Here is a 55,685-nt window from a genome sequence, read left to right on the forward strand (position 1 = left end):
GCGCCCCCCCCCCCCCGGGGGGCGGGGCCCTACGATCTGACGGGGAAGCACCGATCGAAGAGGGGCAGCGTGGGAGAGCTTCGAAGCAAGGCCGAGCACACCGAGGCCATCCTGACCGGACGCAGGATCTGCGTGGTGGTCAACACGCACTCGCGCCGGGGCCGCCGCCTCTATCCCCGGGTGATCGGCACGCTTCGCGCCGAGGGCTTCGAACCGATTCGCGCCTTCGCCGTGGTCGACCCCCGACGCCTGCGCGCGACGCTGGACGCGGCCCTGGCCGAGAGCCCGGACCTGCTCGTCGTGGGCGGAGGCGACGGCACGCTCAGCGCCGCCGTCAAGCACGTCGCACACCGCGACGTGGCCCTCGGCGTGCTGCCGCTGGGCACGACCAACAACTTCGCCCGCAGCCTGGGCCTCCCGCTGGACGTGCCGGGCGCGATCCGGGTGTTCAGCACCGGCAAGGTCGCCGACATCGACCTGGGCGTCGCCGGCGACAGGGAGTTCGCCAACCTGGCGAGCTTCGGCGTCTCCGTCGAGGTCGCGGGCAAGGTCAAGCCCTGGCTCAAGCGCCTTCTCGGACGCGCGGCCTACCCGCTCACCGCCCTGACGATCCTGCCCCGCCACCGCCCCTTCCGCGCCTTCATCACCGCCGACGGCCGCCGCCACGAGCTGCTCACCCACCAGCTCAACATCGCCAACGGCCGTTTCCACGGCGGCTGGCAGGTGGCCAGGGACATCAGCATCGACAACGGCAGGCTCGTCGCCTACCAGCTCGGCTCGGGCAAGCGCCTGCGCCTGCTGCTGGAGACCCTGGTGCGCGCGACCACGGGTCGCTGGCGCAGCCTCGCGGGCGGCCCCTTCGTCGTCGGCCAGGAGATGTACCTGGAGACCGACCCTCCGATGGCGGCCGACGTCGACGGCGAGGTTCGCCTGATGACCCCCATCACGATCAGGACGGTTCCCAACGGCCTGCGCGTGATGGTCCCCGCCCACTTCGTCGACTCCTGAGCCCGCCGCCGGCCCCTGAGCCCGACCGAGCCCCGAGCCGGGTCCTCCGGGCCCCGGGCCGTGACCGGGTTCCCGAGCCGTCGCCGGGGCGTCACCCGGCCGGTCGGGAGCCGGTTAGAAGCCGCCCTCCGGGGTAGGCGTCCTCCCCGAACGGTTGGAGGACGACATGACATCCCTGGTGGACAAGATCAGGCGTTACCTGGCCAGCCCGCAGGGGCGCAGGAACATGGAGAAGGCCAAGACGATGGCTCGCGATCCGCGCAACCAGCGCAGGCTGCGCGAGTTCGTGAACCGTTTCCGCTCGGGCGGGCCCCGCCGCTAGGTTCTGTTCGGTGGATCACTGAACGCTGAGCACGGGCCTCGCTGAGCCTTCGCGCCACGCGCGGTTCGTGCTCGGACGGTCCGCGCCGCCGAGGCGGCGCGGACCCTGCCGTTGAAGACCGCACGCCGGACCGAGCCGTCGGCCGGCGCGAGACCGATGACGACGGCACCGGCCGTGTCAGCGGATTCAGCAAGTGGGATCGAGTACCGGGTGCTCTCGGCGGCGAACCGGGCGGCACCGGACCTGACCACGAGTGGCCGCCACGAACCCGCGGTACGCCTACCGCCGGGAGGCGCGCAGGAACCGGTTGCGGAGCCTGTCGAGCAACAGGGGCTCCCGCCGCTCGGGGGCGAGTCCCTCGCGGGCCCGCCGCAGGGCGTCGAGCGCCTCGGCGGCGGAGGGACGGCCGGCGGGCGCGTGGTCGCGCATCCGCCGCAGCAGGTCCATCACCTCGGCGGGCACGCCGTTCGCCGGGATCTCCTCGTCGTTCCCCTGCGGCGGCAGCTCGCCGGTCAGCAGCTGGAAGGCGATCACCCCCGCCGCGTACACGTCGGCCGAGGCCGTCATCCGCTCCGGCCTGGCCTGGCACTCGGGGGCGACGTAGTGGATGTCCAGGACGTTGGGGAGCTCACCGGCCACGGTGTGCGCGCGGGGCCCGGGCTTGGCGTAGTCGAACCCGGTCAGCATCGCCCTGCCGTCCTCGGTGACGAGGACGCACGCGGGGTTGAGCGCGCGGTGGATGACGTTGTTGGCGTGGACGTGGGCCAGGCCGAGCAGCATGTCCTCGATCACGTCGAGCCTGGAGGCCGTCGACAGCGTCCGCCGCGACGCGGACAGGTGCAGGTGCAGCGCCTGGCCGTGCACGTCGTCGAGGACCAGGACGAACCGGCTCTCGTCGTCGATCGCGAAGAAGTCGCGGGAACGCACGACGCACGGGTGCGGGGGGATCCGGGTCAGCGACTGGTAGGCGTTGGCGATCAGCCGCCGCTCGGCGGCCCTGGGCTCCTCCTCGGCCAGCGGGTCGGCCCGGTACACCCGCAGCAGGACCGTCTCGCTCCCCGGGAGCGTCGCGTTGATCGCCCGGTACTCGGTGATGCGGTTGTCGCCGCCGAGCTGTTCCTCCACCTCCCAGTTGCCGAAGCGCGGCGGGGAGGTGGAGCGCCGCACGCTGCCGTTCAGCGCCTCGAGGATCGCGGTGCGGTACGGCGTCGCGTCCGGTGTGTACCCCCGCCTGACCCGGGAGACGTCGCTCAGCGTGCGGACCAGGCCGGGAAGGTCGGTGACGTGCCGCGAGTCCCGGCCCGCGGGGTCGACCAGCTCGGTGTCGGGGCCGGTCAGCACGACGACGCTGTCGACGTACACCCGCTCGAGCTCCCGGTGACTCTGGGTGAGCAGGCCTTTGAGCGCCCGCCCGTTGCCGCGCAGCTTGACCACCGGCGAGCCGAAGGCGTCCCGCCTCGAGGGGAACCAGCGCGTCCCGGCGACCTCGATGCGGCCCCTGGTTCCCTTGACGTCGATGAGGCAGAGCGAATGACGGGTCACGACGATCACGTCGACCTCGAACCCGTCGTCGTCCCGGGGCACCTCGATGTTGTGCAGCAGCAGCCAGTCGTCGGGCGCGTTGTCCCGCAGGTGTGCGACGACCCGCCTTTCGGCGTCGTTGACCGGGCGTCCGCCACCGACGATCTGTGCCATCTCTAGCGTGCCGCCCTTCCTCGCAGTGCCTGAAGTAGGGCAAGGGTCTCATGATCTCGCCTGTCCTACTTTTCCGCCACTCCGTGACGCCCGGCTCCTTCGGCCGGAGTGGACCTCGCGGAGTAGGCTCGGCCGGTGTGGAACCCATGGAGATCACCGCGGGCACGCTGCACCTGCGGCCGTGGAGCCTGACGGAGGCCGACGCCCTGGTGGCGGCGCTGGCGCTGCGCGATCCGGAGATCCGGCGCTGGGCCACCGGCTCCCTGGAGAAGGCCGACGAGAGGGCCTGGCTCGCCCAGCGCGTCGCCGACTGGGCCGACGGTTCCTCGCCCTCCTTCGCCGTCGCCGACGCGACGAGCGGCGAGGCGCTCGGCCATGTCAGGGTCAGGGTCGCCGGCGAGCGCGGAGAGGTCGGTTACTGGGTCCTGCCCGACGCGAGAGGGCGCGGCGTCGCGACCCGGGCGGTCGGCGTGGCCGGGCGGTGGGCCTTCGCCTTCCTGGGGCTGTCACGGCTCGACCTGCGGCACGCCACGGGGAACGCCGCCTCGTGCAGGGTCGCGGCCAAGAACGGGTTCGCCCTGACCCGGCTCCTGTCCGAGCCCTGGTGGGGCGGGGAGGGAGAGGAGACCGTCGAGTTCCATCTCCACACTCTTTCGTCTGTTTGATCTGCTCTGTCCGCGGGCGTCCGTACGGGCCGCCGACGTCCGCGCGGGCGCGGCTGACGGGGCTGACGGGGCGCACGCGGCTCCCCCGGTGAGTGCGACGTCCACGCTCACCGCCCTGACGCCGGGCGGGGGCCCCGCGGCGGCGCTCCGGCGGCCGCCGGGCCCCGTCCCGCGCGACGACCGGTGAGCAGGATGCCGCCGCCTGCCACGGTCGCGACGGCCGCGCACGCCACCAGGGTGGCGTCCGTTCCCGCGGACGGTCCCGCGCCGCCCACGACGGCGGCCATGAGGGCGACGCCGAGCGGCGAGCCGACGTAGCGGGCGGTGTTGCCCGCCCCCGCCCCCATCCCGGCCCGGTGCGGCGGCACGCTCTCGATCGCCAGGTGGGTGAGGGAGGAGTTGATCAGGCCGCTGCCGACGCCCGCGACGGTCAGGCCGAGCACGATCCTGACCCAGCCTGCGTGGTCCGCGGCCCCCAGCAGCAGGAGCGTGCCCGCCGCCGCCAGCAGCAGCCCGAGCCCGAGGCCGCCGCGGGCCGCCAGCGGCAGGCGGCGGGCCTGCAGGGAGGTCAGGAAGGACACTCCCGACCACAGGGCGAGCAGGGCCGCGCCGCCCAGCGGCGTCAGGCCGCGGGAGAGCTGCAGCACGGCGGGCAGGAAGCTCATCAGCCCGACCACCACGATCCCGACGACGAGCGCCCCGCCGGTGGCCAGGAGGAAGAGCGGGCGCAGGAACAGCCCGAGGTCGAGAAGCGGGGCGCGGCGGCGTCGCTCGACCGCCACGAAGAGGCCCAGCAGCAGGGCCGCGGCGGCGAAGGCGGCGATCACGACGGGGCGGGACCAGCCGCCGCGGCCCTCGGTCGTCGCGGTGACCAGCGCGGCCAGCCCCGAGGCCAGCAGGAGCGCGCCGGGCAGGTCGAGACGCCTCGGCTCGTCCGCCCTCGACTCGGGCAGCCGCCCGGCCGCGAGCACGGCCAGCGCCGCGGCCGCCGCGGCGACCACCCAGTAGACCGTCCGCCAGCTCGTCACCGCGGCGACCGCGCCGGAGATCACCGGGCCCGTGGCGATGCCGAGGCCGAGCATGGCCCCGTAGCGTCCCGTGGCGCGCAGGCGCTCACGCCCCTCGGGGAAGGCGTGCCCGACGGCGCCCAGGCTGGCGGTGAGCAGCCCCGCGCTCGCCGCGCCCTGGGCGAGCCTCGCCGTGACGAACATGGCGGTGTTCACCGAGAGGGCGGCCATGACGCTCGCGGCGGCCAGCGCCCACATCCCGGCCAGGTAGATCCGCCGCCGCCCGTAGTTGTCCGCCAGGTCTCCGGCGATCAGCAGCAGGGCCGCCAGGCCGAGCGCGATCGCGTTCAGCGCCCAGGCGGGCCCCGAGGGGCCCGCCCCGAGGTCGCGCGTCGTCTGCGGCAGCGTGACCATCGGGGCGGTGTAGTCGACGAGCACCAGCAGCGGCGCGGCGCAGGCGAGCGCGAGGGTGAGGGGCCGGGTGGCGCCGGAGCGGGCGTCGTGCGGGCGGCCGGCCGTGGTGAGCGTCATCGAGGCCCTCTTTCGGTTCATTCATTGAACTTACTTCGACCGTAGCACGAGAGGGTTCGGTGAATGAACTAGCATGGGGGTCATGGCGCTCGGCAAGAACTACGAAGGTCAGGACTGCTCGCTCGCCCGCGCCCTCGAGCTCGTCGGGGAGCGATGGACGCTGCTGGTCGTCCGCGACGCGCTGTACGGCGTCCGCCGCTACGGCGACTTCCTCGCCCACCTCGACATCCCCCGCGCCGTGCTCTCCCAGCGCCTCCAGGCCCTGGTCGAGGCGGGAGTGATGGAACGGCGCCCCTACCAGGACTCGCCGCCGAGAGACGAGTACGTCCTCACCGAGATGGGGCGCGAGCTGTGGGCCCCCGTCCACCTGCTCGCCCGTTGGGGCGAGCGCCATCTGTCCGCGAACGGCCCGCACCGGATCTTCGACCACCAGCCCTGCGGGACGCGGCTCGACCGCGACGGCCTCTGCCCGGCCTGCGGAGCGCGTCCCCCGCTGGAGGAGATCGAGGTCCGCCCCGGCCCCGGCGCGGACCGCACCCGTCAGGACCCGGTCAGCGTGGCCCTGCGCCGCCCCCACCGAATGCTGCGGCCGCTGCCCGGCTGAACCGGCACGCCGTCGCCGCCGGGGAAAGGACGGGCAACGCGCCGATCAATCGTCGTCGGCGAGAGGTTTGCCGTGGCAGGACGGGGTAGGCGCTTTCTCCTGTAGGGAGGAATGCCATGACCCACAACCCCAAGGACGCCCTGTCCACGGCCGAGCTGATCCGGCAGATGTCGGAGGAGGTCTCGCGTCTCGTCAGGGACGAGCTCCGGCTGGCCAAACTGGAGCTCGCCGAGAAGGGCAGGCACGCCGGGATCGGAGCGGGACTGTTCGGCGGGGCGGGCGTCGTGGCTCTGTTCGGAGGCGGTTCGCTGGTGGCCGCGGTGATCCTGCTGCTCGCCCTGGCGATGCCGGCGTGGGCCGCCGCCGCGATCGTGGGCGTGGTGCTCCTGATCGTGGCCGCCGCTCTCGGGTTCCTCGGCAAACGTCAGGTGTCCGAGGCCGTCCCGCCGGCTCCCGAGCGGACCATCGAGAGCCTCAAGGAGGACATCGACGTGGTGAAGGAGAGGGCGCACCGATGACCGAGACCGACCCGGAGAGGCCTGACCACGAGACTTTGGACGCGGGGACGGTCGGAGCCCGCAGGCAGGAGGTCGGCGAGTCCGTGAGACGGGACGAGGAGATGTCGTTGAACCTCCCGCCGAAGGCGCCCGGGGGCGTGCCCTCCGCCGACCTCGGTCTCCCGCCCTCGGAACTCGACGGCACGCCCCGGCTCGCCGAGGGGGCCACCGGCGGGGCGGAGCCGGAGCGCACGGCGTCCGCGGCCCCGGGCGCCGCGTCCGGGGCGTCCGAGGGCGGCCGGACGGCCCGCGCCGTGGAGGCGGGCACGGCGACCGCCGCGACGCCGGACGTCGCCGGGGCGGGAGAGGCCGGCGGCGGGGGCGCGCGCGGTAAGACAGACGACAGGACGAGCAAGGAATCCGTGCGACGGGACATCGAGAACGACCGTCGAGAACTGGGCGACACAGTGGAGGCTCTGGTGCACAAGACCGACGTCAAAGGCCGCGTTCACGAGACGGCCGCCCAGGTGGGCGACGAGCTGCGCCGGGTGGGCGCGGCGACCGCGACGACCGCGACCGAGGTGGTCAGCCGGGTCAGGGAGGCCGCTCCCGAGATGGTCGGCCGGGTCAAGGAGGTGACCCCCGTCGAGGTCAAGGACGCGGCGGAGAAGGTCACCACGCAGGTCGGCAAGCGTCCGGTCGCGACCGTCGCGGCGGTCGCCGTGCTGGCCCTGGTCGTGGTGCGGTTGCTGAGGCGCGGCAGGAAGAGGTAGCCGGGGGAGAGGCGGCCACCGCCCCGGCGCCCGCCGTCCCCCGGGTCCCGGGACCGGGGGACGGCGGGTGAAAGGTGGAAGAACACGGGGCGAAGCGCGGGACACGGGAGAGTTCACGGCACGAGGGCTGCGGACGGGCGGGGGACAGGCTCGGGCGCGCGCGAGCGCGGGGATAACCACAGGCGCGTATGCCGGGGTAATCTGGCCGTTTCCGGGTGGGCGGCGGACCCCCTCCTTTCCGCCCGCCCGGAATCCGCGCTCCCCGGCGCTCCGGACGGCACGTCGCTCCCGGAGCCGTCCCGCTGAACCGTTCAGGGGAACCGTACGTTGTGATCGGTGTGGGATTCGCGGACCTCGCCGGGACCGCCGGTGGGACGACCGTCGTCGGCGAGACCGCGGGCTCCCGCCGCAGCCGTGACACGGCCCACGGTCCCCCCGACCGTGGGCGTCCGAATCCGGAGCGAGCCGTACGCGCGCGGACGGCTCCGCCCGGCAGGAAACCCTGGAGGTCTCATGCGCCGTGCTCTCGGCCTCACCGCGGGTCTGGCCCTCGTCGCAGTCGCCCTTTCCCCGATCGCCCCCGCCGAGGCGGCCTGTCTCACCACCGCCAAGAAGTGTCAGCGGGACGCCCTGATCACCATCGACGTGGCGGCCAAGGCCACGCCTCGCGTGCCCCAGGGCGGGCGCGTCACCTACACCCTCGGTTACTCCATGAAGTGGATGGAGTCCTTCGCCCCCTACTGGGGCTCCTTCTGGGTGGGCGGCACGTTCCCCAAGGGGGCCAGGACCCCCGCGAAGGCCGCGCTCCTCGACAGCGCGGGCAGGCGGATCGCCACCCTTCCCTGCCGCAGGTACGCCGACGGCGTCTGGTGCCGGGTCCGCGGCGAGATCCCGCACCAGGGGAAGGTCGTCCTCACCGCCCGTCTCGCCCGCCACGGCGGGGGAGTCGCGCTGGCCAAGCTGGGCTTCGACAGCTTCGACGGGCTCAACGAGCAGGAGTTCGAACGGCGCGACGGCCGCCTCAGGTCTCGCGAGAAGTACTGCAACTTCCGCTTCACCAGGACCGTCACCACGACGGTGCACCCCTGAGGGAGGGGCGCCCCGAAGCCGGGGAGAGGGCCCTGGGCGGCGGCGCCGGGACGGCCCGGGGGTGCGAACCGCGGGCCCGGCGGCCCTCTCCTCCGGGCGGGGAACGCGATCGGCGGGCTCTGCCGTCGTGGTGAGGCCCCCGCGGTCAACGGCTCTTTGCCGCCCGGGGGGAGTCCGTTGCGGGAAGGTCGGGAACGTCTCGCGGAACGGCGGACCGCCGGCGTCAAGATCCCACCGTTCGGGGAGAGCTCCGTGACCGTGCGCGAGCCCGGCCTCGGCCGGTGCCACGAGGACTTCGAGGACCTCCCGCGATGGACTTCGAGCTGAACGACGAGCAGAGGCTGTTCCGCCGGACCCTGAGGGAGTTCGTCGACAGGGAGATCGTGCCGGTCGCCTCCGAGTGGGAGCGGGCGGGCCGCTGTCCCGCCGAGATCGTCGAACGCCTCAAGGAGATGGGGCTGTTCGGGATGACGATCCCCGAGGAGTACGGCGGGCTCGAGCTTGACCGGGTGTCGTTCGCGCTGGTCTTCGAGGAGATCTCGCGCGGGTGGATGGGAGTGGCCGGGTTGCTCGGCTCGCACTCACTGGCCTCCTGGATGATCGCCAGGTACGGCACACGGGAACAGCGTGACGCCTATCTGCCCGACCTGGCCACCGGCGCCCGCCGTACCGGGATCGCGCTGACCGAGCCCGCCGCGGGCACCGACCTGCAGGGGATCCAGACCCGGGCGGTCCTTGCCGACGACCACTACGTGGTCAACGGCGTCAAGACGTGGATCACCGACGCCCGTCACGCCGACCCGATGCCGGTCCTGGTCAAGACCTCCGCCGCGGAACCCGCGCACCGCGGCATGTCCCTGCTCCTGGTCGAGGCGGGCGTCCCGGGCTACACCGTCAGCCGGGACCTGCCCAAGCTCGGCTACAAGGGCGCCGAGACCTGCGAGATCGCGCTGCGGGACGTCAGGGTTCCGGCCTCCGCCCTGCTCGGCGGGGTCGAGGGCCGGGGCATGCAGCAGGCGCTGTCGGCGCTGGAGCTCGGCCGTGTCAACATCGCCGCCCGCGCCGTCGGCGTCTCCCAGTGCGCCTACGACGCCGCGCTGGCCTACTCGCGTGAGCGCCGCGCCTTCGGCAGGCCCATCTCCGACTTCCAGGCCATCCAGCTCAAGCTCGCCGACATGGCGACCGAGATCCAGGCGGCCAGGCTGCTGACCTACTGGGCGGCGACCCGCTCCGAGAGCGGCACGGCGACCGCGGAGGCGGCGATGGCCAAGTACTTCGCCTCGGAGGTCGCGCTGCGGGCGTCGGTGGAGGCGATGCGGATCCACGGGGGCTACGGCTACTCCCAGGAGTTCGTCGTGGAGCGCCTCTACCGTGACGCTCCCCTGATGGCCATCGGCGAGGGCACGAACGACGTCCAGCGAATGGTCATCGCCAGGTCGCTGATCGCCGGCATCGCCAAGGTCGGCTGGTGACGGGCGGAGCCCGGCCGCGCCGCCCCTCGCCCATTAAATGATCTACATAGTAAAGGGGTGAGGGCGGTCAATCCGATGTCCGTCGAAGAGGCGTTCACGGACGTGCGAAGATAGGGTCCCGGACGTGGAACCCCTCGTCGCCGTGCTGCTCGTGGCCGCCCTGGTCGGCGTCCCGGCCCTGGTGCTGTCGCGCGTGCTGCGCGGAAGACGTGAGCTGGGCAGCAGCCCCGCCGAGCGCGCCACCTTCGAGACCCTGCACACCGCCTCTCTCGCCGCGCCGCCGCTGCGGGCGGGGCTGACCGAGGCGGGCACCCAGAAGGCCTCGCGCCATCTGCGGGAGCTGCTCGGCTCCCCGGCGCTGGCGATCACCGACGAGCAGCGGCTGCTGGTCTACGACGGAGAGGGCGACCACCACGCTCCCGACGCGTTCGCCCACGCCGCCAAGACCCTCGCCGGAGGCCGCACGCAGGTCCTCGGCCCCGAGGTCGTCTCGTGCGAGGTCCCCGAGTGCCCGATCAGGTACGCCGTCGTGGTGCCGCTCACCACGGACGGCAGGGTGGTCGGCTCGCTGGCCGCCTACGGCGGGCACGCCTCGGCGGGCCTGGTGCGGGCCACGCACGAGGTGGCCAGCTGGGTCGACTCCCAGCTGGAGCTGGCCGAGCTCGACCGCTCCAGGACGCGGCTGATGGAGGCGGAGGTCCGCGCGCTGCGCGCGCAGATCTCCCCGCACTTCATCTACAACTCGCTGACGACCATCGCGAGCTTCGTCCGCTCCGATCCCAACCGCTCCCGCGAGCTGCTGCTGGACTTCGCCGACTTCACCCGCTACTCCTTCAGGCGGCACGGCGAGTTCACCACGCTGGCCGAGGAGCTGCGTTCCATCGACCGCTACCTGACCCTGGAACGCGCCAGGTTCGGCGACCAGCTCCAGGTCACGCTGCGGATCGCCCCCGAGGTGCTCGCGGTCGCCGTGCCGTTTCTGTGCCTGCAACCGCTGGTGGAGAACGCGGTGCGGCACGGCCTCGAGAGCAAGCCCGGCGTCGGCCGCATCTCGATCGTCGCCGAGGACGCCGGCTCCGAGTGCCGGATCAGCGTCGAGGACGACGGCGTCGGCATGGAGCCCGACCGGCTGCGCCGGATCCTGGCCGGTGACGCCGACGAGCGTTCGGGGACGGGGGGAGTGGGCCTGGCCAACGTCGACGAGCGCCTGCGCCAGGTCTACGGCGACGAGTACGGCCTGGTGGCCGAGACCGGCAAGGGCGCGGGCACCAAGGTCAGCGTCCGCCTGCCGAAGTACCACCCCGGCGTCTCCGCCCACTGACCCGTACGGCGGGCGGCCCGGCGGGCCCGGAGGAGGAGGTGGAAGGAGGGAGGCCGGTGCGGATTCCCGGGGGGCGCTCCCGTCGTCCGTCCGGTCGCGCGGACGCTTCCCCGGGATTTGGCGGGTCAGGAACTGTTGACAGTTGATGTCTGATTCATCACCCTCTAGGGACTCCCACCTTGACGATCCGGAGGAGCGAGCGTGACCGGCCTGCGTGTTCTGGCGGTGGACGACGAGCTTCCCGCCCTGGAGGACCTGGCCTACCTGCTGCGGGACGATCCGAGGATCGAGGAGGTCTCCCAGGCGAGGGACGGGGCCGCCGCGCTGCGGGTGCTGGACCGGGCGATCGCCGACGGCCGGCCGATCGACGCGGTCTTCCTCGACATCCGGATGCGCGGTCTGGACGGGGTGGTGCTCGGCAGGCTGCTGTCGCAGTTCGTCAACCCGCCCCGGGTGGTGTTCGTGACGGCCTACGAGGAACACGCGGTGGACGCCTTCGAGCTCAAGGCGGAGGACTACCTGCTCAAACCGGTCAGGCCGGAGCGGCTCGCCGAGGCCGTCCGCCGGGTGTGCGTCTCGGCCGAGCTGCCGGACGGCGACGGCTCGGGCCGCGCGGACCCCGGGACCATTCCGGTTGAGCTGGGCGGTGTGACCCGGTTCGTGACGAGCACCGAGGTCCGTTACGTCGAGGCGCAGGGCGACTACGCGCGCCTGCACACCGCGGGCGGCAGCCACCTGGTCCGCATCTCGCTCGCGACCCTGGAGGAGCGGTGGTCGTCCGCGGGGTTCGTGCGGGTGCACCGCAGTCATCTGGTCGCCGTCAAGCACATCGACGAACTGCACATCGACTCGGGGCGCTGCGTGGTCCGCATCGGCGAGACCGAGATCCCGGTCAGCCGCCGCCACACCCGCGAGCTGCGCGACCTGCTGGTCCGCAGGGCGCGCAAGGGCCGCTCGAACGAGCCCCGAATGAGCCCCGAATGAGCAGGGCGTCGGCGTCCGGGGGCCCTGAGCCGCGAAGGCCGCGCCGGGAGGTGGTCACCAGCCCCCGCACCACGGCCGCCCGTCATCCCCGCTACCCGGCGACCAGGGAGATCGACGAGCAGACCCGCCTCGGCGAGGTCTACATGCGGTCGCTGGTGCGCACCCAGTTCAGGCTGGCGTTGTTCGTGTGCACCGTGCTCGGCTGCGTGGTCGGCGGGCTGCCGCTGCTGTTCCTGCTGGTGCCGGAGCTGCGGGGGGTCCTGGTGCTGGGGATCCCCCTGCCGTGGGTCGTGCTGGCCGGCCTGATCTACCCGGGGTTCGTCACCGGGGCCTGGCTCTACGTACGGCAGGCGGAGCGGAACGAGCGTCACTTCGCCGACCTGGTCGACCAGGCCAGGTGAGCACCGCGTACGGCGTGACCGCGGTCGTGCTCGTGATGCTGGCCGCGGTCCTGATCGGGACGTTCGGCATCCGCCTGTCGCGGACCACCTCCGACTTCTACGTCGCCTCCCGCACGGTCTCCCCGCTGTGGAACGCCTCCGCCATCGGAGGGGAGTACCTGTCGGCGGCGAGTTTCCTGGGCATCGCCGGGCTGATCCTCCTCTACGGCGCGGACATGCTGTGGCTGCCGGTCGGCTGGACCGGCGGCTACCTGGTGCTGCTGGTCCTGGTCTCCGCGCCGCTGCGCCGTTCGGGCGCCTACACGCTCCCCGACTTCGCCGAGGCGCGCCTGGAGTCGATGGCCGTGCGCCGGATGGCCGGGGTGCTGGTCGTGCTGATCGGCTGGCTGTACCTGATGCCGCAGTTCCAGAGCGCGGGCCTGGTGTTGCGGGCCATCACCGGGGCGCCCGACTGGGCGGGAGGGCTGCTGGTCGCGGTCGTCGTCGCGGTGAACGTGCTGTCGGGCGGCATGCGGTCCATCACGTTCGTGCAGGCCTTCCAGTACTGGCTCAAGCTCACCGCCCTGGCCGTGCCGCTGGTCTTCCTGCTGCTGGCCTGGCGGGCGGACGGCGCGCCCGGCCTGACGGCGGGGGACGCGGCGGGCTGGGCGCTTCCGCTGTCCAGCGGCAAGGAGTACGGCCTCTACTCGACCTACTCGCTGATCCTGGCCACCTTCCTGGGCACCATGGGGCTGCCGCACGTGCTGGTGCGCTTCTACACCAACCCCGACGGGCGGGCCGCGCGCCGTACGACGCTGGCGGTCCTGTCGCTGCTGGGCGCCTTCTATCTGATGCCGGCCGTCTACGGGGCGCTGGGCCGGATCTACCTCCCCGGCCTGCGGGGCAGCGACATGGTCGTGCTGACGCTGCCGGGGCGGCTCGTCGGGGGAGCGGCGGGCGACCTGCTGACCGCGCTGGTGACGGCGGGGGCGTTCGCGGCGTTCCTGTCGACGTCCTCGGGGCTGACCGTCTCGGTCGCGGGGGTCATCGGCCAGGACATCCTCAAGGGCGGGGTGCGCTCGTTCCGCGCCGCCGCGGTGGTCGCGGTGGTCGTTCCGCTCTGCCTGGCCGCGACGGCCCGTTCGCTGCCGGTCGCCGACGTGGTCGGGCTGGCCTTCGCGGTCTCCGCCTCCTCCTTCTGCCCGCTGCTGGTCCTGGGCATCTGGTGGCGACGCCTGACGTCGGCGGGCGCGATGGCGGGCCTGGTCGTCGGTGGCGGGCTGGCCTGCGGCGCGGTGCTCATGACGATCGCGGGAGGACCGCACACCGGCCTGACCGGAGCCCTGCTGGCCCAGCCCGCGGCATGGTCGGTGCCGGTCGCCTTCGCTGTCATGGTCGTCGTCTCGCTGCTCACCCCCGCCCGCATTCCGCCGGGCGTGGCCAGGACCATGGTCCGTCTGCACACGCCGGAGACCTTGGATCTCGACCGTGGTGACTGGCATCCACGCTCATCTTGACTTGATCCATTACATCTGTCGAAATGATCTGTAATATACGGAAGGTCCAACTAGTCGAGTGATGTAAGGAGCGCGCGCGATGGGCAACAGCAACTCCAACGGCCAGTCGCTTCTCAAACCGGACGGTTTCCAGCTGGAGGACAACTTCTCCGTGACCCTGTCCGAGAGGGTGCTCCTCGACCAGTTCTTCACCGTCCGGTTCGCCCCGACGGCGATCTGACAGGGATGGCACGCGCCCAGAGGGAGCGCGGCACCGGTCCCACCGGAGCGCTCGCCGTCATCGAATCGGTCCTCGCCGACCGCGGCCTGTCGACCGAGCTGGTCTCCGGGGGCCCCGCGGAGTTCCCCGTGCACCGCTGCACCGTCCGAGACCCGCAGGGCCGCCGGGTCACCGCCTCCCTCGGCAAGGGGGCGGGCGTCCAGAGCAGGGTCAGCGCGCTGTTCGAGGCCTGGCAGCACCTGCAGCACGAGGAGGGGCAGGCGGCGCTCGCCCGGGACCGTCGCCGGGTGCGGACGATGTCCGTCACGGCCGTGGTCTCCCAGCCCGAGCTGCGCGGGGAGGAGATGATCCAACGGCTCGCCCGCGACTACCCCGACGCCGACCTCGCCTGTCTGTGCGCCGAGCCCCTGGGGCCGGGGCGGTCCTCGCTGTGGTACCCGGCCTTCTCCCGGTCGCCCTCCTGTCGCAGCCACCCCATCCCCGGCGACGATCTGCGCTACGAGCCGTATCTCCGCTACGCCTACGACAACGGCACGGCCGCGGGGGTCACCGAGTCGGACGCGCTCCTGCACGGCCTGCTCGAGGTCGTCGAGCGCGACGCGCTGTCCCACGCCCTCCTCGAGTGGTACCTCGACGGCGGGTCACGTCTCTCCGCGCTCGACCCCGAGCTTCTCCCGCCGGACCTGCGACGCCTGCACGGTGAGGCCGCGGTCCATCTGGGAGCGCTCCCGATCATCATCGACATCACCTCGGACCTGGGCATCCCCGCCTACTGCGCGCTTCCCTCACGCGCCGGCCCCCACCCCGGGGTCATCGGCTCAGGGGCGTCGCTCGATGCCGAGTACGCGGTCGAGCGGGCGCTGACCGAGGTGATCCAGTCGTCGTTCAACCTGTCGCTCGGCGTGGACCTGACCCTGGGGCGCAGGCTGGAGAGCCTGCGGCGCTGGCCGCTGCTCGAACGCTGCGCCCGCCTCGACCCCGCTCCGCTGATCGGCCGCCTGGAGTTCGACGCGCGGTTGCCGGAGGCCGGGCCCGAGGGCGTGGACGAGCAGATCTCCGTGATCCTGGAGACGCTGGAGCGCGCCGGGTTCGCGGCGTACTCCTTCCGCTGGAATCCCGAGCACGACAGGTGCCCGGTGCTCACGGTGATCGTTCCCGGGATGGAGACGTTCTCCATGGTCCACAGCGCCGTTCCGGTCCTTCCCACGGGGCGGGCCGTACGGCGTCTGGCGGCCCCCCGGTGACGCGGCCGTCCCGCCGGGCCGCACGCGCCTCACGGCTGAGGCGGGGGTAGAGAACCGCTTGGCGCACAAGAGCGACCTTTCACCGCAAGTCATCCCCACTTGAACGCGGAGTGACGACGCCTGGGCGAAGAGTCCCTCTCCGGGGCTCCTCGCGGGGTAACGTCCCCTCCTACGTTGTCCGTGATCCAGATCACATTCGCGGGAGGTCCGATGACCACCAGGCAGCATGACTCATCGGTGTACGAACGGATAGAGGGCGAAGAGGGCTTCCAGGAGCTGAGGCGGCGTTTCCGCTCCTGGGCGTTCCCGATGACCGCGGCGTTCCTCGCGTGGTACCTGCTCTACGTGGTGCTGTCCGGCTGGGCACGTGACTTCATGAGCGTCAAGCTGGTCGGCCACGTCAACGTGGCTCTCCTGCTGGGCCTGCTCCAGTTCGTCTCGACCTTCTGGATCGCCTGGGCGTACTCCCGTTACGCCGAGCGCAGGCTCGACCCGCTGGCCGACGAGATCCGTCACGAGGCCGAGAAGGAGACCGCGTGAGCCAGCAGACCCTGTCGACCGTCCTCTTCCTGATCTTCGTCGCCGCGACGCTGGGGATCACCCTCTGGGCGAGCCGCAACACCAAGGACGCCACCGACTTCTACGCCGGCGGACGATCCTTCAGCGGTGTGCAGAACGGCCTGGCGATCGGCGGCGACTACATGTCGGCGGCGAGCTTCCTGGGCATCGCGGGCATCATCGCCCTGTCGGGGTACGACGGCTTCCTGTACTCGATCGGCTTCCTGGTCGCCTGGCTGGTCGCGCTGCTGCTGGTGGCCGAGCTGATGCGCAACTCCGGCAAGTTCACGATGGCCGACGTGCTGGCCTTCAGGATGAGCCCGCGTCCGGTCCGCACCGCCGCGGGCGTCTCGACCATCACCGTGTCGATCTTCTATCTGCTGGCCCAGATGGTCGGCGCGGGCGCGCTGGTCGGCCTCCTGCTCGGCGTCACCTCGCCCACCGGCAAGGCCCTGACGATCGTCGGCGTCGGCCTGCTGATGATCGTCTATGTGGTCGTGGGAGGCATGAAGGGCACCACCTGGGTCCAGATCGTCAAGGCCGTGCTGCTGATGGGCGGCGCGGCCCTGATCACGCTGCTGGTGCTCGGCAAGTACGGCTTCAACCTCTCCTCGCTGCTCGGCGAGGCCGCGGCGAAGAGCGGCAAGGGCGAGCAGTTCCTCATCCCCGGCCTGAAGTACGGCACCGCCGCGCAGGGCATCGCCGGCAAGATCGACCTGATCAGCCTGGGCCTGGCGCTCGTCCTGGGCACCGCGGGCCTGCCGCACATCCTGATCCGCTTCTACACGGTTCCCACCGCGAAGGAGGCCCGCAAGTCGGTCCTGTGGGGCATCGGCATCATCGGCGTCTTCTACCTGCTGACCCTCGTGCTCGGCTTCGGCGCGGCCGCGCTGGTCGGCGGTCAGACGATCGCGGCACAGGACAAGGCGGGCAACACCGCCGCGCCGCAGCTCGCCAAGGCGATCGGCGACGCCATCTTCGGCAGCGTGGGCGGCACGATCCTGCTGGCGATCATCGCGGCGGTCGCCTTCGCGACCATCCTGGCGGTCGTCGCGGGCCTGACGCTGGCCTCCTCGTCGAGCTTCGCCCACGACCTGTACGCCCATGTGTTCAAGCGCGGCGACGTCACCGAGAGGGAGGAGGTCACGGTCGCCCGGATCTCGGCCTTCGTCATCGGCGCGGTCGCCATCGGGCTCGGCATCCTCGCACAGGGGCAGAACGTGGCCTTCCTGGTCGCGCTGGCCTTCGCGATCGCCGCCTCGGCCAACCTGCCCGCCATCCTCTACAGCCTGTTCTGGAGGCGCTTCAACACCGCCGGGGCGGTCTCCGCCATCTACGGAGGCCTGCTCTCCGCGCTGATCCTGGTGATCTTCTCCCCGGTCGTCTCCGGCAGCGCGACCTCGCTGTTCCCCGACGCCCACTTCGCCTGGTTCCCGCTGAGCAACCCCGGCATCGTCTCGATCCCCCTGGGCTTCCTGGCGGGCTTCCTGGGCGCCAGGCTCAGCAAGGAGTACAACCCGGCCAAGTACGCCGAGATCGAGGTCCGCTCGCTCACCGGCATCGGCGCGGAGAAGGCCGTCCAGCACTGAGCCGGATCCGGCAGGTGAGCCGCCCCGAACGATTCCGGGCGGGGCAGGGCCCGGCCCGCCGGCTCAGGGGCCCGGCCGCGTGAGGCGGCCGGGCCCCTCACGCGGCCGGGTCCTTCCGTGAGCGGCGGACCGGGCCCTTGAGCGGCAGGCCGGGCCTTGCGCGAGAGGGCGGGGCCGGGCCCGTCAGCGGAGGTCTCGCCCGGGCCCGCCCGCTGACGGGCCGTTCCGGTCCGTCAGCGTGAGGCCTCGTCCAGCAGGGACAGGTCGCTCTCGCTCAGCTTCAGCTCCGCGACCGCGAGCAGCGGCCTGAGCTGCTCGACGTCGCGGGCGCTCGCGATCGGGGCGGCCACCGTCGGCTGGGCGGCCAGCCAGGCGAGGGCGACGGCCGCCGGGGCGACGCCGTGCTCGGCGGACACCCTGTCCAGGGCGTCCAGCACCCTGGGGCCCCGCTCGGTCGACAGATACTCCGAGGCCGAGCCCGCGCGGGGGCTGTCGACCTCGACGCCGGGGCGGTACTTGCCGGTCAGGAAGCCACGGGCCAGGCCGAAGTACGGCGTGCTGGTCAGCCCCCCGGCGGCGACCGCCTCGCGCAGCGCGCCCTCGTAGCCTCGCTCCATCAGGTTGTAGTGCTGCTGCAGCACCCCGTAGCGGGCCAGGCCCTCGCGCTCAGAGATCTCCAACGCCTCGCCGAGCCGCTCGGCCTCGTAGTTCGAGGCGCCGATGTTGCGCACCTTGCCCTCGCGGATCAGGGCGTCGAACGCGCCGAGGGTCTCCTCGAGCGGCGTCTGCCTGTCGTCGACGTGGGCCCAGTACAGGTCGATGTGGTCGGTCCGCAGCCGCCGCAGCGAGTCCTCGACGGCCAGGCGGATGTTCGCCGCCGACAGCCCGGGACGGCCGCTCAGCGAGCCGACCTTGGTCGCGACCACGATCCGGTCGCGGTTGCGCCGGGAGGCCATCCACTCGCCGAGAACGGTCTCCGACTCCCCGCCCGAGTTCCCGGGAACCCATTCGGAGTACGAGTCGGCGGTGTCGACGAAGTTGCCGCCCGCCTCGGCGTAGGCGTCCAGCACGGCGAAGGAGGCCTCGCGGTCCGCGGTCCATCCGAACACGTTGCCGCCCAGGCAGAGCGGGAAGAGGTTCAGCTCAGAGATGCTCATGCGGGTCAGCCTATTTGCCGGATGATCGTGAATCTCACCGGGACCCTCGCCGAGCCGTACGGGCGTCGTCGTGCGCCACGCCCGGGAGGAGACGGCCGGGGTTCCCGTGGCGCCGGACGCGAGACCTGACGGGACGTACGGCGCTGTCCCCCCTACGGCATGGAAATCCGCGCTGCTCGGAGGCTATCGTCGGGCTGTGGGCAGCCTCAGACAGCGCTCAGGCACATCCAGGCGCACGCGCGACGCCTCCGACCAGGAGACTCAGGACGCGCGCACGCGCATCCTCGACGCCGCGGAGAGACTGTTCGCGGGAGGCGGTTACGAGGCGACCCCGACGGCGGAGATCGCCCGTCTGGCCCGCGTGCCCAAGGGACTGGTCTTCCACTACTTCCCGAAGAAGATCGACGTGCTGGTCGCCCTGATCGACGAGCGCACGCTCGTCGAGGAGGCTCCCGAGGTCGAGGCCGTCCCCGGTGACGCGGCGAGAAGCCTGTCGCGGCTGGCCCGCAGGCTGCCGCTCAGAGCCTCCCCGGCGATGCGCCGCATCCTGTTCCGCGAGGCGGACACCCACGGCTCGGTCCGGGACCGGCTCGGAAGGCTGAACGGCGAGATCATCCGGCGGGCGCGGTTCGCCCTGGAGCTGGCGCTGCCCACGCCGCGCGGCGACGCCGCCCGGCTCGAGGTGGCGGCCGTCACCTTCGCCGCGGTGCTGCTTCACCAGGAGAACCTCTGCCAGCTCACCGGCCACCACATCGACCCCGACGCCGTCGCGGAGCTGATCGCCCACGCGCTGGGGTGACGGCGGGGACCCGCCGCTCAGGCGTGGGCCATCCGGGTGGCCGGGCGGGGACCGGCCAGTCCCACCAGCTCGTCCATCGCCTCCTGCAGGTGGCCCATCAGCCGCCACACGTCCTCGACCCGGTCGGGGCAGGCGACGACGCCGAAGTCCAGCGAGCCGTCATAGGAGAAGCAGGTGATGTTGAGACCGCCGCTCATGTCGCTCAGCACCGACATCGGGTAGTAGGCGAGCAGCCGGGCCCCGCACAGGTACAGCGGCAGCTGCGGCCCCGGCACGTTCGAGACGATCAGGTTGATCGGCGGCAGCACGATCGAGGCCAGCCGGAAGACCGCCGGGGTCGCGAGCGCGCTGAGGGCCGGGGGCAGCACCGAGGACAGCTCACCGAGCCAGGTGGCCGGCGAACCGGCGAACCTGCGCTTGGCCGCGCGCATCGTCCGCCCCATGACCCGCAGGCGCTCGACGGGAGAGACCACGTCCGTCGGCATCGGAGTGATCATGACGGAGAGCCGGTTGCCGACCGTGTCCGCGCCGTCGTCCGCGCCCGCCGTGTCCGCGGTGTTCGCCCTGCTCGCCGTACGGACCGCGACCGGGACGGCGGCGATCAGCGGCTGGTCCGGCAGCGCGTCGTGCTCCAGCAGCCAGGCGCGCAGCGCCGAGGCGCACACCGTCATCACCACGTCGTTGAGGCTGATCTCGAAGGCCCTGGCGACGTGCCTGACGTCCGCGAGCGGGATCGAGCCGTAGGAGAAACGCCGTTCCGCGCTGATCGGACCGTTGAACGGCGTGCGCGGGGCGGTCAGCGGGGGCAGTTCGGGCAGCTCGGAGGGGCCGCCTGAGATCGCCCTGGCGGCCTCGGCGACCAGCCGCGCGCCGGGCAGCGCCGAGGCGACCGGGATCGCGTCGAGGTCGGCCGCCATCCTGCCCAGCGCGCGCAGCGCCCTGGCGGGGTGCGCCACGAGCCGGGCCGCCGCCACGGCGAGCATCTCTCCCGCCTCCGGGGTCTCGCTCGCGGGCGGGGGCGTCGACGGCGGTTCGACCGCGCGGGGCTCAGGGGTGAGGTCCAGCAGGGCGGCCAGCGTCTCCGCGCCCGTGACCCCGTCGACGACGCAGTGGTGGACCTTGGCGTAGAGCGCGACCCGTCCGCCGGTCAGGCCCTGGATGAGATGCATCTCCCACAGTGGACGGCTCCGGTCGAGGTGCCGCTCGTGGAGCCGGGCGACCCGCTCGGCCAGCTGGGCGTCGTCGCCGGGCAACGGGAGGGTCGTCTCGTGGACGTGGTCGGCGACGTCGAGATCGGCGACCTCCTCCCAGTACGGACGGTCGAGGCCGAACGGCACGTCGACCAGGCGCAGGCTCAGCGCTGGAGCCAGGTGCAGCCGCTCGCGCAGCAGGCCGATCAGGGCCGCGCGCGTCACGGCGCCCGTGGGAGCGCAGGCCGGGTCGAGGATCGCGACGCCGGCCACGTGGGTCGTGGTGGTCGCCGATTCGGCGTGGAGGAACTGCGCGTCGAGGGCGGTCAGCTGGCGCATCGGTCAAACCTTCTGACGAAAGGCTGGAAAGCTGGTCACGGTCATCATCACTCCGCCTCGTTTCCGCCTCGTCTCGTCGGGTCGACTCTCGGAGTCTTCCAGACGACGCCCGATGGTCCGGCCGCCGGTTCCGGTGTGATGTCCCGCATTACCACTCAATACGTACGAGGTACAGGGAAGACATCCCACACAGGTCTGGAGAGGTAAGAGTTACGTATTCGAATGACATGAGCCGGTTCGGGCTTCCCCGACGCGGTGGTCAGTCGTTCACGACCGTCACGGGGTGGCGCACGACGCCGTCGAAGAGGTAGCCGTACTCGTTGTGCGGGGTGCGCAGGGGCTGGACCGCGCCTGTCTCGTCCGAGGCACGGGCGAGCAGGGTGTGCGGTCCGGACCGGCGGGGATGCCAGGTGACGTGCCAGCGGGTCCAGGCGGACACGACATGAGAGCCGCGCAGCTGGGCGGGCCGCCAGGCGCTTCCGCCGTCGAAGCTCACCTCGACCCCGGTGATCCTGCCGTTGCCCGACCACGACCGTCCGTGCAGCACGTGCGGGCGTCCGGCGGTGAGGGTGGCCTCCCAGGACAACTCGAAGGCGCTCCTGATCCCCTGGGCGGTCAGCGGGTCGCCGCCCTCCGGCGGGTAGGCCTCGCCGAACATCCGGTAGAAGTCGGTGTTCCAGGGGGAGCTCAGGGGGGAGGTCGAGACCTCGATGTCGCCGACCCATTTGATCGAGGCCAGGCCGATCCAGGAGGGGACGACCAGACGCACGGGGTGGCCGTGGTCGGGGGGCAGCGGCCGGCCGTTCATCTCGTAGGCCAGGATCACGTCCTTGAGCGCCTTGGACACCGGGATCGGGCGACGCACCCGGCCGTGGTTGACCCCGCCGGCGACGTACTCCGCGTCGAGCCCCCTGGGCATGACGTCGACGGCGTCCGGGGTCAGCCCCGCCCGCCGGAGCACCGTGGCCAGCCGCGCCCCGCGCCAGCGGGCCACCCCGATGCCGCCGAGCCGCCACGGGGTGCCGGAGGTCGGTCGGCCCTGCTGGGCGCCGAAGAAGCTCCGGCCGTTGCCCGCGCACTCGATCGCCGCGTCCATGGTCACGGAGGGCAGCGCGAGCAGATCCTCGTAACCGAGGCTTCCTGGGGCGCTCAGCCCGGAGCCGTGCAGTTCGAGACGCCAGGTCGCCGCGTCGATGATCGGGGTCGAGGTGTGGCTGCGCACGAAGAAGCGGTCGTTGGGCACGTGGTAGCCGACGCCGCGCATCGCCTCCCAGCGCATCTCCGCGTTGGTGCCGTGCGGGACGAACAGCTCGGGGGGCAGCGGTTTGACGATCGGCGAGGCGACGTGCCGGAGCCGGTCACGGGTTCGCCCGGCGGGGGTGCGCCGGTGAACGGCCTCGTCGTCCAGGTTCTCGTACGGCATGCGGCACCTCCTGTTCCGCTACACCCATTCCCTATCGGGAAAGCATGTAATTTACGAAGGAGGGTGACGGTTCTGTGACCCTCAGCGACCTAGGAAGGTTAGCAGCCGTTCCAGCGGCCAGGCGTTGATCACGTCGTCGGCGGTCAGCCAGGCGCGTTGTGCGATGCCGATCCCGAAACGCTGGTTGGCCAGATGGGGAACCGCGTGGGCGTCGCTGTCGATGGAGAACCGCACGCCGTGGTGGTGCGCCAGCCGCACCAGGTCCGAGGGGAGGTCGGAACGGTCGGGAAAGGAGTCGATCTCCATCGCGGTGCCGGTGCGGGCGGCGGCGCGGAAGACCTCGTCCCAGTCGGCGTCGACCGGGGGCCGCCTGCCGATCCTGCGCGTCGTGGGGTGGCCGATGATGTGGACGTGCGGGTTCTCGCACGCGGCGACGAACCTGCGGGTCATCTCCTCCCGCGACTGGGTGAAGTGGGAGTGCACGCTCGCCACGCACACGTCGAAGCCCGCCAGCACCTCGGCGGGCCAGTCGACCGAGCCGTCGGGGGCGATGTTGAGCTCGGTGCCGTGCAGCAGCCGCATGTCCGGATAGCTCGCCTGGAGCCGCTGCAGCCGCTCCCGCTGTTCCAGGGCCTTGTCCAGGGTCATCCGCTGCATCGCGAGGTCGGGGGCGTGGTCGGTCACCGCGTAGTAGGAGTGGCCGCGCGCGTGGGCGGCGGCGACCATGTCCTCCAGCGAGGCGATGCCGTCGGTCAGGTCGGTGTGGGTGTGCAGGTCGCCCCTGAGGTCGTCCTCGGTGACCAGGACCGGCAACGCGTCCCTGAGCGCGGCGGCGATCTCCCCGCCGTCCTCCCGCAGCGTCGGAGGGATCCACGGCATGCCGAGCGCCCGGTAGACGTCCTCCTCGTGCTCGGCCGCGACCACCCGGTCACCGTCGAACAGGCCGTACTCGGAGAGCTTCCAGCCCTTCTTCACCACGATCTCGCGCAGGTGCACGTTGTGCTCCTTGGAACCGGTGAAGTACTGCATCGCCGCCCCCCACGACCCGGCGGGAACCACGCGCAGGTCGACCTGGAGGCCCTCGTGGGTGCGCACGGAGGTCTTCTTCTCGCCGGAGGCGATGACCTCGGCGACGTACGGCATGGCCTTGAAGTCGTCCATCATGCTCACCGGGCCGACCGCCAGGATGTCGATGTCGCCCACGGTGTCCTTCATCCGGCGCAACGACCCCGCGTAGGCGATCCGCTCGGCGGGCAGCGAGGCGACGATCCGCTCGGCCAGGTCCATGGCCACGCCGACGTGCACCCTGGCGCTGGTGCGCTCCAGCTGCTCGATCCCCTTGAGCAGGTTCTCCTCGGTCTTGGGGCCGAAGCCCTTCACCCCCCGCAGCCGCCCCTGGCCGATGGCCTCCGCGAGGGCCTCGGGGGAGTCGACGCCGAGCTCCTGGAAGAGGAAGACGGCCTTCTTCGGCCCGAGGGAGGGGATGCGGGTCAGCCGCCGCACCCCTTCCGGGACCTTCTCCCGCAGGTCGTCGAGCTGCCGGAAGCCGCCCCTCTCGAGGTACTCCTCGACCTTCTTGGCGATCGCCTCTCCGACGCCGGGCACGCTCCGCACCGCGGTGGCCGCGATGTCCTCGGGGAACCCCGCGATCGCCTTGGCAGCCTTCTGGTAGCTGCGCACCCGGAAGGCGTCGCCGCCCGTCATCGCGAACAGCTCGGCGTACTCCTCGAGGGCGGCCGCCACAGCGTCGTTAGCTCGTGCCATGGTCAAAGCCTAGGAGATCACACCGACACTTCCCGAAGCACTTCCCCGCGGGCCCGGTCCCTCCCGCGCCCGCGGAGACGATCATCCTCGGGGGCGTCTCACAGCGCGCCGCCGATGGCGCACGCCCGGCACGGGGGCTGCCCGCAGGTGCACTGCATGATGGCGTCGAGAACGTTGTGGTCGTGGTACAGGCACTGGTCCCTGCAGGTGTGGCGCGGGATGAACCCCGCCTGGATCTCGTCGGGCCACGGCTCCTCGCCGTTGCGGCAACGGACGAACTGCTCGGGATCCTCCGAGTGCAGCCCGTGCATGTTCGCCCTGGCCTGGGTCTCCAGTCCTCGCGCCTGCGCCACCACGGTCTTGAGCTGAGCGACGAGGCCGGAGTACCGGTCGTCGCCGGTTCGCACGTGCGCGGCCTGCAGCGCCATCACCGCGTTGCCCAGGAACCGGCTGGCGTCCTGAAGGTCCGTGGTGTGGTGCATTTGGATGCCTGTCACGCCTCGTACCCAGACGGCGTCGTTGTTCATAGATCAACCTCTCGAAGTGGCAGGCGTTCATCCTCGTTCTGGAGTTGCCCCGACTCGGTAGACGCTTCAGCCTTTTCGGCTACATAGCAGCATAACTGTATTTTTGCGTGTTCTTGAGTGTACGTCGACACTCACACCGGAAGCCGTCGGGCGCGAGCGGCGGCACGGTCGTGAAGGTTCGCCCGGCAGGGCCGGTGTGGCCCGCTCCGCCCTGGACCTGGGACGGAAGGAGCGCCCGTTCGATCACCTCGCGCTCCGGTGAGACGAAGAACTCCCGGGGATTATTTTGTCGAAACATTAACCGGCTAATGATCCTAATCTTGTTCCCCGGCCGCTCGGCGCTTCTTCGGATGGTATGCGGTGCTCGGTTCTGCGAAGCCGTCCTTGTGGCGGTTGCCTGTCCAGTGTGATTTTTACCCGACCTTGATTGATTTCTTTTGAAGGTCACCGCCGGTGACCTTCGGAAGGCGCGCGCGAAGCCGTCCGGCCGCCCTTCGGCCGTCCGGCCGTGCCGAGGCCGCCGGACGGCGGTGGGTCATCCTCGCGTGTAGCGGTGCTTGGCGCCCGGCGGGAAGTACTCGGGGTCGCCCGCCTCGCGGAGACGGATGAGCGGGAGCCGCCGCGCCGCGGGCACATAGGCGGCGAACTCGCTGTTGAGGCGGAGCAACTGGGTCAGGATCGACTCGCCCACGCTCCGCGCCGCCTCCTCGGAGCCGCGCACTCCCGGAGCCAGCTCGACCGTCACGGTCAGCTGCCGGTCGCGCCGGTCGTCCTCGGCGACCTCCAGCACGAACTTGCCCGTCACCAGGGCGCTGACCTCGGGCTGTTCCAGGCCGACCGAGACGTTCTCGGGATAGACGTTGGCTCCGTAGTAGGAGACCGTGAAGTGACTGCGGCCGAAGACGTAGGCGAACGGCAGCTCGGGGCCCTGCCCGGTGGGGCGGAAGCCGTGCTCTGCCAGGAAGGCGAGCATCCGGTCGTGGGGGATCAGGCCGCCCTCGTCGGCGATGTGGTAGCGCACGAGCGGGATGCCGTTGTCGCCGGAGAACAGCAGGGTGCCCTCGTGCTCCTCGAAGAAGCGCACCCGCGGGTCGTACTGGACGAGGGTCGGCAGCCGTGACTCGCCGAACAGCTCCCTGGCGATCTCGGGGTTCTCGGCCAGGAAACGGCGGATGCGGATCGACAGCGGGGTCTCGTTGCCGAGCACCCCGGCGTCGGCCGTGCCGTACAGGGAGGCGGTGTCGAGTGCGGGGTCGGTCATTCCGGCGCGTTCGGCGACCAGGGTGCGCCACTGCTCGCTGAACACCTCGCCCGCGGTGACCAGTTTGATCGAGTAGTCGGCCCACGGGAGGCCCTGGGCGGTTCCGGCGTCGATGACGTCCTTGAGGAACGGCGGATAGCCGAGCAGCACGACCTGGTCGAAGTGCGGGGCGAGTTCGGGGATCACGCGGAGGATCTCGCGCTTGTCGCTGCCCGGGGCGACGGAGGTGATCGGGTATCCCCTGGCGGCGAGGTGGCGGCAGCAGGCGAGGGTGAACAGGCCGCCGACCCAGGTGCCGAGCGCGAAGCAGACGACGGCCAGCGTCCGCCGCTCCGCCGCGCGGAAGGAGTCCCTGAAGACCTCCTCGAACCGCTCGGCGATCACCAGCTCGTCCGAGGCCGAGCGCGGCCAGAACGACGGCGTCCCCGTCGACCCCGACGACACCGCGATCATGTCTCCGACCACGCCGTCCCGGCACAGCTCCGGCAGGGGGTAGCGGCGGGTGTAGGTGTCCTTGGTGGTCAGCGGTAGTCGCGTGAAATCGTCAAATGTCCGGACCTGGCTGGCGGTGACGCCGTGGCTTCTGAGGAACGCGTCGTAGGCGGGCACCGACGCCGCCACCCGATGAAACAGCTCGACCGCGTGGTCACGAGGATCCATCAGCCGACTGTACGGCGTCGCGCACCGGGCCGGGATCTCTCCGCGCGCCGAGTCCCGCGACGCCGGGCGGTCTGCGCGTCCGTGGGGCTCGCGGTCTGCCGTCTTCCCTCGCCCTTGACGAAGCGGACTGTAGTCCGTATCTTTTCGCCTACAAGAGGACCTCGGTCCGTTTACGTTGGAGGAATCATGAAGCTCCTGCACATCTCCGCCTCCCCGAGGGGGGCCGAGTCGGCCTCGCTGGGCATCGCCGAGACCTTCCTCGACGCCTACCGCCGCAGCCACCCCGACGCCGAGATCGACCATTTCGATCTGTGGGACGGCACGCTCCCGGCGTTCGGCCCCGAGGCGGTCGCGGCGAAGATGGCGCTCTTCGGCGGTGCGACCCCCCAGGGGGAGCCGTGGGCCTCCGTGGTCAGGATGTTCGAACGCTTCGACGCCTACGACCGCTACCTGTTCGGCGTCCCCATGTGGAACGCGGGCGTGCCGTACGTCCTCAAGCAGTTCATCGACGTCGTCAGCCAGCCCGGACTGATCTTCGGCGTCCATCCGGAGACGGGCTACACCCACCTGCTCAGGGGCAAGCGGGCCGCTGTCGTCTACACCAGCGCCGTCTGGGGCCCGGCCCTCGGTCCCGAGTTCGGCTCGGACTTCCACTCGTCGTTCTTCGGGGACTGGCTGCGCTGGACGGGGATCACCGACGTCCAGGACGTCCGTTACCACCCCACGCTGACCGGGGACGCGGACCTCGAGCGAAAGAAGGCCGAGGCGCGCGCCCGCGAGATCGCCGAGACGTTCTGAGACGGACCGCCCCGGGAGGGGAGTCCCCGAACGGGACGCCCCGAGAGGTCAGGGGTTGCCCGCCAGCCGTTCCGGCGTCAGCAGGACGACCGTGCGTCCCTCCTCCGCCATGACGCGGTCATAGGTCGCCCAGTCGTCGTGAGTCCCGCCCGCCGCGCTGAAGACGGCCCGCAGCAGCAGCCGCAGCCCCTCCGCGTCGACTCCGGGCAGCGGGTCGCCGGGCCCCGCCAGCTCGACCGGGCCGTCCGCGGAGGCCCACCGCCAGCCCACGCGCAGGACGACCCCGGCGTACGGCCTGGCCCGCAGGTCGGACAGCTTGCGGGCGTCGCCCCTGACGACGAAGGCGACCACGGGCCGCCCGGTGACAGGGTGGTCGAGCACGCCGGCGTTGACCACCGAGGAGCGGATGGTCCCGTCGGGACGCAGGGTGGAGACGACGGACAGGCCGTGGTCCCCGGCGACCAGCTGGGTGAGGTCCGTGAGATCGGTCACCGCCCGACCATAACCCGGCGGCCCCGGACAGACACGGCAGACACAGCGGACACCCTAGGACAGGAAGGGATTCAGCAGCAGGACGAGCAGCAGGCCGACGACCGAGATGACCGTCTCCATCAGCGACCAGGTCTTGATGTTCTGTCCGACGCTCAGCCCGAAGTACTCCTTGACGAGCCAGAAGCCCGCGTCGTTGACGTGCGAGAAGAACAGCGAGCCCGCGCCGATCGCCAGCACCAGCAGGGAGGTCTCGCCGGTGCTCATGGAGGTGACCAGCGGGGCCAGGATCCCGGAGGCGGTGACGGTGGCCACGGTCGCGGACCCGGTGGCCAGGCGGATGAGCACCGCGACCAGCCAGGCCAGCAACAGCACGGACAGGCCGCTGTTCTGCACCCAGTCGGCGACGAGCTTGCCGATCCCGGTGTCGACCAGGGTCTGCTTGAAGCCGCCGCCCGCGGCCACGATGAGCAGGATGCCCGCGATCGGCGGCAGGGACTGCTCGACGGACTTCGCGACGGCCTTGAGGCCCATCCCCGATCCGCCGCCGAGGGTGAACATCGCCACGATGACGGCGATGAGCAGGGCGACCAGCGGAGTGCCGAGGAAGTCCATGACGACGCGGGCGGCGTTCCCCTCGGCGGCGAGGATGTCGGCCAGGGCCTTGCCCATCATCAGCGCCACGGGAAGCAGCACCGTGGCCAGGGTGACGCCGAACGTGGGACGCCGCTCGCCCTCGGTCCTGGGACGGGTGTCGAACAGCTCGGGGGCCGGGACGTCGACCCAGCGGGCGGCGAACCTGGAGAACAGCGGGCCGGCGACGATCACGGTCGGGACGGCGACGAGCACGCCGAGGCCGAGGGTGAGGCCGAGGTCGGCCTTGAGGGCGTCGATGGCCACCAGCGGTCCCGGGTGCGGCGGCACGAACCCGTGCATGACCGACAGCCCCGCCAGCGTCGGGATGCCGACACGGATCAGGGAGAGACCGGAACGGCGCGCGACCAGGAAGATCACCGGCATCAGCAGGACAAGCCCGATCTCGAAGAACATGGGCAGGCCGATCAGCGCGCCGACGGCGGCCATCGCCCAGGGCAGCGTGCGGGGTCCCGACCTGCCGACGATCGTGTCGACGATCTCGTCCGCGCCGCCGGAGTCGGCCAGCAGCTTGCCGAACATCGCGCCGAGCGCGATCAGGACGCCCACCCCGGCCGCGGTGCTGCCGAACCCCTCGGTGAACCCGTCGACGGCGTCGGCCATCGGCAGCCCGGCGACGGCCGCGACGGCGAGCGAGCCGAGGATCAGGGCGAGGGCGGGGTGCAGTCTGAACCGGGTGATCGTCACGACGATCAGGGCGATGCCGACGAGCGCGGCGGGGACGAGCCTGCCGCCTGAGACCGCCGCCTGCCCGGCGAGCGCGATCCCGGTGGAGGCGCTCATGTCGCCCTCCCGGCCCTTCCCGAGCCCGGCGTCCCCTCTCCGCCCTGGCGGCCCGCGCCGCCGGAGGAGGGGGCCGGGGAGCGCGTCGCGGCGAGGTAGGCCTCCACGAGCTCGTCGACGGGCCTGCCCATGTCCAGCACGACGCCGCGCTCGTCCGGCTCCAGGGGTTCCAGGGTCTCCAGTTGCGAGGCGATGAGGGACTCCGGCATGAAGTGTCCCGCCCTGCCCGTCACCCGCCTTCTGATGACCTCGGCGTCGCCGTGCAGGTGGACGAAGCACGCGGTCGGGGCCGACTCCCGCAGGATGTCGCGGTAGGCGCGCCTGAGCGCCGAGCAGCTCACCACGCAGCCCGTGCCGGCGCGCTCGGCCAGCCAGGCTCCGATCGCGCGCAGCCACGGCAGCCTGTCGGCGTCGTCGAGGGGGACGCCCGCCGACATCTTGTCGATGTTGGCCTGGCTGTGGAAGTCGTCGGCGTCGGCGAACGGCACGTCGAGCCTGCGGCTCAGGGCGCGGCCGACGGTGGTCTTGCCCACCCCCGTCACCCCCATGACGACGAGCACCGGAGCGGGGGAGGGGGGATCGTTCACGTCCATCAGGTCTGGTCTTTCGGTCGGAGCTCGCACGGGTTCACAGGTGTCCTCACACGGACGGCACGCGACGTCGTCGCCTTCCGTGTGAGGAATTACCCTCCGTGCGGCCCAGTAACGTGACGGTCCGTGACCGGGCGCAGGCCGTCGAGCGTGAAGGACAGCAGTCGCTCCGCCTGGTCCTGCGGCACCTGCTCACTCGTCCAGGCCAGGGCGCTGATCAGCGCGAAGAGGTCGGAGGCGCTGACGTCGGCTCGCACGGCCCCCGCCCGCCGGGCGCGCTCAAGCAGCAGCCCGCCCGCGGAGACGACCGACCGGCAGGCCGAGTGCAGCGCCGACTCCTCGGTCTCGAAACCGCTCATCAGCGAGGCCGCCAGGCCCTGGTAGGAGGCTGTGCGCCGCATCGCCGCACGCGCCCAGACGGTCAGCGCCTCCTGTGGCGACGGATGGTCGAGGAGCTCGCGGGCCCCGGTCTCCAGCGCCTCGACGTGGCCGCGCATCAGGGCCTCCAGCAGCGCGTGCCGGGTGGGGAAGTGGCCGTACAGCGTGCCGATCGCGACGCCCGCGCGCCGGGCGACGAGTTCGAGCGACGCCTCCGTGCCCTGTTCGGCGAAGACCGCCTCGGCCTCGGCGAGCAGTCGTTCGTAGTTGCGGCGCGCGTCGGCGCGCATGCGGCGGGGAGCTTCTGCCGGGCTCATCCGCATTCCTCCTTGCTAAGTCGAGGCTGCCTCAATATATTTCTCGAGGCAGCCTCATTTTATCCGTCCCGGCTGCCGCGACCCTCCGGAGAGGCAGACCATGGACGACAGCGGCAGGACCGTCCTCGTGACGGGTGCGACGGGGAACCAGGGCGGCGTGACCGCGAGACGTCTCCTCGCCGACGGCTGGCGGGTGCGCGCCCTCGTCCGCGACCCGAACTCCCCCGCGGCCCGCGCGCTGGCGGCCTCCGGGGCGGAGCCGGTTCCCGGCGACCTCGACGACCCCGCCTCGATCGCCAGGGCGGTCGAGGGGGCGTACGGCGTCTTCGGGGTCACTCCGGACAGCGAGGACCCCGCGGAGGAGGTCCGCCGCGGTCTCACGCTGGCCATCGCCGCCGCGGAGGCGGACGTCGGCCACCTCGTGTTCACCTCCGTCGGCGGCGCCGACCGGGACACCGGCGTTCCCTACTGGGAGTCCAAACGGAGGATCGAGCAGCACATCCGTGAGATCGGCCTGCCCGCGACGATCCTGCGCCCTGTCCGGTTCATGGAGAATCACACCGTTCCCGGCCTGCCGCTCGGGGGCATCCTCGACGGGGTCCTGATCCATCTCTTCCCGCCGGACGCCCCCGTCCAGCTCATCGCCCTCGCCGACATCGGCGTCTTCGCGGCTCTGGCGTTCGGGCGTCCCGAGGAGTACGTGGGGGAGGCGCTCGAGCTCGCGGGCGACTCGTTGACCTCGGCCGAGATCGCCGTCATGATCGGACGCGCCGTCGGACGCGAGGTGACCTACCGGCGGCTCCCCGCGGAGAGCCTCGGGCTGCCGGAGAAGGCGGCCGAAGCCTTCGCCGACGAGCGCGGCCTCTGGCGGGCCGACATCCCGGCGCTGCGTCTGCGCCACCCCGGGCTGACGGACTTCCGCACGTGGCTGGAGCGCGGCGGCGCGGCACGCATCGAGAGACTCCTCGACGGCTCCTCGCCGGCTCGGGCCGCGGGATGATCCCGCCGCGCCCTCGGGGGCTCCGCCGTTCCCGCCGCGTCACGCTGATCCCCGTGTCCGGCCCCCCGCCCCGGTCCGCTCCCGGTCCAGGGCGGGGACCGGGGCGGTCAGGGCCTCGGCCAACTCAGGGCGGCACTCGCGGCGGACCTCCTCGGGCCTGAGCGGAAGGAACTCGGTTTCGTGGGTTCTGGCCTGCTTTGTAGGCTGCCTGGCATGGCTCAGCTTCTCTCCGTCAACCTCGCACGTCCCCACTCCGCCGACTACACCTCGGCGGACTTCACGGGAATCGACAAGCGCCCCGTGAAGGGGCGGGTGGCCGTGGCCGCTCCGGGACCGATGGGCGTCGCGGGCAGCGGTCTGGCGGGGGACGCGATCGGCGAACTGCGCGACCACGGCGGCGACCACCAGGCGGTCTACGCCTTCGCGCGCGAGGACCTCGACCGGTGGGAGGGGGAGCTGGGGCGCGCGCTGCCCAACGGGGTCTTCGGGGAGAACCTCACCACCTCGGGCCTCGACGTCAACGGCGCGCTGGTCGGCGAACGCTGGCGGATCGGGACGGGCCTGGTGCTCGAGGTCACCTCCGCGCGCATCCCGTGCCGCACCTTCGCGGGCTGGCTCGGCGAGAAGGGCTGGGTGAGGCGGTTCACCCAGGCCGCGCGGCCCGGCCCCTACCTCAGGGTCGTCGAGCCGGGGGAGATCGAGGCGGGCGACGGCGTCGAGGTCGTCTTCCGCCCCGACCACGAGGTGACGGTCGAGTTCTTGTTCCGCGCGCTGACGACCGAGGCGGAGCTGCTGCCCCGGGTGCTCGCCGCCGGCGACGCGCTCAACCCCCTGTTCACGGAGAAGGTTCGCAAGCGCCTCAATCCGCCCTCACAATCTCAGCCATGAGCTCATCACGGCACGACCATTCCCTGCCCCCCGCCCGGGTCGAAGAGGTCGCGGAGGGCGTCTACGCCTACATCCAGCCCGACGGGAGCTGGTGGATCAACAACACCGGCTTCCTCGTCGGCAGGCGCGGGGTGATCAGCGTGGACGCCTGCGCGACCGAGCGCCGCACCCTGGCCTACCGCGAGGCGATCAGGTCGGTCACCGACCGGCCGGTCACGACGCTGATCAACACCCACCACCACGGCGACCACACCTTCGGCAACTTCGTCTTCCCCGAGGCGACGATCGTCGGTCACGAGCGGACCCGCGCGATGATCCTCGCTGAGGGAATCCCCGACTACCGCACGACGGCCTGGACCGAGGTCGAGTGGGGAGACCTCCAGGCCTGCCCGCCGTTCCTCACCTACACCGACGGGGTGACCGTCCACTCCGACGAACTGCGCTGCGAGGTCCGGCACGTCGGCGTCCCCGCGCACACGACCAACGACTCCATCGTGTGGATCCCGGAGCGGTCGCTGCTGTTCGCCGGAGACCTGGTGTTCAACGGCGGCACGCCGTTCGTGATGATGGGCTCCGTCCTCGGCTCGCTCGAGGTGCTCGACCGGCTCGGGGAGCTGAACGCCGAGACGGTGGTCCCCGGGCACGGCGGGGTCTGCGGCCCCGAGGTCATCGACCACGTGCGGGGATACCTGAGGTTCGTGATGGCGACCGCCGAGCGGGGCAGGGCGGCCGGGCTCTCGCCGCTGGAGACCGCGCGCGAGACCGACCTCGGCGAGTACGGCGGGCTGCTCGACCCCGAGCGCATCGTCGGCAACCTGCACCGGGCCTACGCCGAGCTGGACGGCCTGCCGCCGGGGGAGCCGATCGACCTGGCCGCCGCGATCCTCGAAATGATCGACTTCAACGGAGGGAAGCCCCTGACCTGCCTGGCCTGACCGGCGCCCCCGCCGGGCTCGGCGACTCGTGCGGCGTCCTGAGCGTCCGCAGGCCGTCCCCTCGGACCGGGACCCCGCGCCCTGGCCGGAGCCCGAATCCTCCGCACAGGCCGTCACTTGCGCGGCGGGCTGATTAGAACCGCTCAGCCGGGACAGGGGGAGGGGGCAGGAGGACCGACTGATCGGATGGTGCCGATGGGCCAGCAAGTCGACAAGGACCGATTCTCCGAGGTGGAGTTCATCCGCTTCGGGAAACGGCTGGCAGAGCAGCTCGACCAGCTCCGCGAACTGCTCGCCAGACCGGGCTTCGGCACGGGTCCGGCGACGATCGGGGCCGAGCTCGAGCTGTTCCTCATCACCCCGGACGGCAGACCGCTGCCGCGCAACCACGAGGTGCGGGCGGCGGCGGCCGACGACCGGCTCGTGCCGGAGCTCGGCAGGTTCAACCTGGAGGTCAACCTGACTCCGCTGCCGATCGCCGGGCGTCCCTTCACGGCGCTGGCGCGGGAGACGCGCGAGGCGATGGCCATGGTCGACGCGGCGGCGGCCACCCAGGGCGGCCAGGTCGTGGCGATCGGGATCCTGCCCTCCCTGAGCGAGTTCGACTTCACCCACGAGACGCTCAGCGACGAGAGCCGCTACCGGGCGCTGAGCCGGGGCATGCGACGGCTGCGCGCGGAACCGTTCCGGGTGAGCATCGAGGGGGTCGAGCAACTGGAGCTCGAGGTCGAGGGCGTGGTCCTGGAAAGCGCCAACACCTCGTGGCAGATCCACCTCCGTACGGCTCCCGCCGACTTCGCGCGCGTCTACAACGCCGCCCAGCTGGCCACGGGCCCGGTCCTCGCGGTGAGCGGCAACTCGCCCGGTTTCCTGGGAAGACGCCTGTGGGAGGAGACCAGGATCGCGCTGTTCGAGGAGGCGGCGGACGACCGCGACGTGGAGCGTCTCGACCGCAGGGACCGGCGGGTCGCCTTCGGCTCCGGATGGGCGACGGGAGCCCAGGAGATCTTCGAGGCGTGCGTGCGCGACTACGAGCCGGTGCTGCCGATGACCTCCAAGGAGGAGCCGGTGGCCGGGGAGGTCCCCCAGCTGGCCGAGCTGCGGCTGCACCAGGGCACGGTGTGGCAGTGGAACCGGCCGGTCTACGACCCGGCGGGCGGCGGCCACCTGCGGGTGGAGATGCGGTCGCTGCCCGCGGGGCCCACCGCCGTGGACATGGCGGCCAACAGCGCCTTCCTGCTGGGGCTCACCGCCGCCCTGGCGGTCGAGCCGGTCGAGGAGTTCCCCTTCGCCGTGGCCTACCGCAACTTCTACCGGGCGGCGATCCACGGCCTGGACGCGCCGCTCGCCTGGCCGGGCCTGCGGGAGGAGGTCCCCGCGGCGCGGCTCGCCCTGGACCTGTTGCCCGTCGCCGCGGCGGGACTCGAACGGGTCGGTGTGCGCTCCGACGAGATCGAGTGGGCGCTGGACGTCATCAGGCAGCGCGTCACGCTGCGCCGTACGGGGGCGATCTGGCAGCGGGAGGCGCTCGGCGAGCACGCCGGGGACCCCGCGGCGCGGGCCCGGATGGTGGCCCGCTACCGCGAGCTGGCGCTGACCGGCGAGCCCGTGCACACCTGGCCCGTGTGACCTCGTGCGGCCCCGTGCCCGGCGGCCGTGCCGGGCACGGCCGCCGGCGGTCTCCGGCCACGATCACAAAAAGGATCTAACTCCGGGCATACTCATGAACTCCACATCTCGATCCGCCAGTCAGGGCGGTGACCGGAGAAGGAGAATCCCTCATGAGCACGATGACGGCCACAGTGGTGGAACCGTTCGAGCTGAGACGCGACGACGGCGACCTGGCGGCCGGGGTCCGGGCGCTGGGCAAGCACCTCAGGCGCGTGCCCCTCGACACCGTGCTCGCCAAGGCGAACCGCGTGGCGACCAGGAAGGGGACGACCGGGTCCGCGGCGTTCGGCACGATGAGGCCGAAGCCGGTCGACTGGTACTGCTTCGACGCCGATGACAACGCCGTCACCGACTGGTACCCCCAGGGTCTGACCTGTGCCTCCGACGCCGGGATCGCCGGAGGCGTTTTCGTGGTGAGCTGGTACTTCAAGCCGGCGTCCGTGCCGGAGCGGGGCGTGCGCCTGTCCTTCCTCGACACGGCGGCCCTGCGCTACCGGCACGTCCTGCTCGTGGTGGCGGACCCCGGTGGCGACATCTCCCCGATCAACATCCACGCGGGCGGCATCGCCTGGTACGGCGGCCTGCTGTACGTCGCCGACACCGAGCGCGGTCTGCGGGTCTTCGACACCCGGAACATCTTCGAGGTGAACGGGGAGAGCAAGACCACGATCGGGCGCAAGGGCGGGGCCCACAACGCCTTCGGCTACCGCTACGTGATGCCGCAGACCGGTTCCTGGGCCTCGACCGGCCGCGGCGCCCGGTTCTCCTTCGCCTCCGTCGACCGGAGCACCGACCCCGACACGCTGATCTCCGGCGAGTACGTGGACACCCCGGGCAGGATCGGCAGGGTCGCCCGCTGGCCGCTGAACCCCGACGGCTCCCTGCGGGCGGACGCCGCGGGCCTCGCGCGCCCCCTGGACGCCTACAACCTGCCCGAGCAGAGAATCCAGGGGGCGCTCTCCCACAACGGTGCCTGGTATCTCAGCCAGGCGGAGGGCTCCACCAGGAACGGCGCCCTGCTGGTGGCCGGAGAGACCCTGGCCAGGCGGCCGTATCCGGTGGGTCCCGAGGATCTCACCTGCGTCCGCGACAGGAACACGGTGTGGAGCGTCACCGAGTTCGCGGGCCGCCGCGTGGTCTACGGCGTTCCCCTTTGACGTCCTCCCCGCCCTGAAGAGCGGAGATTCTCCCCCGCTACGCCGCCGGTGTGGCGGGCAGCCTGGAGTGGGTTCCTGCTTCGCCGGGCCGTGCCGGAGCAAGCCCCGGTCTTACCGTCCCTCCACAGGCGTTTAACCTGTCCGCCCGTCCGGCGGCCAGGATGTTCTTCGCCGCGTTGACATCCCGGTCGTGAACAGCCCCGCACGGGCAGGTCCACGACCGCACGCTCAAGGGCATCGACTCGGCGATCACCCCGCAGGCCCCGCACAGCTTCGACGAGGGAAACCACCGGTCCACCCTGGCAAAGGTGCGACCATACCGCTTGGCCTTGTACTCCAGCATGGCCGTGAACTGCGACCACCCGGCATCGTGCACACCCTTGGCCAGCCGTGTACGCCCCAGACCGGACACCGACAGATTCTCCACGTACACCGCTTGGTTGTCGCGGATGAGTCGCGTGGAGAGCTTGTGGGCATGGTCCCGGCGCGCGTCGGCCACCCGAGCATGCGCTTTGGCGACCTTCACGACGGCTTTCCCCCTGTTGGCCGAGCCCTTCTGCTTGCGACTCAACGACCGCTGCGCCCTGCGGAGCTTGTTGGCTGCACGACGCAGGAAACGAGGATTGCCGACCCTTTGGCCATCGGACAGCACCGCGAAATGCGTCAGCCCCAGATCGATGCCGACCTCGCCGAAGCCCTTGCGCGCGAGCGTCCTGCCTCAGGCGCAGCCCGTCGTTGAACACCGTCCGCGCGCACCCGAACGCGCGGGCCAGCGCTTGACGCTGACCGGCGCTCGGGTAGAGGCGGAAGTTGTACCGAAGCTGCACACCATGATCCTACCGTTGGCTTATGGCCGAACATGGAGACATCAGAACTGGTAGACACTGTGTTTTCGCTCTGCATGCCCACTTGGTTTTCGTCACCAAGTATCGGCACCCGGTGTTCACTGGAACCCATCTGGAACGTGTGGAGCAGATCATGCGGGAGGTATGTAGCGACTTCGAGACCGAACTGGCCGAGTTCAACGGCGAGAGCAACCACGTGCACCTGCTGGTGAACTTCCCGCCCAAGATCGCCCTGTCCAGGCTCGTCAACTCGCTGAAGGGCGTGTCCTCCCGGCGAATGCGCCAGGAGTTTCCCGAACTGGCCCGCCACTACTACCGGGCGAACAAGCTGTGGTCGGGCTCTTACTTCGCCGGATCGGTGGGCGGCGCACCGATCGGTGTCCTGCGCCGGTACATCGAGCAGCAGAACCGCCCGGTTTAGGGCATGCTCGGGCCTGGCGGCCCTCCCGCGCGGGCCTTCACCTTCCGGCCTGGAGACCGGAGCACCGGCCCGCATTTAGGTAGCCCCGGCGTCCCGGGCCTTGTGGCCCCGGTCCGTCTCAGTGCAGGGAGCCGCCGACCAGGCGCAGGTCGTCGGCCACGGAGACGGCGGCGGTCACGATCGCGGTCAGCGCCGCGGCCGCCATCGCGACGGGCATGGACGGCTCGCTCCGGCCGAGGGTCTGCTCGGGGGCGAACGGCACATGCACGAAACCGCCGCGGACTCCGGGGAGCTCGGTGGCGATCAGGTGCATGAGGCCGTAGAAGAGGTGGTTGCAGACGAACGTCCCCGCGCTCTGCGACACGCTCGCGGGCACCGCCGCCGCCCTGGCCGCCGCGACGCAGGCCTTGACCGGCAGGGTGGCGAAGTAGGCGGCGGGGCCGCCGCGCACCACCGGCTCGTCGATCGGCTGCTGTCCGGCGTTGTCGGGAATGCGTGCGTCGTTCAGGTTGACGGCCACCCGCTCGACCGTCATGTCCGCTCTGCCGCCCGCCTGCCCGACACAGACGATCACCGAGGGATCGTGTTCGAGCACCGCGGCCCGCAGGTGCTCCAACGCCTCGCCGAACACGCACGGCACCTGCACGGCCCGCACGCCCGGCACGAGCCTGACCGCCTCCCACGACGGGTTGACCGAGGCGCCGCCGAACGGCTCGAAGCCGGTGAGCAGGACGTTCATCGCCGGTCCGCGGGCAGGGAGCAGGTGGGGGTGCCGCCGGGAAGGCGGTGACGGTTGGCGGCGACGAGCCGGTAGACCCAGTGGGCCACCCAGCGCAGCGGCGGGACCCGCAGCGGGAACCCGGCCAGGCTCCACGGCGCCCCCGCGGCGATCAGCAGCTTGGCGACCGCCTGCGCCCCGCCGTGCACCCGGCCGCGCTCGATCCACAGCACCTCGTGATCAGCCCGCTCGCGCGTGGTGCCGAGCGCCTCCAGGTCCGCGAACTGCCAGGGGACAGGACGGGCCCGCAGACCGATCCGGCGCTCGGCGAACCTGACGCTTGTGGCGCAGAAGCCGCAGTCACCGTCATAAAGCAGAACCGGTTGTTCCGTCATGGGACAGACACTACCCGGGCGATTCGATCAAGGCCGTGGCGCGGGGCGCCGTGATCGACGGGAGATCCGGGCGCCGTGGCAGGCGGGCGGGAGGGCCGTCGATCAGCCGGAGGGCGGCCCGTCGAGATGCCGGAAGGCCTCGTGCGCGGAGCGGACGCTGTCGCGCAGCGCCTGCTCCAGCCTGCCCGCGTCCTGCGCCAGGTGGTCCAGCTCCGGCACGGCGAACGCGTCGGCGCCGCTCTCGGCCAGGAGTTCCTCGTAGCGGGGGAGCCTGGCACGGAGCACCTCGATCTGCTCGTGGGCGTTCAGGGCCCGCTCCGCCTCCGCCACATGGCCCGCGTAGCGCTCCAGCGCCTCGACGCGGGCGACCACCGCCGCCTCGCTCCCGGCCAGCGCCCGCTCGAGCGGCGCCAGGGCGGCGGCGACCTCGGGCGTGCTTCCGCCGTACGCGAGCTCACGGTGCTCCGACCTGAGCGCCGACAGCTTGGCCAGCAGCCGCGCGATCTCCCACTCCTGCGCGGGGAGCATCACCGCGTTGCGCATGTCGTCGAGCATGCCCATGGCGTTGACCCGTGAGCCGAGCACGCTGTCGACCGCCCGCTGGGCCCGGCCGAGCAGCTGGCCCGCGCCCTGGTCGAAGTCCTCAGGAAGCAGGTAGCGGCCCTCGTACCAGCGGGCGTGTCCGTAGAGCTCGTGGTCGGCGGACTCGCCCTCCAGCGGATCGGCGTCCCGGGCGGCGAGCAGGCCGACGAAGACCACGAAGACGAGCAGCGAGAACACGAACAGGACGACCTGTCCCATCTTCACCAGCAGCAGGCTCACGAGGAGGCCGCCGGAGGCCGCGGCGAAGGCCTGCAGAACACCGGCGGGCACCTTCGTCGTGGCGGCGGGAGGCTCCGGGCTCCACCCGGCGCGGATGCGTGACAGCAGGGGGCCGCGTTGACGGAAGAGGTTGGCGACGTCCATGGGCACTTCCGGGTCGACCGCCACACGCCGCAATGGGTTCGCTCCCTTCGCCACCGTCTAGATCATATGTTCCAGATCATCCGTCGAGATAGCGGAACGCCTCATGAGCGGAACGGAGACTGTCGCGCAGGGCGCGCCTCAGGTGGTCGGCGTCGTCGCTCAGGCTGCCGATCTCGGGGGCGAAGAAGCGGGCCGCGCCCGTCTCGGCGACGAGCTGCTCGTACTCCGGCAGGTGCGCGCGCAGCACCTCGATCTGTCCCTGGGAGACGAGGGCGCGGTCGGCCTGCGTGACGTGCGCGGCGTAACGTTCCAGTGCCTCGACCCGCGCGACGACGGCGGCCTCGCTGGCGGTGAGCGCCCGTTCCATCGGCGCCATCGCGGCGGCCACCTCGGGGCTTCTGCCGCCCCGGGCCAGGTGACGGTGCCTGGCGCGCAGCTCGGACAGCTTGGTCAGCAGCCGCGCGATCTCCCACTCCTCCGCGGGGAGCATCACGGCGTTGCGCACGCTGTCGAGCATGCCCATGACGTTGACCCGGGAGCGCAGGATGTGGTCGATCGCCCGCTGGGCCCGGCCGAGCAGCTCCCTCGCGGCGAAGTCGAAGTCCTCGAGGATCAGGTAACGCCCCTGGTGCTGCCGCGAGTGGCGGTACAGGACGCGTTCGACGGAGTCCGCGGGGGCGGGTTTCGTCGCGAAGTAGACACAGCTGAGGATGAGCAGGCAGATGACGGCCGCGGTGACGGAGAACGCCACCGGCACGCCGACGAGCGCGGTTCCGCCCAGGCCCAGCAGGACCGTGCTCCCGAAGGCGGCCACGAGCGCGGCCGGAACCCTTGATGTGCCGTCGGGCTCGGGGTTCCAGCCGGACCTGAAGCGGGAGAGCAGTGGCCCGTGCCGGCGCATGAGGTTGGCAACCTCCGTAGGTACCCCCGGATCGACCACCACGCGGTGCACAGGCTCGTCCCCTCCGCCACGCGCCGACGGGCGTGGCGATTAACCGGTTTTACGTTATGCGTCCCTCCATGTTGCCTCCTCGGAGGTAAGAGTCGCGTGTGAAAAACAGGACCGTGACGTTCCCGGCCCCCGGCGTCGCCCGCCGGGCGCCTGTGGGGGCCGGGAACGGCGGGCTGTCCGGCCGGGCACGGGGCGGTCCCTGAGACGGTTCCGGACGGGGTGTCCGAGACGGTCAGAGCACGCCGAGCGCGGTCTTGCCGACGACGTCGTGGACCAGGTTGGCGTTCGGCGGGTGGAAGCCGCCCGCGCGGACGTCGCGGTAGAGGCGCTCAAGCTCGTTCCTGCGGAAGAAGGACCCGCCGCCCGCCACCCGCAGGGCCAGGTCGACGACCTCCTTCGCGCCCTCGACCGCGTTGTACTTGACGCCGAAGAGCCTGGCGGGCCAGGCGGAACCGTGGTCGACGCCCTCCGCCCAGTCGCGCGCGACGCCGTCGATCTGCGCCTCGATGGCCTGGAGCCGCAACGCCGCCTCCGCGACGTTCCACTGGACCAGGGGGTGGTCGGCGAAGGTCCTGCCCCCGAGCTCCTGGGAGACGGCCCGCCTGGCGCTCGCGACGGCGAGGTCGAGGGCGCGCTCGGCGATGCCGTAGTAGACGTTGCCGAACAGCGGGAAGACCCAGCCGAAGATGCTCGCCACGAACGGGTCTCCGGTCGGCCCGGCGGGCAGCACGCGTGTGACGTACGGCGCGGCGGCCTCGACTCCCTCCAGGACCGTGTCGTGGCTGCTGGTCGCCCGTGCCCCCAGGGTGTCCCAGACCTCCTCGATCCGGTAGCCGGGGTCCTCGCGCCGGGTGAAGGCGTGCACGACCTTCGGGTTCTCCGGGTCGGTGGTGTCCAGGGCGTGCAGGCCGAGCCAGTCCCAGACGGGGGACAGGGAGGTGAAGGTCTTGCGGCCGTGGAAACGGTAGCCGCCGTCCCCGGTCGGCTCCGCCCTGACGAGGGAGTGTCCCAGCCCCAGGTCGTTGCCCGCCTCGCCGTGCCCGGCCGCGAACACCCTGCCCGCCGCGGCCTCACGCAGCAGCCAGTCGAGAGAGCCGTCTCCGGCGTGGTGCAGGTCGGCGGCCACCCCGGTCCAGTAGAGGTGCATGTTGATCCCCAGCGCGGTGGCCGCCCCGTGGTAGGCGAGGCGACGCTGTTCGAGCGCGACCTCGGGCAGGGTGAAGCCGTGGCCGCCGAGCGCCTCGGGCACGGCGACGCCGAGATATCCCAGCTCCTTCAGCTCCTCGAAGTCCTGGGTGAAGAAGACGTTGTCCCGGTCGTAGCCGGGGGCGCGCTTGGCGACCCCCCGGAGCAGCTCGTCGGTCAGCAGTCTCCTGCCCTCTTGACGGCCCATCGTGCCTCGCTTTCGACGCTCTCGCTTGGTCGCCATCGAAACATCGCCCGACAGAAAAAGCAATCAAACAAGTAGGGAATACATGAATTACTGACGGGCCGCCCGTCGTGGAGTCGTTCCGTCGGAGGGGAGGTCGCCGCGGGCGCGGTGCCGTCTCGGGGACGACGGCGGGGAAGGCGGCGGGGAAGGCGGCGGGGAAGGCGGCGGCCGGGAAAAGGAAAATCCCAGGCCGTAGGCCTGGGATTTTCTGGTGGTGGACGATACAGGGATTGAACCTGTGACCTCTTCCGTGTCAGGGAAGCGCTCTCCCGCTGAGCTAATCGTCCTCGGGTGAGACCAGAGCGGAAGACGGGATTCGAACCCGCGACCCTCACCTTGGCAAGGTGATGCTCTACCACTGAGCCACTTCCGCGTGTCTGCTTCGGGTTTCCCCTCCGCGGCACTCGCGCTACTTTACCGGATCCCGGAGGGCCCGGTGTCAGTGCACTGAGGTGGAGACGGGATTTGAACCCGTGTACACGGCTTTGCAGGCCGTTGCCTCGCCTCTCGGCCACTCCACCAGTCAGACCCGAAGGGGTCTGCTGGAGCGGAAGACGGGATTCGAACCCGCGACCCTCACCTTGGCAAGGTGATGCTCTACCACTGAGCCACTTCCGCGTCGCTCCCGGAGCGGTGTCCGGGTGCACGTGAAAACTCTAGCGCTTCCGGCGGGCAGATGTGCGCAACCGGGCTGCCACTGGAGGATTCACGGCGCGGAACCGTCGTGTTCTCAGGGGGAGACCACGCGGACGTCGGCGGCGCGGACGAACATCACCCGGTGGCCGAACTGGATCTGACGGTAGCGCGCGTCCCCCCTGACGATCCGGTGGCTCGTCCGGGCCGTGGCCATCGACCGCAGGTAGGAGCTCCGGGTCGTCATGCCCAGGCTGTAGAACTGCCCCGCGGGCAGGGAGTACTGCAGCGGGGTCAGCCTCTGGACCTGCACGCGCCTGGGGTAGGCGGAGGCCTCGGGGTAGGCCCTGCCGTACACCCTGACCGATGACAGACCGCGGCGGGGGGTCACCAGAAGCCCGGAGGCGGGCGTCGACGTCGGGGCGTCGGCGGGGTCGTGGAACCAGGCCTTCTGGCCGAGGTACCAGATCGCCGTCCAGTCGTCCTCGCGGCCCGCGAGGGCGTAGCGCTGGCCGGTCGAGGCGCGGGCGGCGTGGTCGTAGACGCTGTAGGTCGAGTTCTCGTGGGGGTGCCTGCCGATGTCCTTGACCAGCGGGGCCGACTGCGAGGGGCGGGTGTGGAGCCAGACGGAGGCGGCGCTCATGGCCGGGCAGTCGCCCGCCTTGGTGCAGCCGGTGAAGCGCGGCTGGTTGGCGGCGTAGTCGGGGCTGATCAGCACCGAGCGCGCGCCGGAGTCCGGAGATCCGGTCAGCGGGCGGCCGAGCAGTTCGAAGTAGTGGTTCCAGTCCCAGTAGGGGCCGGGGTCCTGGTGCATGCCGCGCACGGTCTGCGGGGTGGTGCCGGGGACGTTGTCGTGGCCGAGGATGTGCGCTCTGTCCAGGGGGATGTCGTAGCGCTGCGCGAGGTAGCGGACCAGCTTGGCCGAGGCCTGGTACATCGCCTCGGTGAACCAGGCGCCCTTGGCGACGTAGCCCTCGTGCTCCAGGCCGATGGATCGGGAGTTGAAGTACCAGTTGCCCGCGTGCCAGCCGACGTCGTCGGTCCGCAGGTGCTGGGCGACGTGCCCGTCGCCGGAGCGCAGGGTGTAGTGCCAGCTCAGGTAGTCGGGGTCCTTGACCAGGCGGGTCATGACGTCGTAGCCGGTCTCCCCGTCGTGGATGACGATGTAGTCGACCTGACGGCGCCCGTTGTAGCGGTCGTGGTTGCCGTGGTCGCCGCCCCTGGTCCGCTGGTAGGCGGCGGGAATCCAGTCGCAGGCCAGGTCCTTCGGGCAGTCGGGCGCCGACGCGCCGGGCACGCGGCCCAGCCGGGTCATGGCGGGCGGACGCGCCGGGGACAGGCCGGGGGAGGCGGGCAGGACCACGCGCTCGCCGCCGTCGGTCACGCGTGCCGCGCCCGAGCGGATCGTCGCGTAGACCTCGTCGGCGAAGGCCGAGGCCGCCGAGGTGTCGGCCGAGCCCGAGTACCGCGCCACCGCGGCGTACCAGCCCGCAGGGCCGGCCCCTGGCAGCCCGCCCGTCCGCCGCTGGTAGTCGGCGAGCAGCGCGGCCCCCGCCTGGACGTTGGCTGTGAAGTCCTCGCGCAGCACGTCCGGATCCGTCCCGGTCAGTTCCGCCGCCCTGCGCAGGGTGTCCTCGGGAGGGACCGCGGCGATGTCCGGGACCGTGATCCGGCGCGGCCGGGTCTCGTCGCCCCGTGGGTCGCCGTGGACGTGGTGGCTCGGTCCGGGCGGAGCCTGTCCGTCGACGAGGTGCATGGGGCCGTAGCCGCCGGAGACGCTGGGCAGCCCGTGGTTGCCGTCCCATCGTGACTCGAGGTAGGAGACGGCGAGCAGCACGTTCTCCGGCACGCCGTACGACCTGGCCGCCAGGGCGAAGGCCTCCTGCGGGCCGCCGCTCCCGCCGTCCGGTGACGTCTGCGACGGGGCGGCGGGGATCAATACGGCGAGAGCCGCAACGATCGAGATCCCTGGCAGATGGCGCATAGTGGTTCCCTTCCGACCAGATGACTACTCAGAGTTATGAGAGATTACCGATTGTCTTATGGCTGGGTGGAGGGAGATCCACGGCAATGTTTTCTGCCCGAAATCGGGCAGAAAACTTGGTAAACCGCGTCGTGCCTGCGTATGGTCCTCCTCTGTGTCGACGGCATGGAATCCCCACGAGGACCTGATCGCCCACCTGACCCGGACGAGCGCGCTCGGGCCGGGGGAGGCGGCGCGTGTCGTGGCCGACGTGCTGGCCTACTTCTCCGAACCCGTCGAGGAGTTCGTCCAGCGGCGTCATGCCGAGCTCAAGGCCAGGGGGCTGGTCAACGACGTGATCTTCCCCCGCATCGCCGCCGAGCTGGGGTCCCGCCGTGTCGCGGCACCGGAACTCTCCCTGCGCCAACTGCGCCGGATCGTCTACGGGTAAGGAGCGGTCATCAGATGTGCGGAATTGTGGCCTATGTCGGGCCGAAGGACGCGGCTCCGATCCTCTTGGAGGGCCTGCAGCGCCTTGAGTACCGCGGCTACGACTCGGCCGGCGTGGTGGTCTCCAACAAGGGACTGAAGATGCGCAAGGTCAAGGGCAGGGTCGCGGACCTGGCGGCGGCCGTGCCCGCCCGGTTCAAGGGCACCCTGGGCATCGGACACACCCGCTGGGCCACCCATGGCGCGCCCAGCGACGTCAACGCCCACCCGCACCTGTCCGCCGACGAGCGCATCGCGGTCGTGCACAACGGCATCATCGAGAACGCCGACGAACTGCGGGCCAAGCTGGAGGCCGACGGCGCGGTCTTCCTGTCGGAGACCGACAGCGAGGTGCTGTCCCACCTGATCGCCCGCACCGTCGAGGAGGCCGACTCGCTGGAGGAGGCGGTCCGCGGCGCGCTCAAGCGGGTCGTCGGCACCTACGGCATCGCCGTCATCGACGCCCAGCGCCCCGGCGAGGTGGTCGTGGCGCGCAACGGCAGCCCGATCGTGCTGGGCATCGGCGAGAAGGAGATGTTCGCCGCCTCCGACGTGGCCGCGCTGGTCCGCTACACCCGCCAGGTGGTGCACCTGGAGGACGGCGAGCTCGCGGTGCTGAGGGCCGACGGCTTCCACACCTTCGCCAGTGACGCGCGGGAGACGGCCAAGGAGCCGCTGACCGTCGACTGGGACGCCGGGCACTACGACACCGGCGGCTACGAGCACTACCTGCTCAAGGAGATCTCCGAGCAGCCGGAGACGGTGGCCAGGACGCTGCGCGGGCGCCTTGACGACCGCTTCCACATCGCCCACCTGGGCGGTCTGAACATGGACGCGCGGGAGACCCGCTCCTTCCGCCGGGTCAAGATCATCGGTTGCGGCTCCGCCTACTACTCGGGTCAGATCGGCGCCCAGCTCATCGAGGAGCTGGCGCGGATCCCGGCCGACGCCGAGCCGGCCAGCGAGTTCCGCTACCGCAGCCCGGTCGTCGAGCCCGACACCCTCTACGTGGCGATCAGCCAGTCGGGGGAGACCTACGACACCCTCGCCGCCGTCCAGGAGCTCAAGCGCAAGGGCGGCCGGGTGCTCGGCATCGTCAACACCGTCGGAAGCGCCATCGCGCGCGAGGTCGACGGCGGCCTCTACCTGCACGCGGGCCCCGAGGTCTCGGTGGCCAGCACGAAGGCCTTCACCTCGACCGCGGTGGCCTTCGCGCTGCTGGCGCTGCACCTGGGCCGGGTGCGCGACCTGTCCCCGGCCGACGGCCGCCGCGTCTGCGAGGGACTGCGCGCGCTGCCCGGGCAGATCAAGGAGATCCTCGCCCTCGAGCCGCAGATCAAGGAGCTCGCCGGCAAGTACGCCGACTCGCCGAGCATGATGTTCGTGGGCAGGGTCAGGGGCTATCCGGTGGCCAGGGAGGGCGCGCAGAAGCTCAAGGAGATCTCCTACGTGCACGCGGAGGCCTATCCGGCCAGCGAGCTCAAGCACGGGCCGCTGGCGCTGATCGGCCCCGAGATGCCGACCGTCGCGATCGTCCCCGACGACGAGCTGCTGGACAAGAACCTCACCACGCTGGGCGAGATCCGCGCGCGCGGCGGCCGGGTGCTCATGGTCGGCCACCGCACGGCCGATCCCAAGCTCGCCGACGACTGTCTGGTGGTGCCCAGGAACGAGATCGAGCTCGACCCGATCCTGCTGTCCATCCCGCTCCAGCTGTTCGCCTACCACGCCGCGGTCGCGCTCGGCCGCGACGTGGACAAGCCCCGCAACCTGGCCAAGAGCGTCACCGTGGAGTGAGGCGGGGCGCGGCCCCTCCGCGATGACGCCCCCCGGGCCCACTACGAATGGTAGTGACTGTGTAACGTAGGGTATCGATAGATCTGGGGGATCTTGGCGGAAGGGACGCTTATGCGCCGTAGGCGGTTCTTCGTGCTCGCGCTGGGGGTCATGGCCGCGGGCGGCTGCGGCGGGACGGGCCGTTCCGGGGCGGTGCTGTCGAGCAGGCTGACCGTCGTCGCCTCCGCCCCGCGCGGCCAGGGCTGGGACAGGGCGGCCCGCGCGCTGGCGGCGGCCCTGGAGGGGGACGGGCTGGTCGGGGCGGTCGAGGTGAGCGACCAGTCCGGCACGGGCGCGGCCTCGCTGGCCGCGTTCACCGCGGCGCGCGGCCCGTTCGCGCGCGAGGGCAGGGTGCTCGTCACCGGCATGCCGGTGACGGCGGACGCGGAGAGCGCCGACGTCGCCTCGGTGATGGAGGCCACGACCCCGCTGGCCAGGCTGGCGGGGGAGTGGGCGGCCCTGGTCGTCCCCGCGGGCTCCCTGCTGGGCACCTTCGAGGACTTCGCCGCCGTGCTCCGCCGCAACCCGGCGGAGCTGGTGGTCGGCGGCAGGCTGGAGGGCGGCTCCGACCACGTGCTCTACGGCATGATCGGAAAGTGCCTCGGCGTCGACGTCAGGCTGCTGGAGTACGCGGGCTACTCGACCGGGGCCGAGGGGGTGGAGGCCCTCCGCGAGGGCCGCGTGGCCGCGCTCCTGGGGGCGGCGCGCTCCTTCCTGCCCGAGATCTCCGCCGGTCGGGTGCGGCCGCTCGTGGTCTCCTCGGGCGAGCGGATCGACGGGATCGACGCGCCGACCCTGAAGGAGCGGGAGGTCCGGCTCGAGTACGCCGACTGGTGCGGCGTGCTCGGCCCCCGGGACATGAGCCCCGCGGACCGGGGCGAGGCCGTCGCCCTGTGCGAGCGGATCGACGCCTCCCCCCGCTGGCGGGCCGTGTGCGCGGTCAACGGCTGGAACCGGGCCTGCCTGAGCGGCGACGACTTCCGCCACTGGCTCGTCGCCGAGACCCGCCGCAGCCGGGGAGTGCTCAACGAGCTCGGACTGCCGAACACCTCCGACACAAGTTGTTGGGGTAGTTGCGTCGGGCGGCACTAGATGTAGGATCCTGCTCGTTGCTGGTTCGCCCCTCGGGGCGAGGTAAGAGGGAACCCGGTGTGAGTCCGGGACTGCCCCGCAGCGGTGAACGGGAACGACAGCCGTCATGAGCACTGGGTGAGCCATGCCTGGGAAGCGACGGCCGGTAGGCATGCGCGAGACGCCCGTGAGTCCGAAGACCTGCCGGCGGCGTGTGGAAGGGCGAGCGGGGCTCGGCCCCGGGACGCGTGCGGCGTGCCCGGGAGTGCGAGCCGAGGCGGACCCTGCCACGGAGACTGTCCAGGGCCTCGAGGGAGGGCCCGCGGAGCGAGGCGGTCCGGCGTGCCCGGAAACCGCCCGCGGACGCGTGTCCTCCGGCGGGAGCCGTACGGGGAACACGCGAGGGGTGGAACGTGACGCAGACCTTTGCCGATGTCGTCGACGAGACCGGGCACGACCCGGCGGAGCGCAAGCTGGCCATCGAGGAGGCGGCCGCCCGGGTGATCACCGACCCGGAGAACTCCAGGGTCGCCGCGCGGCTGCTGGCCGAGCTGATCGCCGACGAGACGGCCGAGCACGGGGTCAGGACCTTCTCCGAGTCGATCGCCGCGACCCACGCGGCCGGACTCCTCCAGGACCGGCTCGCCGACTTCGTCGCCGCCAACGCCGAGGCGCTCGACGCGCTGGTGGCGCCGGACGCCGACGACCGGTTCGAGTACTTCGGGCTGCGCACCGTCTACGACCGCTACCTGCTGCGTCACCCGCGGACCCGCAGGGTCCTCGAGCGGCCGCAGCACTTCTTCCTGCGGGTGGCCTGCGGCCTGTCGGAGACGGTCGAGGAGGCCGCCGAGCTGTACGCGCTCATGACCACCCTGTCCTACCTGCCCAGCTCGCCGACCCTGTTCAACTCCGGCTCCCGCAGGCCCCAGCTGTCGTCCTGCTTCCTGCTCGACTCGCCGAGGGACGAGCTCGAGGCCATCTACGAGCGCTACGGGCAGGTCGCGCGCCTTTCCAAGTACGCCGGGGGGATCGGCATCGCCTGGACCCGCGTCCGCTCGCGCGGCTCGCTGATCCGGGGCACCAACGGCCACTCCAACGGCATCGTGCCGTGGCTGCGCACCCTGGACTCCAGCGTCGCCGCGGTCAACCAGGGCGGCCGCCGCAAGGGCGCGGCCTGCGTCTACCTGGAGCCCTGGCACGCCGACGTCGAGGAGTTCCTCGAACTGCGCGACAACACCGGCGAGGAGGCCCGCCGCACGCACAACCTGAACCTCGCCAACTGGATCCCCGACGAGTTCATGCGCCGCGTCGAGGCCGACGAGACGTGGTCGCTGTTCGACCCCAAGGAGGTCCCGCACCTCACCGACCTGTACGGCGCCGCCTTCGACGAGGCCTACCGGGCCGCCGAGGCGGAGGGCGTGTTCGTCAGGCGGGTCCAGGCCCGCGCCCTCTACGGCCGCATGATGCGCACGCTCGCCCAGACCGGCAACGGCTGGATGACCTTCAAGGACGCCGCGAACCGGACCTCCAACCAGACGGCCCGCCCGGAGAACGTCATCCACCTGTCGAACCTCTGCACCGAGATCCTGGAGGTCACCAGCGACGCGGAGACGGCCGTCTGCAACCTCGGCTCGATCAACCTGGCCGCCCACCTCGCCGACGGGGAGGTCGACTGGGCGCGCCTGCGCCGGACGGTGCGCACCGCGGTGCGGTTCCTGGACAGGACCATCGACCTGGGCTTCTACCCGACCTCCGAGGCCAGGGCCGCCAACGAGCGGTGGCGGCCCGTCGGGCTGGGCGTGATGGGCCTCGCGGACGTCTTCTTCGCGCTGCGGCTGCCGTTCGACTCGCCGGAGGCCCTCGAGCTGTCCACCCGGATCTCGGAGGAGATCGCGCTCGCCGCCTACGCCACCTCCTCCGACCTGGCGGTCGAGCGGGGCCGCCACCCCTCCTACGACGACACCCGCGCCGCGGGCGGCGTGCTGCACCCCGACCACTACGACGCCGCGCGCTCGGACAGGTGGACGGCGCTCAGGGAGCGGATCGCGGAGACCGGCCTGCGCAACTCGCTGATGATCGCGATCGCCCCGACGGCCACCATCGCCTCCATCGCGGGCTGCTACGAGTGCGTCGAGCCGCAGGTCTCGAACGTCTTCAAGCGCGAGACCCTCTCCGGGGAGTTCCTGCAGGTCAACCGCTATCTGGTCCGCGACCTGTCGGCCCGGGGCCTGTGGACCCCGCAGATCCGCGACGCGATCAAGCGGGCGGACGGCTCGATCCAGGACGTGCCCGGCGTTCCCGAGGACCTCAAGGCGCTCTACCGGACCGCGTGGGAGCTGCCGCAGAAGGCGCTGATCGACCTGGCCGCGGCGCGCACGCCGTACATCGACCAGTCGCAGTCGCTCAACCTCTTCATGGCGACCCCGACCATCGGCAAGCTCTCCTCGATGTACGCCTACGCGTGGAAGTCGGGCCTGAAGACCACCTACTACCTGCGCTCCCGTCCGGCCACCAGGATCGCGCAGACCACCGTGACGAGGGCCGTCCCCGAGGCGGAGGCGGAGAGCGGGGCCGTCGCCTGCTCGCTGGAGAACCCCGAGTACTGCGACGCCTGCCAGTGACCCGTCCCTGACGGACGCCCGCGCGGCGACCCCGGCGGACCTCCGCGCGGGGTTCCGGCGGACGTCCGGCCGCGACTCCCGACGACCACTCCCGGCGACCTCCGGCGGCGCGCTCCGCCGGGGGCCGTCGACGACGCCCGCGAACGGGCGCCGCCCAGCGAAAGGCCTTCCCCGATGCTGCTCGACCCCGGCATGGACCTCACCCTCCGGCCCATGCGCTACCCGGACTTCTACGAACGCTACCGGGCCGCGATCCGCAACACCTGGACCGTCGAGGAGGTGGACCTCAACTCCGACCTGGCGGACCTGTCCAGGATGACCCCCGAGGAGCGCCATCTGATCAACCGTCTCGTCGCGTTCTTCGCGACCGGCGACTCGATCGTGGCCAACAACCTGGTGCTCAACCTCTACCAGCACGTCAACGCCCCCGAGGCGCGGCTGTACCTCAGCAGGCAGCTGTTCGAGGAGGCCGTGCACGTCCAGTTCTACCTGACCCTGCTGGACACCTACCTGCCCGACCACGAGGAGCGGGTCAAGGCCTTCGCCGCGGTCGAGCACATCCCCTCCATCAGGGACAAGGCCGAGTTCTGCTTCCGCTGGATCGACTCCCTCGGCGGCCTGACCCGCCTGGAGTCACAGGACGACCGCCGGGCGTTCCTGCTCAACCTGATCTGCTTCGCCGCGTGCATCGAGGGCCTGTTCTTCTACGGCGCCTTCGCCTACGTCTACTGGTTCCGTTCCAGGGGTCTGCTCGGCGGCCTGGCCACCGGGACCAACTGGGTCTTCCGCGACGAGTCCATGCACATGGAGTTCGCCTTCAGTGTGGTGGACACCGTACGGGCCGAGGAGCCCGAGCTCTTCGACGACAGGCTCGGCGCCCAGGTCACGCGGATGATGGAGGAGGCGGTCGAGGCGGAGCTGGCGTTCGCCGCCGACCTGTGCGGCGACGGCCTGTCGGGGATGAGCGTCGGGCAGATGAGGCAGTACCTTGAGTACGTGGCCGACCAGCGGCTCGTCCGGCTCCAGCTGCCCGTCAGGTACGGCACCGCCAACCCGTTCGCCTTCATGGAGCTGCAGGACGTCCAGGAACTGGCCAACTTCTTCGAACGGAGGGTTTCGGCCTACCAGATAGCCGTCGAGGGGAACGTCGCTTTCGACGAGTCCTTCTGAATAGGCGGCGGATCCGGGGGCATCCAGTCCGGGAACCGACGACCAGGGGGGAAAGCCGTCAGTGTCCAGATGGATCATCCTGATCGCCTCGATGTTGGCCGCCGTGGCCTGCGTGGAGATGGTGCGGCGGGCGCTGCGCTGGAGGTTGATCGGCGAGAAGTGGGTTCTCGCCGCTCCGCTCGTGCGCCGCTGCACCTGGCCCGCGTTCGCCCTGGCGGTCGTGGCGACCGCCAACGTGGTCTACCGCCCCGGCATGGCGGAGGGGGCGGTCGAGGACGCGATCGAGCGGGCGATCAGCCTGCTCATGATCGGCTGCGCCACCTGGCTGGGGATCCAGGCCGCGTACGCGGTCACCGACGTCGTGCTCGACCGCCTGGTCACCGTCGAGGGCGAACGCAACCGGCGGGCCAGGCGGATCCGCACCCAGATCACCCTGGTCCGGCGGGTCGCCTCCGCGGTGATCATCATCCTGGCGCTCGGCGCCATGCTCTTCACCTTCCCGCAGGTGCGCGCGCTCGGCGCCGGGCTGCTGGCCTCCGCGGGCATCGCGGGCGTGGTCGTCGGCATCGCCGCCCAGTCGATGCTGGGCAACCTGCTGGCCGGGCTGCAGCTGGTCTTCAGCGACGCGCTCAGACTGGACGACGTCGTGGTCGTGCAGGGGGAGTGGGGCCGGATCGAGGAGCTGAGCCTCACCTACGTGGTGCTGCGGCTGTGGGACGAGCGCAGGCTGGTGCTTCCGGTCTCCTACTTCACCACCAACCCGTTCGAGAACTGGACCAGGCACACCAGCAGGGTCATCGGCGCGGTGATGTTCCGGATCGACTGGACGGTCCCCGTCGACGAGCTGCGCACCGAGCTCTACCGGGCCCTGCGCGAGCACCCGCTGTGGGACCAGAAGGACTGGACCCTCCAGGTCACCGACACCCTGCCCAACGGGCTTCTCGAGGTGCGCGCGCTGATGAGCGCCGCCGACTCTCCCAGCGCCTTCGACCTCAAGTGCGACATGCGTGAGCACCTGGTGAAGTTCGTCAGGGAGAAGTATCCCGAGTCGCTGCCCAGATTCAGGGTGGACACCGCCTAGGCGCGCCCGCCGCCAGGAGGACGGGCCTGGGCGCTAGGAGGACGGGCTTGGGCGCAGCACCCTGGCCGCGCCCGCGATCATGGCGGTGGCCAGGATCCAGCCCGAGGCGACCAGGGTCCAGGCCAGCCACTGGGTCCAGCCGACCGGCTCCCACGCCCCTCGCTGCTCGAAGACGCTCACCGGGACGAGCAGGTCCAGCGTGTAGACGAGCGGCTGGAAGCTCCTGACCTCGTCCGGGTCGATCTGCGTCGGGGGCACGGCCGAGAAGACCACGGTGCCGGTGGTCAGCAGCACCGCCACCCACAGCCCGGCGAGCCAGGGGCGGTAGCCGTATCCGACGACGAGGTCGAGGAGCCTGCCCCAGATCCTGCCGGTCGGTCTCAGCGTGTGGCGGCGCTGGCGCTGCTTGGCCAGCAGCACCCGCCGGGCGTCCGGTTCGTGGCCGATCTTGCGGAACCAGGTGGCCAGCTGTTCGTAGGGCTGGGGGCGGTAGCCGTACGGGTCCTTGGCCACCCAGGAGAGGCGGTCGGTCACCGTCCAGTCGCCGCCGCGCAGCGCCTCGTAGGTCAGTCCGTTGAGGTAGACCCCGTCCGGGTAGCCGGACGGGCTGTCGAGCAGGACGCCGATGCGGGAGTAGGCGAGGTTGACCTCCCCCTCGATGGACGTGGGCCGCAGGATCAGCTCCTCGACCTGGGCGTGGCTGAGGTGGAGCACCCGCCCCGGGGCCTTCAGCGTCGCCCCGTCGAAGGACAGGACGCCGTGGACGCGGGAGTTGCGCATCCTGACCGTGCCCGTCGCGGTGAACCCCGCGCTGAACTCCGCCGCCCCCGACTCCATGAAGTCCGCCTGCACGGCGTAGGGCCCCGTCGCTTCGATGACGGATCTCTGCAGGTAGATCCCGCCGTTGAACTTCGCCCCGATGATCCGCATCCCACCGGTGACGCGCATGTCCCGCATGAACGCCCCGCCCTCGACGGTCAGGCCGCCCGCCCACAGCGCCCACTGGCTCTGGCCGAGCCCGCGGTCGCGCATCTCCGCCTCGGAGAGGTTTCTGCGCACGTCCTGCAGCACGCTCTCGGACGCCTTCTGCGTGCCTTCGGGGGAGCTCAGCCGCGTCCCCGCGAGCCTGAACTGGCCGTTCACCGTGGCGTTGTCCAGTCGCACCCCGCTGCGGATCGTGGAGCCGTCGAACTCGAGCAGGCCGTTGACCGTGCACCTGGCCGCCCTGACCCGTTCTATCTCGCAGCCCCGGAACCGGACGCCGGCCGTTGTGGCGTCGGTGAGGGAGACCCCTTCGGGGAGGTTGCAGTTGAGCAGGTGCAGTTTGCCGGTCAGGGTGGCGTCGGAGACGTCCAGCACCCCCGTCACGTGCGCGCCCGCCAGCCGCAGTCCCGCCGTCTTGCCGGGTTCGGCCTGCCGTGCGCCGAGCAGCAGCGCGGAGAGGACCTCCGCCCTGATCGTCCGCTCGGGTCCCCATCCGTCCCCGTTCGCCGGGTCGTCGGCCTCGGCGTCCCCGGTTCGCAGGTCGACCCACGCGCCCGAGGGGTAGGCGTCCCAGACCCGACGTTCGGCGGGGGTCAGCCGCAGGAAGGGGCGCGCCAGTCGCAATGCGGTCTCCTTACACGTGTGGCGTCGCGCGGGAGGCGGGCGCTCCCGGCCGGCCGCTCGGGCTCGACGAAATTGACGGGCAGACATGATCATGACATGAGCGGATGGTTTCCAACATCCGGTATTTCGTGTTTCGGGGGTGCGGTGGCGTTCTGCGAGGAACGTCCGGGGAGAATCTGTCCCGTGCAGATCTCCGATGGTTTCGAGCTGTCCGTCGACGACCACGTCGCCACGTTGCGGATCGACCGTCCCGGCAAGCGCAACGCGATGAGCGCGGCCATGTGGCGGGCGCTGCCCGGGATCGTCGCGCCGCTGGCGGCCGACCGGGCCGTGCGCGTCCTCGTGCTCACGGGCGCGGGCGGCACCTTCTGCTCCGGAGCGGACATCTCCGAGATCGCGGGGCTGTCGGAGGGGGGAGACGACACCGGCCTGACCGTCGCCGCGGAGCGGGCGCTGGCGGAGTTCCCCAAGCCGACGATCGCGATGATCGAGGGCTTCTGCGTGGGCGGCGGCTGTCAGCTCGCCCTCGCCTGCGACCTGCGCCTCGCCGCGCTGGACGCCCGCTTCGGCATCACCCCCGCCAAGCTCGGCATCGTCTACCCGCTGAGCTCGACCCGCCGCCTCGTCGACGTCGTCGGCAGGTCCACCGCCAAGCTCATGCTCTACTCGGCCGACCTCTTCGACGCGGCCACCGCGCTGCGCACCGGCCTGGTCGACGAGGCGCACACGTCCCAGGCGCTGCCAGAGCGCGTGTACGGCCTGGCGCGCACCCTCGCGGGACGCTCCCAGCTCACCCTGGCCGCGACGAAGGAGATCGTCGACGGCCGGGTCGACGAGGCGCGCTTCCGCCGGTGGCAGCGGGAGTCACGCCAGGAGGCGGCCGAAGGCGTCGCGGCCTTCCTGGAAGGACGGGCCGCGCGCTTCTCCTGGTCGTTCGGGGATCACTCGGGGGACATGACCTCGTAGAGGTTGCGGACCTCGTCGACGAAGAACAGCCCGCGAGGACAGAGCGGGTGGTCGACGCGGCCGTTGTCCGGGTGGGCGGGATGACTGCCGTACGGCACGCCGAGCTCCTTGAGTCTGGCGAGGATCCGGTCGAAGGTCGCCGGGTCGACGTCGAAGGCCAGGTGGTGGCCCTCGGGGGCGTCGACGGTCATGTAGTCGAGGGTGAGGGAGTCGTTGACCCGCACCGGGGCGAAGTGCCCGTGCGCCCCCGCGGGCGGCAGGC

General features: G+C 71.4%; 51 protein-coding genes, 4 tRNA genes, 2 pseudogenes and 1 riboswitch (1 of these 58 only partly in view). Of the genes and pseudogenes, 31 read left to right on the forward strand and 26 right to left on the reverse strand.

Annotated features, from left to right (window positions below):
- Window positions 1–69: 69 nt before the first annotated feature.
- Complete coding sequence (locus PKF00_RS33065; protein ID WP_271221639.1) at window positions 70–1,008, forward strand: diacylglycerol/lipid kinase family protein; 939 nt, start codon at window positions 70–72, stop codon at window positions 1,006–1,008.
- Window positions 1,009–1,174: 166 nt separating this feature from the next.
- The gene (locus PKF00_RS33070) at window positions 1,175–1,330 is read left to right on the forward strand and encodes a hypothetical protein (RefSeq protein WP_271221640.1); all 156 of its coding nucleotides are present in this window, start codon (window positions 1,175–1,177) and stop codon (window positions 1,328–1,330) included.
- Between the two features lie 279 nt (window positions 1,331–1,609).
- Here PKF00_RS33070 and mads6 read toward each other — a convergent pair whose 3' ends face one another.
- Window positions 1,610–3,025 (reverse strand): methylation-associated defense system protein kinase MAD6, encoded by a 1,416-nt coding sequence (gene mads6, locus PKF00_RS33075; RefSeq protein WP_271221641.1) that lies wholly within the window; start codon window positions 3,023–3,025, stop codon window positions 1,610–1,612.
- Between the two features lie 146 nt (window positions 3,026–3,171).
- Between mads6 and PKF00_RS33080 the strand changes: the two genes are divergently transcribed.
- Complete coding sequence (locus PKF00_RS33080) at window positions 3,172–3,690, forward strand: GNAT family N-acetyltransferase (RefSeq protein WP_271221760.1); 519 nt, start codon at window positions 3,172–3,174, stop codon at window positions 3,688–3,690.
- A gap of 107 nt (window positions 3,691–3,797) precedes the next feature.
- Here the strand turns inward: PKF00_RS33080 and PKF00_RS33085 are convergent, their stop codons facing one another.
- Window positions 3,798–5,249: an MFS transporter gene (locus tag PKF00_RS33085; RefSeq protein WP_271221642.1), complete on the reverse strand. Its 1,452-nt coding sequence runs from the start codon at window positions 5,247–5,249 to the stop codon at window positions 3,798–3,800.
- Between the two features lie 61 nt (window positions 5,250–5,310).
- Here PKF00_RS33085 and PKF00_RS33090 point away from each other — a divergent pair, with 61 nt between their 5' ends.
- From PKF00_RS33090 to PKF00_RS33150, 13 genes are all read left to right on the forward strand, one after another.
- Window positions 5,311–5,832, forward strand: a complete 522-nt coding sequence (locus PKF00_RS33090; RefSeq protein WP_271221643.1) for a winged helix-turn-helix transcriptional regulator — start codon at window positions 5,311–5,313, stop codon at window positions 5,830–5,832.
- Between the two features lie 116 nt (window positions 5,833–5,948).
- A complete protein-coding gene (locus PKF00_RS33095) occupies window positions 5,949–6,350 on the forward strand; it encodes a phage holin family protein (RefSeq protein WP_271221644.1) in 402 nt (133 codons plus the stop codon).
- Window positions 6,347–7,102 (forward strand): DUF3618 domain-containing protein, encoded by a 756-nt coding sequence (locus PKF00_RS33100; RefSeq protein WP_271221645.1) that lies wholly within the window; start codon window positions 6,347–6,349, stop codon window positions 7,100–7,102. Before PKF00_RS33095 ends, PKF00_RS33100 begins: the two co-directional genes overlap by 4 nt.
- Before the next feature lie 513 nt (window positions 7,103–7,615).
- Window positions 7,616–8,191, forward strand: coding sequence for a hypothetical protein (locus PKF00_RS33105; RefSeq protein ID WP_271221646.1), 576 nt, complete (start codon window positions 7,616–7,618; stop codon window positions 8,189–8,191).
- A gap of 311 nt (window positions 8,192–8,502) precedes the next feature.
- Window positions 8,503–9,663 carry an acyl-CoA dehydrogenase family protein gene (locus PKF00_RS33110; protein ID WP_271221647.1) on the forward strand — a complete coding sequence of 387 codons (1,161 nt, stop codon included), beginning with the start codon at window positions 8,503–8,505 and terminating at the stop codon, window positions 9,661–9,663.
- Between the two features lie 124 nt (window positions 9,664–9,787).
- Complete coding sequence (locus PKF00_RS33115) at window positions 9,788–10,984, forward strand: sensor histidine kinase (RefSeq protein WP_271221648.1); 1,197 nt, start codon at window positions 9,788–9,790, stop codon at window positions 10,982–10,984.
- Between the two features lie 201 nt (window positions 10,985–11,185).
- Window positions 11,186–11,968, forward strand: a complete 783-nt coding sequence (locus tag PKF00_RS33120) for a LytR/AlgR family response regulator transcription factor (protein WP_271221649.1) — start codon at window positions 11,186–11,188, stop codon at window positions 11,966–11,968.
- Entirely contained in the window at window positions 11,965–12,369 is a 405-nt protein-coding gene (locus PKF00_RS33125; protein WP_271221650.1) for a hypothetical protein, read from the forward strand. The genes PKF00_RS33120 and PKF00_RS33125 overlap by 4 nt, the downstream gene beginning before the upstream one ends.
- A complete protein-coding gene (locus PKF00_RS33130) occupies window positions 12,366–13,865 on the forward strand; it encodes a sodium/solute symporter (RefSeq protein ID WP_271221651.1) in 1,500 nt (499 codons plus the stop codon). The genes PKF00_RS33125 and PKF00_RS33130 overlap by 4 nt, the downstream gene beginning before the upstream one ends.
- Window positions 13,866–13,944: 79 nt before the next feature.
- The gene (locus PKF00_RS33135; RefSeq protein ID WP_271221652.1) at window positions 13,945–14,085 is read left to right on the forward strand and encodes a hypothetical protein; all 141 of its coding nucleotides are present in this window, start codon (window positions 13,945–13,947) and stop codon (window positions 14,083–14,085) included.
- 5 nt (window positions 14,086–14,090) lie between these two features.
- The gene (locus PKF00_RS33140; RefSeq protein ID WP_271221653.1) at window positions 14,091–15,329 is read left to right on the forward strand and encodes a YcaO-like family protein; all 1,239 of its coding nucleotides are present in this window, start codon (window positions 14,091–14,093) and stop codon (window positions 15,327–15,329) included.
- A 210-nt stretch (window positions 15,330–15,539) separates the two neighbouring features.
- Window positions 15,540–15,869: a DUF485 domain-containing protein gene (locus PKF00_RS33145; protein WP_271221654.1), complete on the forward strand. Its 330-nt coding sequence runs from the start codon at window positions 15,540–15,542 to the stop codon at window positions 15,867–15,869.
- Window positions 15,866–17,476: a monocarboxylic acid transporter gene (locus tag PKF00_RS33150; RefSeq protein WP_271221655.1), complete on the forward strand. Its 1,611-nt coding sequence runs from the start codon at window positions 15,866–15,868 to the stop codon at window positions 17,474–17,476. The genes PKF00_RS33145 and PKF00_RS33150 overlap by 4 nt, the downstream gene beginning before the upstream one ends.
- Before the next feature lie 233 nt (window positions 17,477–17,709).
- On the opposite strand, the gene PKF00_RS33155 is transcribed toward PKF00_RS33150, so the two are convergent.
- Window positions 17,710–18,633, reverse strand: a complete 924-nt coding sequence (locus PKF00_RS33155; protein WP_271221656.1) for an aldo/keto reductase — start codon at window positions 18,631–18,633, stop codon at window positions 17,710–17,712.
- Between the two features lie 196 nt (window positions 18,634–18,829).
- On the opposite strand from PKF00_RS33155, the gene PKF00_RS33160 reads away from it, so the two are divergent.
- The gene (locus tag PKF00_RS33160) at window positions 18,830–19,432 is read left to right on the forward strand and encodes a TetR/AcrR family transcriptional regulator (protein WP_271221657.1); all 603 of its coding nucleotides are present in this window, start codon (window positions 18,830–18,832) and stop codon (window positions 19,430–19,432) included.
- A 17-nt stretch (window positions 19,433–19,449) separates the two neighbouring features.
- Here PKF00_RS33160 and PKF00_RS33165 read toward each other — a convergent pair whose 3' ends face one another.
- The 5 genes from PKF00_RS33165 to PKF00_RS33185 all read right to left on the reverse strand — a co-directional run bounded on the left by PKF00_RS33165 (window position 19,450) and on the right by PKF00_RS33185 (window position 26,596).
- Window positions 19,450–20,961 carry a WS/DGAT/MGAT family O-acyltransferase gene (locus PKF00_RS33165; RefSeq protein WP_271221658.1) on the reverse strand — a complete coding sequence of 504 codons (1,512 nt, stop codon included), beginning with the start codon at window positions 20,959–20,961 and terminating at the stop codon, window positions 19,450–19,452.
- Window positions 20,962–21,220: 259 nt separating this feature from the next.
- Window positions 21,221–22,384, reverse strand: coding sequence for a sulfite oxidase (locus PKF00_RS33170; RefSeq protein WP_271221659.1), 1,164 nt, complete (start codon window positions 22,382–22,384; stop codon window positions 21,221–21,223).
- An 81-nt stretch (window positions 22,385–22,465) separates the two neighbouring features.
- Window positions 22,466–24,148: a DNA polymerase/3'-5' exonuclease PolX gene (polX, locus tag PKF00_RS33175; protein WP_271221660.1), complete on the reverse strand. Its 1,683-nt coding sequence runs from the start codon at window positions 24,146–24,148 to the stop codon at window positions 22,466–22,468.
- A gap of 98 nt (window positions 24,149–24,246) precedes the next feature.
- A complete protein-coding gene (locus PKF00_RS33180) occupies window positions 24,247–24,675 on the reverse strand; it encodes a hypothetical protein (protein ID WP_271221661.1) in 429 nt (142 codons plus the stop codon).
- Between the two features lie 535 nt (window positions 24,676–25,210).
- Window positions 25,211–26,596 carry a phenylacetate--CoA ligase family protein gene (locus PKF00_RS33185; RefSeq protein WP_271221662.1) on the reverse strand — a complete coding sequence of 462 codons (1,386 nt, stop codon included), beginning with the start codon at window positions 26,594–26,596 and terminating at the stop codon, window positions 25,211–25,213.
- Between the two features lie 186 nt (window positions 26,597–26,782).
- Here PKF00_RS33185 and PKF00_RS33190 point away from each other — a divergent pair, with 186 nt between their 5' ends.
- Window positions 26,783–27,394, forward strand: a complete 612-nt coding sequence (locus PKF00_RS33190) for an FMN-dependent NADH-azoreductase (RefSeq protein ID WP_271221663.1) — start codon at window positions 26,783–26,785, stop codon at window positions 27,392–27,394.
- 48 nt (window positions 27,395–27,442) lie between these two features.
- Here the strand turns inward: PKF00_RS33190 and PKF00_RS33195 are convergent, their stop codons facing one another.
- From PKF00_RS33195 to PKF00_RS33210, 4 genes are all read right to left on the reverse strand, one after another.
- Window positions 27,443–27,886 carry a pyridoxamine 5'-phosphate oxidase family protein gene (locus PKF00_RS33195; protein WP_271221664.1) on the reverse strand — a complete coding sequence of 148 codons (444 nt, stop codon included), beginning with the start codon at window positions 27,884–27,886 and terminating at the stop codon, window positions 27,443–27,445.
- Window positions 27,887–27,940: 54 nt separating this feature from the next.
- Window positions 27,941–29,320 carry a GntT/GntP/DsdX family permease gene (locus PKF00_RS33200; protein ID WP_271221665.1) on the reverse strand — a complete coding sequence of 460 codons (1,380 nt, stop codon included), beginning with the start codon at window positions 29,318–29,320 and terminating at the stop codon, window positions 27,941–27,943.
- Entirely contained in the window at window positions 29,317–29,913 is a 597-nt protein-coding gene (locus tag PKF00_RS33205; protein WP_271221666.1) for a gluconokinase, read from the reverse strand. The genes PKF00_RS33200 and PKF00_RS33205 overlap by 4 nt, the downstream gene beginning before the upstream one ends.
- Window positions 29,914–30,002: 89 nt before the next feature.
- Window positions 30,003–30,605 carry a TetR/AcrR family transcriptional regulator gene (locus PKF00_RS33210; RefSeq protein ID WP_271221667.1) on the reverse strand — a complete coding sequence of 201 codons (603 nt, stop codon included), beginning with the start codon at window positions 30,603–30,605 and terminating at the stop codon, window positions 30,003–30,005.
- Window positions 30,606–30,705: 100 nt separating this feature from the next.
- On the opposite strand from PKF00_RS33210, the gene PKF00_RS33215 reads away from it, so the two are divergent.
- From PKF00_RS33215 to PKF00_RS33235, 5 genes are all read left to right on the forward strand, one after another.
- Entirely contained in the window at window positions 30,706–31,605 is a 900-nt protein-coding gene (locus tag PKF00_RS33215; RefSeq protein ID WP_271221668.1) for an NmrA/HSCARG family protein, read from the forward strand.
- Between the two features lie 213 nt (window positions 31,606–31,818).
- Window positions 31,819–32,493, forward strand: a complete 675-nt coding sequence (locus PKF00_RS33220; RefSeq protein ID WP_271221669.1) for an MOSC domain-containing protein — start codon at window positions 31,819–31,821, stop codon at window positions 32,491–32,493.
- Window positions 32,490–33,428 (forward strand): MBL fold metallo-hydrolase, encoded by a 939-nt coding sequence (locus PKF00_RS33225; RefSeq protein ID WP_271221670.1) that lies wholly within the window; start codon window positions 32,490–32,492, stop codon window positions 33,426–33,428. The genes PKF00_RS33220 and PKF00_RS33225 overlap by 4 nt, the downstream gene beginning before the upstream one ends.
- 195 nt (window positions 33,429–33,623) lie before the next feature.
- Entirely contained in the window at window positions 33,624–35,057 is a 1,434-nt protein-coding gene (locus tag PKF00_RS33230) for a glutamate-cysteine ligase family protein (protein ID WP_271221671.1), read from the forward strand.
- 152 nt (window positions 35,058–35,209) lie between these two features.
- Complete coding sequence (locus PKF00_RS33235) at window positions 35,210–36,256, forward strand: hypothetical protein (protein WP_271221672.1); 1,047 nt, start codon at window positions 35,210–35,212, stop codon at window positions 36,254–36,256.
- A 37-nt stretch (window positions 36,257–36,293) separates the two neighbouring features.
- Here PKF00_RS33235 and PKF00_RS33240 read toward each other — a convergent pair.
- Window positions 36,294–36,944, reverse strand: a pseudogene (locus tag PKF00_RS33240) (RNA-guided endonuclease InsQ/TnpB family protein); the annotation flags it as partial.
- Window positions 36,945–36,963: 19 nt separating this feature from the next.
- Window positions 36,964–37,083: pseudogene (locus tag PKF00_RS45250) on the reverse strand (helix-turn-helix domain-containing protein); the annotation flags it as partial.
- A 22-nt stretch (window positions 37,084–37,105) separates the two neighbouring features.
- On the opposite strand from PKF00_RS45250, the gene tnpA reads away from it, so the two are divergent.
- Window positions 37,106–37,522: an IS200/IS605 family transposase gene (gene tnpA, locus PKF00_RS33245; protein ID WP_271221673.1), complete on the forward strand. Its 417-nt coding sequence runs from the start codon at window positions 37,106–37,108 to the stop codon at window positions 37,520–37,522.
- Between the two features lie 118 nt (window positions 37,523–37,640).
- Here tnpA and pcp read toward each other — a convergent pair whose 3' ends face one another.
- The 10 genes from pcp to PKF00_RS33295 all read right to left on the reverse strand — a co-directional run bounded on the left by pcp (window position 37,641) and on the right by PKF00_RS33295 (window position 44,602).
- Entirely contained in the window at window positions 37,641–38,261 is a 621-nt protein-coding gene (gene pcp, locus PKF00_RS33250; RefSeq protein WP_271221674.1) for a pyroglutamyl-peptidase I, read from the reverse strand.
- The gene (locus PKF00_RS33255; RefSeq protein WP_271221675.1) at window positions 38,258–38,635 is read right to left on the reverse strand and encodes a thiol-disulfide oxidoreductase DCC family protein; all 378 of its coding nucleotides are present in this window, start codon (window positions 38,633–38,635) and stop codon (window positions 38,258–38,260) included. Before PKF00_RS33255 ends, pcp begins: the two co-directional genes overlap by 4 nt.
- A 102-nt stretch (window positions 38,636–38,737) precedes the next feature.
- A complete protein-coding gene (locus PKF00_RS33260) occupies window positions 38,738–39,655 on the reverse strand; it encodes a hypothetical protein (RefSeq protein ID WP_271221676.1) in 918 nt (305 codons plus the stop codon).
- Window positions 39,656–39,677: 22 nt separating this feature from the next.
- A complete protein-coding gene (locus PKF00_RS33265) occupies window positions 39,678–40,502 on the reverse strand; it encodes a hypothetical protein (protein WP_271221677.1) in 825 nt (274 codons plus the stop codon).
- 283 nt (window positions 40,503–40,785) lie between these two features.
- Window positions 40,786–41,946, reverse strand: a complete 1,161-nt coding sequence (locus PKF00_RS33270) for an acyl-CoA dehydrogenase family protein (protein WP_271221678.1) — start codon at window positions 41,944–41,946, stop codon at window positions 40,786–40,788.
- A 251-nt stretch (window positions 41,947–42,197) separates the two neighbouring features.
- A tRNA-Val gene (locus PKF00_RS33275) sits at window positions 42,198–42,272 on the reverse strand.
- Window positions 42,273–42,286: 14 nt separating this feature from the next.
- Window positions 42,287–42,358 (reverse strand) — tRNA-Gly (locus PKF00_RS33280).
- A 77-nt stretch (window positions 42,359–42,435) separates the two neighbouring features.
- Window positions 42,436–42,506 (reverse strand) — tRNA-Cys (locus PKF00_RS33285).
- A gap of 22 nt (window positions 42,507–42,528) precedes the next feature.
- A tRNA-Gly gene (locus PKF00_RS33290) sits at window positions 42,529–42,603 on the reverse strand.
- Between the two features lie 112 nt (window positions 42,604–42,715).
- A complete protein-coding gene (locus PKF00_RS33295; RefSeq protein WP_271221679.1) occupies window positions 42,716–44,602 on the reverse strand; it encodes an N-acetylmuramoyl-L-alanine amidase in 1,887 nt (628 codons plus the stop codon).
- Between the two features lie 154 nt (window positions 44,603–44,756).
- Between PKF00_RS33295 and PKF00_RS33300 the strand changes: the two genes are divergently transcribed.
- From PKF00_RS33300 to PKF00_RS33325, 6 genes are all read left to right on the forward strand, one after another.
- Window positions 44,757–45,032 (forward strand): hypothetical protein, encoded by a 276-nt coding sequence (locus tag PKF00_RS33300; RefSeq protein ID WP_271221680.1) that lies wholly within the window; start codon window positions 44,757–44,759, stop codon window positions 45,030–45,032.
- Window positions 45,033–45,046: 14 nt separating this feature from the next.
- Window positions 45,047–46,867, forward strand: a complete 1,821-nt coding sequence (glmS, locus tag PKF00_RS33305; protein ID WP_271221681.1) for a glutamine--fructose-6-phosphate transaminase (isomerizing) — start codon at window positions 45,047–45,049, stop codon at window positions 46,865–46,867.
- 111 nt (window positions 46,868–46,978) lie between these two features.
- Window positions 46,979–47,998 (forward strand): Bug family tripartite tricarboxylate transporter substrate binding protein, encoded by a 1,020-nt coding sequence (locus tag PKF00_RS33310; protein ID WP_271221682.1) that lies wholly within the window; start codon window positions 46,979–46,981, stop codon window positions 47,996–47,998.
- A 4-nt stretch (window positions 47,999–48,002) separates the two neighbouring features.
- Window positions 48,003–48,200: riboswitch (cobalamin riboswitch) on the forward strand.
- Between the two features lie 190 nt (window positions 48,201–48,390).
- A complete protein-coding gene (locus PKF00_RS33315; protein ID WP_271221683.1) occupies window positions 48,391–50,598 on the forward strand; it encodes a ribonucleoside-diphosphate reductase subunit alpha in 2,208 nt (735 codons plus the stop codon).
- A gap of 174 nt (window positions 50,599–50,772) precedes the next feature.
- Window positions 50,773–51,768 carry a ribonucleotide-diphosphate reductase subunit beta gene (locus PKF00_RS33320; RefSeq protein WP_271221684.1) on the forward strand — a complete coding sequence of 332 codons (996 nt, stop codon included), beginning with the start codon at window positions 50,773–50,775 and terminating at the stop codon, window positions 51,766–51,768.
- Window positions 51,769–51,829: 61 nt separating this feature from the next.
- Complete coding sequence (locus PKF00_RS33325; RefSeq protein ID WP_271221685.1) at window positions 51,830–52,849, forward strand: mechanosensitive ion channel family protein; 1,020 nt, start codon at window positions 51,830–51,832, stop codon at window positions 52,847–52,849.
- Between the two features lie 33 nt (window positions 52,850–52,882).
- Here the strand turns inward: PKF00_RS33325 and PKF00_RS33330 are convergent, their stop codons facing one another.
- Window positions 52,883–54,457, reverse strand: coding sequence for a pentapeptide repeat-containing protein (locus PKF00_RS33330; RefSeq protein ID WP_271221686.1), 1,575 nt, complete (start codon window positions 54,455–54,457; stop codon window positions 52,883–52,885).
- Window positions 54,458–54,640: 183 nt separating this feature from the next.
- Here PKF00_RS33330 and PKF00_RS33335 point away from each other — a divergent pair, with 183 nt between their 5' ends.
- The gene (locus tag PKF00_RS33335) at window positions 54,641–55,423 is read left to right on the forward strand and encodes an enoyl-CoA hydratase/isomerase family protein (protein WP_271221687.1); all 783 of its coding nucleotides are present in this window, start codon (window positions 54,641–54,643) and stop codon (window positions 55,421–55,423) included.
- Here the strand turns inward: PKF00_RS33335 and PKF00_RS33340 are convergent.
- A protein-coding gene (locus tag PKF00_RS33340) for a VOC family protein (protein ID WP_271221688.1) crosses the window boundary here: on the reverse strand, window positions 55,399–55,685 show its 3' portion. Its footprint extends 88 nt past the window's final position; the window shows 287 of its 375 coding nt (coding positions 89–375); its start codon lies beyond the right edge, outside the window; it ends in the stop codon at window positions 55,399–55,401. The genes PKF00_RS33335 and PKF00_RS33340 overlap by 25 nt on opposite strands.

Origin of the sequence: Streptosporangium carneum (assembly GCF_027922005.1) — a bacterium.
GTDB classification, from domain to species: Bacteria; Actinomycetota; Actinomycetes; order Streptosporangiales; family Streptosporangiaceae; genus Streptosporangium; species Streptosporangium carneum.

What these genes read in the sequence shown, in the direction of transcription:
- PKF00_RS33070 (WP_271221640.1), top strand. Translation starts at nt 1,175, where the DNA reads ATGACATCCCTGGTGGACAAGATCAGGCGTTACCTGGCCAGCCCGCAG.
- mads6 (WP_271221641.1), bottom strand. Translation starts at nt 3,025, where the DNA reads ATGGCACAGATCGTCGGTGGCGGACGCCCGGTCAACGACGCCGAAAGG.
- PKF00_RS33080 (WP_271221760.1), top strand. Translation starts at nt 3,172, where the DNA reads ATGGAGATCACCGCGGGCACGCTGCACCTGCGGCCGTGGAGCCTGACG.
- PKF00_RS33085 (WP_271221642.1), bottom strand. Translation starts at nt 5,249, where the DNA reads ATGAACCGAAAGAGGGCCTCGATGACGCTCACCACGGCCGGCCGCCCG.
- PKF00_RS33090 (WP_271221643.1), top strand. Translation starts at nt 5,311, where the DNA reads ATGGCGCTCGGCAAGAACTACGAAGGTCAGGACTGCTCGCTCGCCCGC.
- PKF00_RS33095 (WP_271221644.1), top strand. Translation starts at nt 5,949, where the DNA reads ATGACCCACAACCCCAAGGACGCCCTGTCCACGGCCGAGCTGATCCGG.
- PKF00_RS33100 (WP_271221645.1), top strand. Translation starts at nt 6,347, where the DNA reads ATGACCGAGACCGACCCGGAGAGGCCTGACCACGAGACTTTGGACGCG.
- PKF00_RS33105 (WP_271221646.1), top strand. Translation starts at nt 7,616, where the DNA reads ATGCGCCGTGCTCTCGGCCTCACCGCGGGTCTGGCCCTCGTCGCAGTC.
- PKF00_RS33110 (WP_271221647.1), top strand. Translation starts at nt 8,503, where the DNA reads ATGGACTTCGAGCTGAACGACGAGCAGAGGCTGTTCCGCCGGACCCTG.
- PKF00_RS33125 (WP_271221650.1), top strand. Translation starts at nt 11,965, where the DNA reads ATGAGCAGGGCGTCGGCGTCCGGGGGCCCTGAGCCGCGAAGGCCGCGC.
- PKF00_RS33135 (WP_271221652.1), top strand. Translation starts at nt 13,945, where the DNA reads ATGGGCAACAGCAACTCCAACGGCCAGTCGCTTCTCAAACCGGACGGT.
- PKF00_RS33140 (WP_271221653.1), top strand. Translation starts at nt 14,091, where the DNA reads ATGGCACGCGCCCAGAGGGAGCGCGGCACCGGTCCCACCGGAGCGCTC.
- PKF00_RS33145 (WP_271221654.1), top strand. Translation starts at nt 15,540, where the DNA reads ATGACCACCAGGCAGCATGACTCATCGGTGTACGAACGGATAGAGGGC.
- PKF00_RS33155 (WP_271221656.1), bottom strand. Translation starts at nt 18,633, where the DNA reads ATGAGCATCTCTGAGCTGAACCTCTTCCCGCTCTGCCTGGGCGGCAAC.
- PKF00_RS33165 (WP_271221658.1), bottom strand. Translation starts at nt 20,961, where the DNA reads ATGCGCCAGCTGACCGCCCTCGACGCGCAGTTCCTCCACGCCGAATCG.
- PKF00_RS33170 (WP_271221659.1), bottom strand. Translation starts at nt 22,384, where the DNA reads ATGCCGTACGAGAACCTGGACGACGAGGCCGTTCACCGGCGCACCCCC.
- polX (WP_271221660.1), bottom strand. Translation starts at nt 24,148, where the DNA reads ATGGCACGAGCTAACGACGCTGTGGCGGCCGCCCTCGAGGAGTACGCC.
- PKF00_RS33180 (WP_271221661.1), bottom strand. Translation starts at nt 24,675, where the DNA reads ATGAACAACGACGCCGTCTGGGTACGAGGCGTGACAGGCATCCAAATG.
- PKF00_RS33185 (WP_271221662.1), bottom strand. Translation starts at nt 26,596, where the DNA reads ATGGATCCTCGTGACCACGCGGTCGAGCTGTTTCATCGGGTGGCGGCG.
- PKF00_RS33190 (WP_271221663.1), top strand. Translation starts at nt 26,783, where the DNA reads ATGAAGCTCCTGCACATCTCCGCCTCCCCGAGGGGGGCCGAGTCGGCC.
- PKF00_RS33200 (WP_271221665.1), bottom strand. Translation starts at nt 29,320, where the DNA reads ATGAGCGCCTCCACCGGGATCGCGCTCGCCGGGCAGGCGGCGGTCTCA.
- PKF00_RS33205 (WP_271221666.1), bottom strand. Translation starts at nt 29,913, where the DNA reads ATGGACGTGAACGATCCCCCCTCCCCCGCTCCGGTGCTCGTCGTCATG.
- PKF00_RS33210 (WP_271221667.1), bottom strand. Translation starts at nt 30,605, where the DNA reads ATGAGCCCGGCAGAAGCTCCCCGCCGCATGCGCGCCGACGCGCGCCGC.
- PKF00_RS33215 (WP_271221668.1), top strand. Translation starts at nt 30,706, where the DNA reads ATGGACGACAGCGGCAGGACCGTCCTCGTGACGGGTGCGACGGGGAAC.
- PKF00_RS33220 (WP_271221669.1), top strand. Translation starts at nt 31,819, where the DNA reads ATGGCTCAGCTTCTCTCCGTCAACCTCGCACGTCCCCACTCCGCCGAC.
- PKF00_RS33225 (WP_271221670.1), top strand. Translation starts at nt 32,490, where the DNA reads ATGAGCTCATCACGGCACGACCATTCCCTGCCCCCCGCCCGGGTCGAA.
- PKF00_RS33230 (WP_271221671.1), top strand. Translation starts at nt 33,624, where the DNA reads ATGGGCCAGCAAGTCGACAAGGACCGATTCTCCGAGGTGGAGTTCATC.
- PKF00_RS33235 (WP_271221672.1), top strand. Translation starts at nt 35,210, where the DNA reads ATGAGCACGATGACGGCCACAGTGGTGGAACCGTTCGAGCTGAGACGC.
- tnpA (WP_271221673.1), top strand. Translation starts at nt 37,106, where the DNA reads ATGGCCGAACATGGAGACATCAGAACTGGTAGACACTGTGTTTTCGCT.
- pcp (WP_271221674.1), bottom strand. Translation starts at nt 38,261, where the DNA reads ATGAACGTCCTGCTCACCGGCTTCGAGCCGTTCGGCGGCGCCTCGGTC.
- PKF00_RS33255 (WP_271221675.1), bottom strand. Translation starts at nt 38,635, where the DNA reads ATGACGGAACAACCGGTTCTGCTTTATGACGGTGACTGCGGCTTCTGC.
- PKF00_RS33265 (WP_271221677.1), bottom strand. Translation starts at nt 40,502, where the DNA reads ATGCGCCGGCACGGGCCACTGCTCTCCCGCTTCAGGTCCGGCTGGAAC.
- PKF00_RS33270 (WP_271221678.1), bottom strand. Translation starts at nt 41,946, where the DNA reads ATGGGCCGTCAAGAGGGCAGGAGACTGCTGACCGACGAGCTGCTCCGG.
- PKF00_RS33295 (WP_271221679.1), bottom strand. Translation starts at nt 44,602, where the DNA reads ATGCGCCATCTGCCAGGGATCTCGATCGTTGCGGCTCTCGCCGTATTG.
- glmS (WP_271221681.1), top strand. Translation starts at nt 45,047, where the DNA reads ATGTGCGGAATTGTGGCCTATGTCGGGCCGAAGGACGCGGCTCCGATC.
- PKF00_RS33310 (WP_271221682.1), top strand. Translation starts at nt 46,979, where the DNA reads ATGCGCCGTAGGCGGTTCTTCGTGCTCGCGCTGGGGGTCATGGCCGCG.
- PKF00_RS33320 (WP_271221684.1), top strand. Translation starts at nt 50,773, where the DNA reads ATGCTGCTCGACCCCGGCATGGACCTCACCCTCCGGCCCATGCGCTAC.